General features: G+C 39.9%; 47 protein-coding genes, 1 tRNA gene and 1 pseudogene (2 of these 49 only partly in view). 23 read left to right on the plus strand and 26 right to left on the minus strand.

Annotated elements, in window-relative coordinates; translation table 11 throughout:
* On the plus strand, positions 1 to 663 hold the 3' portion of the coding sequence (locus ANA7108_RS0107770; RefSeq protein ID WP_026104046.1) for a response regulator transcription factor. 108 nt of this gene lie to the left of the window's left edge; only the last 663 of its 771 coding nucleotides appear in the window; its start codon lies beyond the left edge, outside the window; the stop codon is at positions 661 to 663.
* Between the two features lie 177 nt (positions 664 to 840).
* On the opposite strand, the gene ANA7108_RS0107780 is transcribed toward ANA7108_RS0107770, so the two are convergent.
* The 4 genes from ANA7108_RS0107780 to ANA7108_RS0107795 all read right to left on the minus strand — a co-directional run bounded on the left by ANA7108_RS0107780 (position 841) and on the right by ANA7108_RS0107795 (position 6,080).
* Positions 841 to 1,620, minus strand: coding sequence for an ATP-binding cassette domain-containing protein (locus tag ANA7108_RS0107780; protein WP_026104047.1), 780 nt, complete (start codon positions 1,618 to 1,620; stop codon positions 841 to 843).
* Positions 1,621 to 1,783: 163 nt separating this feature from the next.
* Positions 1,784 to 2,992, minus strand: coding sequence for an RNA-guided endonuclease TnpB family protein (locus tag ANA7108_RS0107785; RefSeq protein ID WP_016950216.1), 1,209 nt, complete (start codon positions 2,990 to 2,992; stop codon positions 1,784 to 1,786).
* Positions 2,993 to 3,662: 670 nt separating this feature from the next.
* Positions 3,663 to 4,943, minus strand: a complete 1,281-nt coding sequence (locus ANA7108_RS0107790) for a bifunctional oligoribonuclease/PAP phosphatase NrnA (protein ID WP_016950217.1) — start codon at positions 4,941 to 4,943, stop codon at positions 3,663 to 3,665.
* A gap of 639 nt (positions 4,944 to 5,582) precedes the next feature.
* Positions 5,583 to 6,080 (minus strand): HNH endonuclease, encoded by a 498-nt coding sequence (locus ANA7108_RS0107795; protein ID WP_016950218.1) that lies wholly within the window; start codon positions 6,078 to 6,080, stop codon positions 5,583 to 5,585.
* Between the two features lie 378 nt (positions 6,081 to 6,458).
* Between ANA7108_RS0107795 and alr the strand changes: the two genes are divergently transcribed.
* Complete coding sequence (gene alr / locus ANA7108_RS0107800; RefSeq protein ID WP_016950219.1) at positions 6,459 to 7,646, plus strand: alanine racemase; 1,188 nt, start codon at positions 6,459 to 6,461, stop codon at positions 7,644 to 7,646.
* Between the two features lie 56 nt (positions 7,647 to 7,702).
* Positions 7,703 to 7,784 (plus strand) — tRNA-Leu (locus tag ANA7108_RS0107805).
* 63 nt (positions 7,785 to 7,847) lie between these two features.
* On the opposite strand, the gene ANA7108_RS0107810 is transcribed toward ANA7108_RS0107805, so the two are convergent.
* The 3 genes from ANA7108_RS0107810 to ANA7108_RS0107820 all read right to left on the minus strand — a co-directional run bounded on the left by ANA7108_RS0107810 (position 7,848) and on the right by ANA7108_RS0107820 (position 12,074).
* Positions 7,848 to 10,679: a pitrilysin family protein gene (locus tag ANA7108_RS0107810; RefSeq protein ID WP_016950220.1), complete on the minus strand. Its 2,832-nt coding sequence runs from the start codon at positions 10,677 to 10,679 to the stop codon at positions 7,848 to 7,850.
* A gap of 273 nt (positions 10,680 to 10,952) precedes the next feature.
* Positions 10,953 to 11,387, minus strand: a complete 435-nt coding sequence (locus tag ANA7108_RS0107815; protein WP_016950221.1) for a VOC family protein — start codon at positions 11,385 to 11,387, stop codon at positions 10,953 to 10,955.
* Between the two features lie 174 nt (positions 11,388 to 11,561).
* The gene (locus ANA7108_RS0107820) at positions 11,562 to 12,074 is read right to left on the minus strand and encodes a TIGR02652 family protein (RefSeq protein ID WP_016950222.1); all 513 of its coding nucleotides are present in this window, start codon (positions 12,072 to 12,074) and stop codon (positions 11,562 to 11,564) included.
* A gap of 352 nt (positions 12,075 to 12,426) precedes the next feature.
* Between ANA7108_RS0107820 and ANA7108_RS0107825 the strand changes: the two genes are divergently transcribed.
* From ANA7108_RS0107825 to ANA7108_RS0107840, 3 genes are all read left to right on the plus strand, one after another.
* Complete coding sequence (locus tag ANA7108_RS0107825; RefSeq protein ID WP_016950223.1) at positions 12,427 to 12,948, plus strand: gamma carbonic anhydrase family protein; 522 nt, start codon at positions 12,427 to 12,429, stop codon at positions 12,946 to 12,948.
* Positions 12,949 to 13,245: 297 nt separating this feature from the next.
* A complete protein-coding gene (locus ANA7108_RS0107835; RefSeq protein ID WP_016950225.1) occupies positions 13,246 to 13,371 on the plus strand; it encodes a photosystem II protein Y in 126 nt (41 codons plus the stop codon).
* A 333-nt stretch (positions 13,372 to 13,704) separates the two neighbouring features.
* Complete coding sequence (locus ANA7108_RS0107840) at positions 13,705 to 14,982, plus strand: Mur ligase family protein (RefSeq protein ID WP_016950226.1); 1,278 nt, start codon at positions 13,705 to 13,707, stop codon at positions 14,980 to 14,982.
* 175 nt (positions 14,983 to 15,157) lie between these two features.
* Here the strand turns inward: ANA7108_RS0107840 and ANA7108_RS0107845 are convergent, their stop codons facing one another.
* Positions 15,158 to 16,456 carry a sugar ABC transporter substrate-binding protein gene (locus tag ANA7108_RS0107845; RefSeq protein WP_016950227.1) on the minus strand — a complete coding sequence of 433 codons (1,299 nt, stop codon included), beginning with the start codon at positions 16,454 to 16,456 and terminating at the stop codon, positions 15,158 to 15,160.
* A 143-nt stretch (positions 16,457 to 16,599) separates the two neighbouring features.
* Here ANA7108_RS0107845 and pilM point away from each other — a divergent pair, with 143 nt between their 5' ends.
* The 7 genes from pilM to ANA7108_RS0107880 all read left to right on the plus strand — a co-directional run bounded on the left by pilM (position 16,600) and on the right by ANA7108_RS0107880 (position 25,701).
* A complete protein-coding gene (gene pilM, locus ANA7108_RS0107850) occupies positions 16,600 to 17,748 on the plus strand; it encodes a type IV pilus assembly protein PilM (RefSeq protein WP_369750739.1) in 1,149 nt (382 codons plus the stop codon).
* A 4-nt stretch (positions 17,749 to 17,752) separates the two neighbouring features.
* Positions 17,753 to 18,547, plus strand: a complete 795-nt coding sequence (locus tag ANA7108_RS0107855) for a PilN domain-containing protein (protein ID WP_016950229.1) — start codon at positions 17,753 to 17,755, stop codon at positions 18,545 to 18,547.
* Positions 18,544 to 19,308, plus strand: coding sequence for a hypothetical protein (locus tag ANA7108_RS0107860; protein ID WP_016950230.1), 765 nt, complete (start codon positions 18,544 to 18,546; stop codon positions 19,306 to 19,308). The genes ANA7108_RS0107855 and ANA7108_RS0107860 overlap by 4 nt, the downstream gene beginning before the upstream one ends.
* Before the next feature lie 274 nt (positions 19,309 to 19,582).
* Positions 19,583 to 21,997 carry a type IV pilus secretin family protein gene (locus ANA7108_RS0107865; RefSeq protein ID WP_016950231.1) on the plus strand — a complete coding sequence of 805 codons (2,415 nt, stop codon included), beginning with the start codon at positions 19,583 to 19,585 and terminating at the stop codon, positions 21,995 to 21,997.
* Positions 21,998 to 22,586: 589 nt separating this feature from the next.
* Entirely contained in the window at positions 22,587 to 22,871 is a 285-nt protein-coding gene (locus ANA7108_RS0107870) for an HU family DNA-binding protein (RefSeq protein ID WP_016950232.1), read from the plus strand.
* Between the two features lie 26 nt (positions 22,872 to 22,897).
* Positions 22,898 to 24,139, plus strand: a complete 1,242-nt coding sequence (locus ANA7108_RS0107875; RefSeq protein WP_016950233.1) for a threonine-phosphate decarboxylase — start codon at positions 22,898 to 22,900, stop codon at positions 24,137 to 24,139.
* A gap of 71 nt (positions 24,140 to 24,210) precedes the next feature.
* Positions 24,211 to 25,701, plus strand: coding sequence for an NAD(P)/FAD-dependent oxidoreductase (locus ANA7108_RS0107880; protein WP_016950234.1), 1,491 nt, complete (start codon positions 24,211 to 24,213; stop codon positions 25,699 to 25,701).
* A gap of 229 nt (positions 25,702 to 25,930) precedes the next feature.
* Here ANA7108_RS0107880 and ANA7108_RS0107885 read toward each other — a convergent pair whose 3' ends face one another.
* Positions 25,931 to 27,661 carry a DUF3685 domain-containing protein gene (locus tag ANA7108_RS0107885; protein ID WP_016950235.1) on the minus strand — a complete coding sequence of 577 codons (1,731 nt, stop codon included), beginning with the start codon at positions 27,659 to 27,661 and terminating at the stop codon, positions 25,931 to 25,933.
* Between the two features lie 119 nt (positions 27,662 to 27,780).
* Positions 27,781 to 28,239, minus strand: coding sequence for a Fur family transcriptional regulator (locus tag ANA7108_RS0107890; RefSeq protein ID WP_016950236.1), 459 nt, complete (start codon positions 28,237 to 28,239; stop codon positions 27,781 to 27,783).
* Between the two features lie 527 nt (positions 28,240 to 28,766).
* On the opposite strand from ANA7108_RS0107890, the gene ANA7108_RS0107895 reads away from it, so the two are divergent.
* The gene (locus tag ANA7108_RS0107895; protein ID WP_016950237.1) at positions 28,767 to 29,252 is read left to right on the plus strand and encodes a CRR6 family NdhI maturation factor; all 486 of its coding nucleotides are present in this window, start codon (positions 28,767 to 28,769) and stop codon (positions 29,250 to 29,252) included.
* Between the two features lie 544 nt (positions 29,253 to 29,796).
* Here ANA7108_RS0107895 and ANA7108_RS0107900 read toward each other — a convergent pair.
* Complete coding sequence (locus ANA7108_RS0107900; RefSeq protein ID WP_016950238.1) at positions 29,797 to 30,762, minus strand: glycosyltransferase family 9 protein; 966 nt, start codon at positions 30,760 to 30,762, stop codon at positions 29,797 to 29,799.
* 132 nt (positions 30,763 to 30,894) lie between these two features.
* Between ANA7108_RS0107900 and ispD the strand changes: the two genes are divergently transcribed.
* Positions 30,895 to 31,575, plus strand: coding sequence for a 2-C-methyl-D-erythritol 4-phosphate cytidylyltransferase (ispD, locus tag ANA7108_RS0107905; protein ID WP_016950239.1), 681 nt, complete (start codon positions 30,895 to 30,897; stop codon positions 31,573 to 31,575).
* A 4-nt stretch (positions 31,576 to 31,579) separates the two neighbouring features.
* Here ispD and ANA7108_RS0107910 read toward each other — a convergent pair whose 3' ends face one another.
* From ANA7108_RS0107910 to ANA7108_RS27050, 5 genes are all read right to left on the minus strand, one after another.
* Positions 31,580 to 33,358 (minus strand): ShlB/FhaC/HecB family hemolysin secretion/activation protein, encoded by a 1,779-nt coding sequence (locus ANA7108_RS0107910; protein WP_016950240.1) that lies wholly within the window; start codon positions 33,356 to 33,358, stop codon positions 31,580 to 31,582.
* 536 nt (positions 33,359 to 33,894) lie between these two features.
* On the minus strand, positions 33,895 to 38,304 hold the full coding sequence (locus ANA7108_RS27040) for a CHAT domain-containing protein (RefSeq protein ID WP_016950241.1): 4,410 nt from the start codon (positions 38,302 to 38,304) through the stop codon (positions 33,895 to 33,897).
* Positions 38,305 to 38,354: 50 nt separating this feature from the next.
* Positions 38,355 to 39,398: a serine protease gene (locus ANA7108_RS0107920; RefSeq protein ID WP_042490340.1), complete on the minus strand. Its 1,044-nt coding sequence runs from the start codon at positions 39,396 to 39,398 to the stop codon at positions 38,355 to 38,357.
* Between the two features lie 62 nt (positions 39,399 to 39,460).
* On the minus strand, positions 39,461 to 40,345 hold the full coding sequence (locus ANA7108_RS27045; protein ID WP_016950243.1) for a serine protease: 885 nt from the start codon (positions 40,343 to 40,345) through the stop codon (positions 39,461 to 39,463).
* Positions 40,346 to 40,463: 118 nt separating this feature from the next.
* The gene (locus tag ANA7108_RS27050; RefSeq protein ID WP_016950244.1) at positions 40,464 to 41,039 is read right to left on the minus strand and encodes a COP23 domain-containing protein; all 576 of its coding nucleotides are present in this window, start codon (positions 41,037 to 41,039) and stop codon (positions 40,464 to 40,466) included.
* Between the two features lie 379 nt (positions 41,040 to 41,418).
* On the opposite strand from ANA7108_RS27050, the gene scpB reads away from it, so the two are divergent.
* Both scpB and map read left to right on the plus strand, forming a co-directional pair.
* Positions 41,419 to 41,940 (plus strand): SMC-Scp complex subunit ScpB, encoded by a 522-nt coding sequence (gene scpB / locus ANA7108_RS0107935; protein ID WP_016950245.1) that lies wholly within the window; start codon positions 41,419 to 41,421, stop codon positions 41,938 to 41,940.
* Between the two features lie 287 nt (positions 41,941 to 42,227).
* Positions 42,228 to 43,055 (plus strand): type I methionyl aminopeptidase, encoded by an 828-nt coding sequence (gene map, locus ANA7108_RS0107940; RefSeq protein ID WP_016950246.1) that lies wholly within the window; start codon positions 42,228 to 42,230, stop codon positions 43,053 to 43,055.
* Between the two features lie 229 nt (positions 43,056 to 43,284).
* On the opposite strand, the gene ANA7108_RS30135 is transcribed toward map, so the two are convergent.
* The gene (locus ANA7108_RS30135; RefSeq protein WP_016950247.1) at positions 43,285 to 43,449 is read right to left on the minus strand and encodes a hypothetical protein; all 165 of its coding nucleotides are present in this window, start codon (positions 43,447 to 43,449) and stop codon (positions 43,285 to 43,287) included.
* Positions 43,450 to 43,701: 252 nt separating this feature from the next.
* Between ANA7108_RS30135 and ANA7108_RS0107950 the strand changes: the two genes are divergently transcribed.
* On the plus strand, positions 43,702 to 45,093 hold the full coding sequence (locus tag ANA7108_RS0107950; RefSeq protein ID WP_016950248.1) for an amidase: 1,392 nt from the start codon (positions 43,702 to 43,704) through the stop codon (positions 45,091 to 45,093).
* A 132-nt stretch (positions 45,094 to 45,225) separates the two neighbouring features.
* On the opposite strand, the gene ANA7108_RS0107955 is transcribed toward ANA7108_RS0107950, so the two are convergent.
* From ANA7108_RS0107955 to ANA7108_RS30890, 3 genes are all read right to left on the minus strand, one after another.
* Entirely contained in the window at positions 45,226 to 45,711 is a 486-nt protein-coding gene (locus ANA7108_RS0107955; RefSeq protein ID WP_016950249.1) for a hypothetical protein, read from the minus strand.
* 161 nt (positions 45,712 to 45,872) lie between these two features.
* The gene (locus ANA7108_RS0107960) at positions 45,873 to 46,517 is read right to left on the minus strand and encodes a Uma2 family endonuclease (protein WP_016950250.1); all 645 of its coding nucleotides are present in this window, start codon (positions 46,515 to 46,517) and stop codon (positions 45,873 to 45,875) included.
* Between the two features lie 190 nt (positions 46,518 to 46,707).
* A complete protein-coding gene (locus ANA7108_RS30890; RefSeq protein WP_016950251.1) occupies positions 46,708 to 46,896 on the minus strand; it encodes a hypothetical protein in 189 nt (62 codons plus the stop codon).
* Positions 46,897 to 46,934: 38 nt separating this feature from the next.
* Here ANA7108_RS30890 and ANA7108_RS30895 point away from each other — a divergent pair.
* Both ANA7108_RS30895 and ANA7108_RS0107970 read left to right on the plus strand, forming a co-directional pair.
* Positions 46,935 to 47,123, plus strand: a pseudogene (locus tag ANA7108_RS30895) (hypothetical protein); the annotation flags it as partial.
* A gap of 219 nt (positions 47,124 to 47,342) precedes the next feature.
* Positions 47,343 to 47,789 (plus strand): Hsp20/alpha crystallin family protein, encoded by a 447-nt coding sequence (locus tag ANA7108_RS0107970; RefSeq protein ID WP_016950252.1) that lies wholly within the window; start codon positions 47,343 to 47,345, stop codon positions 47,787 to 47,789.
* Positions 47,790 to 47,993: 204 nt separating this feature from the next.
* Here ANA7108_RS0107970 and ANA7108_RS0107975 read toward each other — a convergent pair whose 3' ends face one another.
* Positions 47,994 to 48,416 (minus strand): tyrosine-type recombinase/integrase, encoded by a 423-nt coding sequence (locus ANA7108_RS0107975; RefSeq protein ID WP_016950253.1) that lies wholly within the window; start codon positions 48,414 to 48,416, stop codon positions 47,994 to 47,996.
* A gap of 339 nt (positions 48,417 to 48,755) precedes the next feature.
* Between ANA7108_RS0107975 and ANA7108_RS27060 the strand changes: the two genes are divergently transcribed.
* Positions 48,756 to 49,004, plus strand: coding sequence for a helix-turn-helix transcriptional regulator (locus ANA7108_RS27060; protein ID WP_016950254.1), 249 nt, complete (start codon positions 48,756 to 48,758; stop codon positions 49,002 to 49,004).
* A 539-nt stretch (positions 49,005 to 49,543) separates the two neighbouring features.
* Here ANA7108_RS27060 and glmS read toward each other — a convergent pair.
* Together glmS and psaC are read right to left on the minus strand one after the other, a co-directional pair.
* On the minus strand, positions 49,544 to 51,439 hold the full coding sequence (glmS, locus tag ANA7108_RS0107990) for a glutamine--fructose-6-phosphate transaminase (isomerizing) (RefSeq protein ID WP_016950256.1): 1,896 nt from the start codon (positions 51,437 to 51,439) through the stop codon (positions 49,544 to 49,546).
* Positions 51,440 to 51,902: 463 nt separating this feature from the next.
* On the minus strand, positions 51,903 to 52,148 hold the full coding sequence (gene psaC / locus ANA7108_RS0107995; RefSeq protein WP_015080270.1) for a photosystem I iron-sulfur center protein PsaC: 246 nt from the start codon (positions 52,146 to 52,148) through the stop codon (positions 51,903 to 51,905).
* Between the two features lie 941 nt (positions 52,149 to 53,089).
* Here psaC and ANA7108_RS0108000 point away from each other — a divergent pair.
* Positions 53,090 to 53,461 (plus strand): DUF6464 family protein, encoded by a 372-nt coding sequence (locus ANA7108_RS0108000; protein WP_016950258.1) that lies wholly within the window; start codon positions 53,090 to 53,092, stop codon positions 53,459 to 53,461.
* Positions 53,462 to 53,528: 67 nt separating this feature from the next.
* On the opposite strand, the gene fmt is transcribed toward ANA7108_RS0108000, so the two are convergent.
* On the minus strand, positions 53,529 to 54,527 hold the full coding sequence (fmt, locus tag ANA7108_RS0108005; protein ID WP_016950259.1) for a methionyl-tRNA formyltransferase: 999 nt from the start codon (positions 54,525 to 54,527) through the stop codon (positions 53,529 to 53,531).
* Positions 54,528 to 55,665: 1,138 nt separating this feature from the next.
* Between fmt and ANA7108_RS0108010 the strand changes: the two genes are divergently transcribed.
* Positions 55,666 to 56,970 carry a hypothetical protein gene (locus tag ANA7108_RS0108010; protein ID WP_016950260.1) on the plus strand — a complete coding sequence of 435 codons (1,305 nt, stop codon included), beginning with the start codon at positions 55,666 to 55,668 and terminating at the stop codon, positions 56,968 to 56,970.
* 359 nt (positions 56,971 to 57,329) lie between these two features.
* Here ANA7108_RS0108010 and minE read toward each other — a convergent pair whose 3' ends face one another.
* The gene (gene minE / locus ANA7108_RS0108015) at positions 57,330 to 57,623 is read right to left on the minus strand and encodes a cell division topological specificity factor MinE (protein WP_026104051.1); all 294 of its coding nucleotides are present in this window, start codon (positions 57,621 to 57,623) and stop codon (positions 57,330 to 57,332) included.
* 35 nt (positions 57,624 to 57,658) lie between these two features.
* Positions 57,659 to 57,671: the end of a septum site-determining protein MinD gene (minD, locus tag ANA7108_RS0108020; protein WP_016950262.1), read on the minus strand. It continues 794 nt past the right edge of the window; 13 of the gene's 807 nt are visible here — the last part of the coding sequence; its start codon lies off the right edge, out of view — the gene reads right to left on this strand; the stop codon is at positions 57,659 to 57,661.

The raw sequence follows: 57,671 nt of genomic DNA on the forward strand, positions 1-57,671 counted from the left end.
TATCAAGCAAGGGAAGTGTTTTTAAGTCATCAACCGACTCTAGTCATTCTAGATGCGGATTTGCCAGATGGCGATGGGATCGAGTTTTGTCGTTGGTTAAATCGTCAGCAACAGCCTCTGATTTTAATGCTTTCTGCCCGTAACAATGAAGCTGATATTGTTTCTGGTTTAAAAGCAGGAGCAGATGACTACTTGAGCAAACCTTTCGGAATGCAAGAGTTTTTGGCTAGGGTAGAGGCACTGATTCGTCGTAACCGTACACCCACTGCACCAGCTTACTTGGATTATGGCAGTTTGCAAATCGATTTGGTACAGCGCCGTGTCCGGTTTCAAGGGGAGTTTATCGATTTAACACCCCAAGAATTTAGTTTGCTGTATGTTTTGGCGCAAGCTGGTGGAGTACCTTTGAGTAGATCGGAATTACTGCGTCGTGCTTGGCCTGACGCTATTGATAATCCCCGTACCATTGATACTCACGTTTTATCACTGCGGAAAAAGGTGGAACTTGATCCGCGTCAACCCAGCTTAATCCAAACTATCCGCAATGTGGGATACCGATTTAACATAGAAACTTTGAATGCTAATGTTCCGCAATCACAAACAAAGTTAGCTAAAGAAAGATTCAGTAATCCACGTTCTACCCTGGCTACTCAAATTTCTTAGTGGAGATTGGGGACTGGGAAGAAGAAGATGGGGAGACACGGGGACACGGGGACACGGGGACACGGGGACGCGGAGAAAATGACCAAAAACCAATGACCAATGACCAATGACCAATGACCAATGACCAATGACCAATTACCAATGACCAATTACCAATGACCAATTACCAATGACCAATTACCACTCCTCAGATGCTTGAATTTCAGCTTCTATCAAGCTGGCTTTTAAGTCTTCCCAGTTGATTTCAGCGGTTGGTTGATTTGCCAATAATTGACCTTGCTGGAGATGTAATAACCGGGTGCTAAATTCTTGGGCTAGGTCAAATTGGTGATTTACCATCAAAATCGCGGTTGTAGGGGGTTGAGGTAGTTGGCTGATGATGTTGATCATCCGGGAAGCCTGACCAGGGTCTAAGGCGCTCGTAGGTTCGTCTAAAAGCAAGATTTTGGGTTGGATGACTAAGGTACGAGCGATCGCAACTAACTGTCTTTGTCCGGTGGAAAGTTGTACTTCGGTTCGTCCTAGCCATTCATTAGGAATTTGCAGCTGTTCTTGCCAATAACTAACTCGTTCCTGAATTTTCTGTTTGGACAAGCCGCGCAGAACTAAAGGATAAGCTAAGGCTTCCCGAACTGTCATCCCCAACAACTTAAATTCTTGCTGTAAAAGCGTCACTTCTTGTCGCAGCTGAATAATCGGAATGTGGCGATATTCTTGATTCTCTAGATAAATTTTACCGCTACTAGGTTCAATTAAGCGGTTAATGAGGCGTAATAAGGAAGTTTTGCCAGCACCAGCAGTACCAACAATGGTAATGCGATCGCCTGAAAACACCTCAAAGGAAATATCCTCTAAAATTGGATATCCTGGCAAATTTCTCTGCACCTGACTTTTCAGCTTTGTAAACAGATTAACTTGCTCTAGCCTAAGTACGGTTTTTGCAGTCAAATTATCCAAGTTTTCTAAAAAAATGTTGGCAAAATATTCAATAAATCAACCAGTTTTTGACACTCTCCGGTCTAAAGACACGGGGATTCTACATTCACCGTCAAAACTTGCTCAACCAGGTTTACACCCTTACGGGTGATGCCTCCGGCACGCTGACGCGAACGCCAGTCGCTCATGGGGGAAACCCCCAAGACCGCGCTGGCTCACCAAGCAGAGTAGTGGTTTCAACTCCTGTAGCGTTAATTTGGGGATGCCCTCCCCTATTTTTTGCTAGATTAAGAATATTTATGGCCGCGTTTGTATCTCTATGCAATTCACATCCACAACTACATTTATGGGTACGAGTTGATAGAGATTTTTTGACAATCCCGCCGCAATCAGAACATTTCTGTGAAGAGTAATGTGGTGCTACAGCTATAGCAACTTTGTCAAATTTAACAGCAAAATACTCTATCCATTGCTTAAACAAATACCAACTAGCATCACTAATTGATTTTGCTAAACAATGATTTTTTACCATGTTTGAAACACGTAAATCTATGCGCTTCGCGCACGCTTCGCGAACATAGGCTACTAAGTCGTTAGACTTGCATACGTTACGCGCTAGTTTCTTAGCGTGTTCAATCCATTGCCTACTTACTTTTAAGTGTTTTTTGGCATAAAGTTTTCTAGCTTTTCTTCTACCGCTAGAACCTTTTGCTTTTTTGTAAATCCGTCTTTGAGAATGCTTGATTGATTTTTCAGCCTTTCTCAAAAACTGAGGATTAGGTTCTTGATGCCCATTTGAATCTGTGTAAAACGACTCAATCCCCACATCTAGCCCAATTTCTTCATCTGTTTTTGGTTGAATATCTACAACATCAATACCAACACAAAACTGTGCATAATATCCATCTGCACGCCGGATTAAACGCACTCGTTTAATATCTTTAAGTTCGGAGAATTGAATATCCCATTTACCTAATAACTTGAGTTCACCAATACCTTTCTTGTCAGTAAAAGTAATACGTCGCTTGGTTTTGTGTAATTTCCATCCTGATGTTTTATATTCAACAGAACGACAATCTTTTTGAAACTTTGGAAACCCCCTTTTCCCAGATTTTTTAGATTGACAATTTTCGTAAAACCTTGATATAGCAGACCAACCCCGTTCTGCTGCTGATTGTACTGCCATTGAGTTTAACTCGGCAGCAAAAGGAAAACATGAGCGTAGTTCTGTTGAATACTTATTCAGGGCAAACTTATCAATTTTTAGCTCACGTGGTGCATCCATCCAATATCTGAGCGCTTTATTGCGAATGAATTGGGTGGTACGAATTGCATCGTCTATGGCGTTGTATTGATGTTGTTTACCTTTAACTTTGTATTCTAGGACTAGCATTGATTTAACTTTGAACAATCAACTTGATTTGGTTTTGACAATCGTTAATTATACAACATATACAAAATGTCAATGCAGGATAAAGGAAAGCTTTTAGCCTTCCTCCCTTGTCTCAAGCACAGCTGTGTCCTCCTGAGTCGGACGCACCTTCAAGGGTTTTCGGCATTTTCCTTATAAAAGTTGCTGGCATCATTAAAAAAAACTAGGCAGATTTATTACCAGGGGTAAAGCCCATTGCTAAACCCCAACTAAATAACTACTTCGGAGTTGCTGAGAAAGTCTTTTTGTGGAGGTAGGTGACTCTTAACAGGTGACAGTTTCCAGAGTTAAATGGGAACGATTTTCCCTTTGAGTAGGAATTAAATGCAAGGTTTTTAAGTTCCCACCTCATCAAAGCTTGCACCTTTTTTCCTGTTTACTCAGTCTCAATCCTTCAATTTTTCTGGTTGTTGGTTTTATATGGCTAAGTAGGTAGACACTAAAAAACCAAAGTATGCAACGAAATGTAAATTTGCCCAAAAACCTCTTCCCTTCTGCCTCCTGCCCTCTGCCTCCTGCCTTGTCTCAACGATAAATATTTATGCCCACCTACTTAACGCCACGCTACGCTATCAGCAACCCCTACTTCAGTTATCAGACTTCTACTTGAAGTACCAGAAATCCTCTCAGACTAAATGGGGTTATCTCTAGGATTCACCAATTTCAGCAACTTTTGCTTGATTTGTGAGTCGAAAACTTCCCATTTGATTTTGGCATAAGTAGAATTTTCGTTTCCTCCAGATAAGAAACCCATGGGAATTTCAAAGCCACCAGCACCAGTGCGTCCACCACCAAAAAACCGCCCAGCACTATCCTGTCCAAAGGCTTCTTTGATAAATTCATCGGGGTCTAAGGTAAGTTTTGTGGTTCTTAGGGAACCTATGACTACTTCTAGTTCGTCATCTTCATCATGAACTATCCCGTACACTACAGCTGTGTGGACGTTTTCTTCTGTCACTAGAAAATCAGCGGCTTGGGGAATTGCATCTCTATCGTCATAGCGTAAATAACCAACCCCGGCTATGGAAAAGTTATTTTGGACAATGCGGTTTTTGAGCGATCGCTCGATCACATCCATCACCCGCTTGGAACGATTTGCCTGTAAAATGGCATTCAGCAACTGAGCGTCATAAAATCGACTCAGATAAGCAGCAGCCATAAAGTCTTCTTCTTGCGCTTGCATTAACCGATTCGTATCAGAACGCAAGCCATGCATCAAAGCAGTTGCACATTTAACGTGCTGGCTAATACTGCTATCTAATTTTAGTATCCCCGCTTGTAAATACTGGGTAAAAATAGTTGCAGTTGCTCGCACGTAAGGACGGACATCGAAAAACTCGGCTTTAAGCTCTCCTTGTAAACTATGATGATCAACTAGTACTACTAGCGGAATTCCTGCCTGTTGTACTGCTGGTAACAGTTGTGACGTAGTTCCCTGGTTATCAATTAAGACAAAACCTTGATAAGATGACAAATCTTTAGTTTTCAGGTTTTGCATTGTCCAGCGTTGAGCCGGTAAGGTCGTCAACTTAACTAAAGCTATGTTCTCTTGGTGGCTTAAAGTCCCAGCATAAATAATTTCACACTTGATGTCGTATTGTTGAGCAATTAACTGGTAAGCCCAAGCACATGAAAGCGCGTCAGGATCAGGAAAATCTTGTAAAATTACTAACTGACGCTCATGACGATGTCCAAGAAGAGTTTTTTGCAACTCTTCTGATTTCTGAACAGCCAGCGAATTGCCACGTGGAGCTAAATATATCCCTACATCACCATTCGATGACGGTGATAAGGAAGGACGGGTCAGTAGTGGAAGTTCAATTGATTCTTTATCTATTTCAATTTCCTCCCCATTCTGATCTGTAGTCAGTGACAAATTCTCAAATTGAGTAAGTGAAGAATTCAAGTACATAAGGAATTTGGTTGTCAGCGTGGTGGCTTGTGTATGTCTTCCGAGATACTTTAATCAATGCATCACTGGATTAGCCACACATTATGATCTTGGCAGAAATTTACCATCTTGGCACTGAATAGAGTTTGGAAACCATTCAGCAAATTTGGTTTAAAGGCTGATTGGGACTTTGATATTTATCTTAATTGTGGTAATATTACTTTCTATTATCTCACACCAATTTAGAATTTTATAGTTTCTCAGTAAGTGTAAAAAATCTCAGATAGACTAATGCCTCTTCGCAGCTTGCCAAAGGCAGAAAAGAGTGTATCATTAGAGCTTATTTAGTTGCAGTAGAGAATTATTCTGAAGTTGACAACAATCACTTCTGGATTTAATTAGAATATATTGTCAAATTCTGATAATTTATCGTAACCATGATCAATACTCCATAAAATGGAGTAATATAGTTTGTCTGTACCTTGCCTAAACTTGGTCAAAAGGTTAATCCAGCTTTTAGGAATGTCGCCGACAAGCTGTCAATAAACAAACGCCAAGTTAAGTCCTCAAATTGTGGTATGGTATTTTGACCCAGTCAAAAGGTAACACCTACAGATGAAGACTTATTTCTCCTGATGTCTGAATTGATTATGTGTAATCTCAAAGTCCTATTACATATTTTTGCCACTCTTGGTGAAGTCCACTCTTCAGATGTTTTGTCACCTCGAAGTACAGACTGCTATGAGGTTGACGAGGTTGATGACGCAAGGGCATACGGGCTTCTTGAGGTGTACGGCAGCCTTTTTTGACGTTGCAGCGTACACAGGCGGTAACAATATTTTCCCATGTGTCACCTCCGCCACGCGATCGCGGCATTACATGATCTAAAGTCAACTCATCTCCTGTGTAGCCGCAGTATTGACAAGTATGACTGTCACGATGCAATATATTCCGGCGAGTCAGAGGAATTTCTTTATAAGGAACACGTACGTAGTGCCGTAACCGAATGACGGTTGGCAATGGAAAATCAGAGTAGATAAATTTACCGTTATGTTCTACGTGTTCGGCTTTGCCTTTAATCAACAAAACTATGGCACGTCGCCAACTCGTGATGTTGAGAGGTTCGTAGGAGGCGTTTAGGACTAAAACCTTCCCCATTGATATTAGCTCAAGGTATTAGTTTTAAATATTTTAACACAAATATACCCTCATTGGGAAATGAGAATAATTTATACTTTTTTTAGAGTATTTAGGGGTTGACTTTTAATTAGAAACTTGTTATCATATTATTGATAAGGAAGAACTATTTTATAAAAAATAAACCTGATCATAAGTAAGATAAGGTTTCAGAATTGCTAAATCCTAATAATTTAATCCTAATAATTTATAGAAACTCATAACTCAACACAATCTTGTATGAATTACCGGATCAGCGGTAAACTTTGCTGATTGATATTGATATGGCTGAGAAGGTTGCAAACCAGAATCATTAGATAGTCTGGAAGGCTTACAGTGGTGTGATAGGAGGGAAGTGCTATGTTAAGTCGCAAACAAACCCCTAGTTTTGCTGATCATCAGGAACGTGATACCTACGCTTGGTTTTCTCAACGTGCTTGGGTAGAAATTGATTTAGGGGCTTTATCCTATAATGTCAAGCAGTTAGTAAAATTTTTATCACCATGCACCCAGTTAATGGCAGTAGTAAAAGCTGATGCCTATGGGCATGGGGCGGTAACAGTGGCTAAAACAGTATTGGAAGCTGGTGCAAGTTGGTTGGGAGTAGCGACAGTTCCCGAAGGGATTCAATTGCGAGAAGGTGGCATAAAAGCGCCGATTCTGATTCTAGGGGCAATTAATACAAAAGAACAAATTCAGGCGATCGCTCATTGGCAACTTCAGCCGACATTATGCGGACCAAAACAAGCTTTAATATTTTCTAATACATTAGAAGCTATTAACTATAATTCTCCTATACCTGTACATATTAAATTAGACACGGGGATGTCAAGACTAGGCACAAACTGGCAAGAAGCCGCTGATTTTGTGCAGCTAGTACAAAGATTACCTCATTTGGATATTGCCAGCATTTATTCTCACCTCGCTACAGCAGATAATCCTGATGCTACAGTCATGGAAAAACAGCATCAACGATTTGAAGAAGCCATTGCACAGATCAAATCTAGAGGTATCAAAATCCCCAGTTTGCATTTAGCCAACTCAGCCGCTACCCTTGCAGATCCGAGATTGCACTATGACATGGTGCGTGCGGGTTTGGCTATTTATGGACTCTATCCTGCACCCCACCTACAAAATGAAATCAAACTGCAACCAGTTTTACAACTCAAAGCAAGAGTTACCTATGTAAAAAATATTGCTGAGGGAACGGGTGTTAGCTATGGTCATCATTTTATTGCTAACAGAGAAATGCGTCTGGCTGTAGTCGGTATTGGTTATGCAGATGGAGTTCCCCGCAGTCTTTCTGGACAAATGCAAGTTTTACTCCGTGGCCAACGTGTGCAGCAAATAGGTGCAATTACAATGGATCAAATTATGTTAGATGTGAGTTCTATTCCTGATGTGCAAGAGGGAGAAATAGTCACCTTACTGGGAGAACAGGGAAAAGAAAAAATCACAGCTGATGATTGGGCAGATCAATTAAATACCATTTCTTGGGAAATTCTCTGCGGTTTCAAGCATCGTTTACCTCGTGTAGCGATTATGTAAAATCACCAATTACCTATTGCCATCTATAATTTGCTATGCTATTATAAGTTACTGATGCGGATGTGGCGAAATTGGCAGACGCGCTAGATTTAGGTTCTAGTTCCGAAAGGAGTGAAGGTTCAAGTCCTTTCATCCGCATTTACAAATAAATAATTGTAAGTTAAGTCCAAGTTTCACTTATTTAAGTTCCTTGGACTTTCCTTATTTTCTATGCTCTGCCATGATAGCCGAACCGGCTGTCACTACTACGATTTGATCAGGATGAATTAACTCACGCGCTGCTTGATTAACTTCTGTTTGGGTAACTTTCTGGATTTTTTGGGCAAAAGAGCGCAGTTCTATTGGCTTTAGTCCATATACCTGATTCATCACAATTGTATCTGTTAATTCTTCTGGTTTTGCCAGGGAAATATTATAGTTACTAATTAAAGTGTGTTTAGCAGTTTCTACTTCTAGTTGAGTCACACCTTGCTGATGTAGTTGATTAAGGAGTTTACGAGTACTAGCGATCGCTTTATTAGTATCTTCTGGATTGGTTTGCATTTCAATCAAAAACGTCCCCACATTCCTTCCAGTCTGGAAGTTGCTGTAAATGCCGTAAGTCAAACCCAAGCGATCGCGCACTTCTGCTCCCAGTCTACTAGATAAAGTGTCACCTCCCAAAATTTGATTCAAGACTAAAGCTTGATAAAATCTAGCATCTTCCCGCTTAATACTTGTATAACCCATATAAGTTACAGCTTGGGCTTTACCAGGAAGAACAGGGTTAATACGCATTCCCTGATCCTGAATTACCACTTGTGGATATTTTAATATTGGTGGGTTGCCACTAACTTGCCAATCACTAAACTGAGTTTTAATGAGCGATATCGCTGACTTATCAGTTCGCAGCTTATCGAAATCAAAATCTCCTACCAGTGCTAATATCGTCGTATCTGGGCGATAATGTTGAGACTTGAAAGCAATCACATCCTCACGTGTAATTTTCTGTAGACTTTCTTTAGTGGCAAAACTATGTAAAGGATGATTTGGTGGATAAATAGATTGTATAAATGTTCTGTTTGCAACTTCATCGGGATCATCCAATTCGATATCAACCTCACTTAAAGCTTGTTGACGAGTTAGTTCTAAATCCCCAGCATTAAATGTACTATTTTTAATCACATCAGCCAAAGTCTCCAGCAAAATCGGCAAATCTTCAGCTAAACTCTTACCCCGAATCAGCACACCTTGACGCTGCGTTGTAAAATCTAGACTTACACCCCTTGCTGCTAAAACTTTGGCAATATCTAAAGTATCTTTGGTTTTCGTGCCATTCATCAAGTTATCTGCTACCAAAGCCGCTAATCCAGCTTTGTCATGTGGATCAAATTCTTTCCCTGCTTTGATATAGCCACTCAAAGTCACCGTCGGACTACTTTGATCTGGTAATAATAATACCTGCAAACCGTTGACCAAAGTCAATTTATGTGGTATTGATTGAGTTGATGTATCAGTAGAAAAAGATACAGAAGGTAAATAGTTCCTCACCTCAGCAGCCGTCAGAGAAACTCCAGAAGTCAAATTTTCCTGAGTGGCTGGGGTATAATTTTGATGATTAACTGCTTTTGGAGACTTTTGTTCATCAGGCTCAAAAAATCCTACAGTTCGGGTTTCAGGTTTCAGATATTTGTCAATTACAGCTATAATATCCGCCGATTTTACCTTGCGGACGTTTTCTAAATAGCGTTCTGTATAACGATAATCACCAGATGTTAGCTCATCATTAGCCAACTGCATTGCTTGACTAGTGATATCCCGACTATTTAAAATTACAGATGCTATTAATTGAGTCTTAGCGTTTTCAACCTGTTCCGGTGTGACACTGGTTTTTGCTAAATTAGCAATTGCGCTTTTGATCACCTGATCAATTTTTGATAACTCCTGATTTGCAACAGTAGTCACCAAAACATGATACCAACCAGATTGCCGCAAAGTCACTAAACGAGCCGAAACATCAGTAGCTAAACCCGATTCCACCAATACTTTATACAAATAAGAATTTTTTCCCCCAGTCAAGACATAGTCTATTACACCCAGTCTAGGGATATCCGGGTGAGTTAAATCTGGAACTGGATAAATCAACTGTAACAGTTTTCCAGCGCCCGGTTCTCGCAAGATAATCGGAGATGAAGAGAAGTGGTGAGGAAGTGGAGAAGTAGAGAGGTGGGAAGACTTTTGACTTTTGGGAATTTTACCAAAAACCTCTTTTACCGTTTCCAAAGTTGGTTGAGTTTGAAAATCTCCCACAATCGTCAACACCGCGTGATCAGGATTGTAGAACTTTTGGTAATATTCCCGCACCTGTTCAATAGTTAATTTTTCCACATCAGCTTGAGTACCAGCAGTAGGGAAACCATAAGCATGATCAGGAAAAACAGACTGGATCACAGCACGTCTGATGCGATATGCTGGACTATTCTCATAACCTTGTAACTCAGAAATAACTACTCGCTTCTCACTTGCTAGTTGGTTGTTATCAAGCAGTAGGTTTTGCATTCTGTCAGCTTCTAGAACCAGCAGCGCCTTGAGTTTGTCTCGTTCCGCAGTATTGTAATATGCAGTTTGATCATAGCTAGTAAAAGCATTGGAGTCACTGCCTAAAGCACTAAATAATTGTCCAAATTGAACAGGACGATTTTTTGTACCTTTAAACATCATGTGTTCCAATTGGTGAGCAACACCATTGACTCCTGGTTCTTCGTTGCCTGAACCAACTTTATACCAAACTTGCACCGTTACGACTGGTGCATTATGTACTTCCTTTGTTAAGACAGTTAGACCATTTTCTAGTATTGTCTTCTGAATATTTTTTGCCAATGTGAGATTATTTGTCTTTTTACCTACGAAAATTTGCTGAGAATGTTCCCCATTGGTTTTAACTAATTTTTGGCTAATTGAAGAAGTATGCTGCAACAAAACCGCTGTAATTATCGATAATATGAACAATAACAGGGGAACACGATATCTATGAAAGACCGAAATAACAAACATATAGTTTTTAGATATAAGTAAATAAGACTACACCTTTTTACCTATACATCTGTGGTTTAAAGTTTCTGGAAAATTAGCGACTAAAAATCAAGAAAAAAATTCAGTTACTCCTTTCCCACAGTAATATTACATATCTTCTTCCTTCTTCCTTCTTTCTTCGCGTCCTATCCCTTCGGGACGCTTCGCGAACGCGTCTTTGCGGTTCATTACATCCGGATTCTTTTACTGAGAAGGCAGTAGGGGAGACGCGGTGAGGGGGAGATGCGGGAAAAATTACGAATTACCAAGCTTTGACAAAAAGCGGATCAACTCCAGAGGTAAACCATCAGCGTCAGCAATGAAAGCGACTTCCAAAATGCGATCGCCTATTTGCTGTTGTGTAGGTTCTAAAAGGATTTTCAAAGGCTGTAAATCACTTACCAAAGCCATTCGTGCCTTTAAATTTTCCAACCAGCCATGCAAATCTGGCGTAACCTCAGTTAAATCAAAGGAAAGATGATAATAGCCTACATAATGCTCATCTGCAAAAGCATCAGGGGCTGGTTTTGGCTGAGGAATTTGGATTAATTCAATGCGGCTATCCATTCCTTCCAGCCAACAAGCTAAAGTATAACCTGTAGTAAAGCGATCGCCAACTGTAAATCCTAACTGCTCATAAAAAGCGATCGCATGATGAATATTGCCAGTCCGAATAGAAACGTGGTGCATAATTCAGTAGTGAGTAGTGAGTAACGAGTGCTGAGTCATCTAAATTACCTTGCTAGAGTTATGAACCAAGTAATGCTCCTCGTATATACAAGTAGATGAAGACCTTTGACTAAGAGTAACTACTAATTATTATCATTCAGCACTCCACACTCGGCACTCAGCACTCAGTACTCTTTACTCAAACAGACGGAAATAAGGATAACGGACAGGAACACCTAGCTCTTTGTCCAAATCAAAATTAATCACTCCCCAGCAAGGTTCCTGAGCCGCATCTGGACCAAACTCTACTGGTAAGCCATACAAACGAGCAGAAGCTCCTTCTGGTTGTCCAGCACGCCAAGGACTACTGCGTTCCAAATAACCACTCATTAATTCCTCATAGCGTCGGGCAATAATCACCTTGGTAGCGCGATAGCCTTGGGTATAAAGCTTATCTAACGCTTCGTGAATCTCAAACCGAATACCATCAGGATGAGTATGTTGCCGATACCATTCACCATCCCATCTACGCCAATGACGACCCGACTGGAGATGAACCAACTCTTCAGTTTTTGGATCTGCTTCAAAAGCGCCATGACGCGTACATAGATATGTATCAGTCAAAGTCAGCGCGGGAATATTCTGACGGCAATGGGGACACTGTATTTCAGCGCCAAAAATTGGGTACTGCAAGCCTGGATTTATCATGAAGTGCATAATACAAACATAGTTTTCTCTTTACCAGCACCATTGGGTTTAATTTTACCCTTCGGCTCCCCTACTTTTAGTTACTTGCTCACTGCTCCACACGATCATGGGTTACTGCTTGAGCAAACTAGTACAATACGACCGAAATAAAACTACTATTAAAAATTCCTAAAAAGCTGGCGTAATCTGCTTTTTAATTATTAATTTTTAATTATTAATTTTTAATTCCGGGTAGAGGTACTAGTGGCTTCCTCAAAGTAGAGGGCAACCGGCTGTGATATCCTGGTTGTGCAGCCAGCCTTAAAAGTTGGAGTTTTTCCAGTGTTCCTGGGTACCATATCAACATTCTATCGTGTCTACTGTTTCCTATTGGACATCTCCCGATTTTTCTCAAGCTGCGTTTATCGCCAGTAACGCCGTTGTTATCGGCTCAGTCAGCATTGCAGCCCAGGTAAGCATTTGGTATGGAGCCGTTGTGAGGGGGGATGTAGAGCGCATTGAAATTGGCGAATGCACAAACATTCAAGATGGAGCCATTTTACATGGTGATCCTGGTTGTCCCACAATATTAGAAGATCATGTCACTGTCGGACATCGTGCTGTAGTACATTCTGCCCACATCGAGTCTGGGAGTTTAATTGGTATAGGCGCAATAATTTTAGGTGGAGTTAGAGTTGGTACAGGTAGCATCATTGGTGCTGGTGCAGTTGTCACTAAAGACATACCACCATTGTCGTTAGTTGTAGGCATCCCCGCTAAAATAGTCCGTCAACTCACAGACACCCAAGCTGCAGAACTCATCGAACACGCCGAAAAATACCATAAATTAGCCCTCGTTCATGCCGGTAAAGGGACTGATCTTGGTTTTAGTTAGGTGACTGGGAGATGGGGGGACGCGGGGACACGGGGACACGGGGACGCGGGGACGCGGAGACACGGAGACACGGAGACAATTAAGAATAATTTAATTACCTTTTCCCCAATCACCTTTTCCCCAATCACCTTTTCCCCAATCACCTTTTCCCCAATCACCTTTTCCCCAATCACCAATCACTAATGACTTAACTATTCTTTACACTAGAGGTTGGAAAAATACCCCACTTAAGCTAAAAATAAAAATTGAGAGATGTTGACAAAACTTTAAATTCTAATTAACAGAGGGCTTCTAAATATGGACATCGATACCCGTGTAGTAATTGTTTTAGCACCAGTAGTGATTGCTGCTAGTTGGGCTGTGTTTAATATCGGTGCTGCGGCTTTAAGACAAGTGCAAAACTTTTTAAACAAAGAAGCCTAATTAGCTAATCGGTAATGAAGGGAATAGGGAACAGGTGAGTCCAGCGCCTTGGGCGGGTTTCCCGACTTGTGGTGACTGGCTTATCCCTTACGGGAGTCGGAGGCATCATCCGAAGGGGAACAGAAAAAATATATACTTTGAAGAAGACACGGGGACACGGGGACACCCCATATCTAAAGCCAGGAATTCCAGCAAGGAATGTCTATTTTCTCCTCCACGACTCAAGTCGGGGGCTTGAAACCATTTGCGTCGAACGTCGGACACAGGCGACTCTCCGCCTCGCCGCGTCTCCCACTCTCCGCGTCCTCTTCAGTCACCTATTCCCAATTCCCAATGTCCGTGAATCCTGACTTTTTACTTCAACCCTTTCAACACTTTGGTGTCAATCTGGGACTATCCCGCATTGTCGAATTATTGGCAAATTTCGGAAATCCTCATCACCAAGTTCCTGTAATTCATGTGGCTGGAACTAACGGCAAAGGTTCTGTTTGTGCTTATCTTTCCTCAATACTTACTGAAGCTGGTTATCGCACAGGACGCTATACTTCCCCTCATTTAGTTGATTGGACAGAACGTATTTGTATTAACGAGCAGCCAATCGAACCAAGTGAGTTGTGCGAATTAATACTAAAAATTAGAGATGCTATTGACTCCGAGACAGAATCACCTACTCAGTTTGAAGTAATTACCGCAGCAGCTTGGTTATATTTTGCACAACAGAAAGTTGATATAGCGGTGATGGAAGTTGGTTTAGGTGGGCGTTTGGATGCAACTAATGTTTGTTCTCAGCCTTTGGTGACAGTAATTACTTCCATAAGTCGAGAACACTGGCAGCAACTAGGTCCCACTATTGCCGATATTGCCAGAGAAAAAGCTGGTATTATCAAACCTGGATGTCCTGTAGTAGTAGGTCAATTGCCAGCAGAGGCGGAAACAGTGGTGCGATTGCTTACTCTAGAATTACAATGCCCTATTTTTACCCCTCAACCTGCTAAGAATATTAACCCAGGATGGGCAGAATATCAAAGATTAGATGTAGATAAAATAGAAAACTCTCAATCTAAAATTAAATATCCATTACCGTTAAAGGGACAAATTCAATTACATAATTCAGCTTTAGCTTTAGCAGCTTTGGAAATATTGCAACAACAAGGTTGGGAAATTTCTGAAACAGCCATTATTAAGGGCATGGAAAAAACTAAATGGCCAGGCCGAATACAATGGACTACCTGGAAAGATCATAAACTATTAATTGATGGCGCACACAATCCAGCCGCAGCCGAAGTTTTACGTCATTATGTAGATAGTCTCAATACTCAAAATATAACTTGGGTAATAGGAATGCTGGCTACTAAAGATCATGCTGATATTTTTCAAGCACTTCTCAAAAGAGGAGATAAATTATATTTAGTACCAGTTCCCGATAGTAATTCCGCAAATCTTGATAATTTAACAAAATTAGCCCTGGAAACTTGCCCAAATTTAGGTTTTTGCAGCACCTATCCAGATGTATTCTCAGCTTTAGATGCTGCATTCACCTCTACAGATAACTTAGTAGTTTTATCCGGTTCTCTCTATTTACTTGGTCATTTTTTAGGGAATAGGGAATAGGGAACAGGGAACAGGGAACAGGGAATAGGGAACGGGGAACAGGGAATAGGGAACGGGGAACAGGGAACAGGGAACAGGGAACAGGGAATAGGGAACGGGGAATAGGGAACGGGGAACAGGGAACGGGGGAATTTTTCCAATTACGAATTACGAATTACGAATTACGAATTACGAATTACCGATTATCCCATTGTTGTGCTGCATCTTCTACAGCTTTATCCACCGTTTTTTCACCCAACATTGCAGCTTGGAGATTTTCATAAATTGTCTTTTGCAAGAGTTTGAAATCTTTGATTTTCGGGGTTAAAACCTCAGCTTGTTGCATTTGTTGGGCGCTGATAATACGCCCTTTTTCCACAGTTGAGGCATTATTTGGAACTTCTTTAAAATAGCTGTCAGCAAGTGATTTAATTGTTGAAGGTAAAACATTAGCCGCTTTAGCAAAAGTTAGTTGATTTTCATCATTAGTAACAAACAAGGCAAACTTAACCGCTGCGTCAGGGTTTTTAGTGGCACGGGGAATGACTATATTCATGACAGCGACATTTTTCTTACCTGTATCACCAGTAATTTGGGGTGCTATGGCTGAAGCTTGAGCAATTTTTGGGGCATTATTAGATATTGTCTTCAGAAACTCAGGCCCAGAAGCTAAAAACGCAGTTTCCCCAGATTGGTATAAATCAATTGCATGACGGTGGCCTTGTGTCAATGATTCTTTAGGTAGTAATTTTTTCTTATACAAATCTACCCAATATTGAAAAGCAGCTTTTCCCTGTGGTGAATTAAAACCGGCTTTTCCTTCAGCATTAATTAAAGTAACTCCCATTTGCACAAATGATTCCAAGACTTCACCAGAATCTTGAGGAACAAAAGTGGCAAAAAATGCGTATTTACCCGTTTTATCTTGAATTTGTTGTGCTGCTTGCGCTATTTCTGCATAAGTTGCAGGTGGTTTCTTGATACCTGCTTGTTTTAATAAATCAGTGTTATAAATAGTTAACCTCGTTGTGAGGTACCAAGGAATCCCAAAAGTCTTACCATTAAGGCTACTAGCTTGCCAAATATTGGGCAAATAGGAGGAACGAACCTCTTTTGGGACTTTTGCATCCAAATCTAACCAAGCATTTCGTCCAGCAAGTTGGGAGGCAAAATCTGGATTAAGGTTGACAACATCTGGTGGCGTTTTTGCGGAGACAGCTGTTAAAATCTTGTTCTCCATTGCCGACCAAGGCACATCCACCCATTTTACTTTGATACTGGGGTTTTGCGATTCAAAAGTCGTAATTAGACTTTGGAAGTAATTTGTAAATTGAGGTTGGAGTTGCATAGTCCAAAACTCAATGGTTGCTGCTTCTGGAGTCGCTGGTTTTGTAGCTGTATTAACACTACTTGTGCTACAACTTACTACCCAACTGCTCAGTAAGCCAATTAATGCCCAAACCGTCATTTGTGAGAATTTTCGTAATTGAATCATCGTGGTAATATTTTTACGATTGAAAAGGGTGAAAAGCTGATGGAGAAATGTCGAGATTATAGGCTATATAGATTACTTAGTACTAAATTAGTTTTGAATAGGATTTAAATTTTTCATTTAGCAATGTAGCAGGTAAAACTGTGGTGAAAGTCTTAAATAGTTTCGGTAGTCTCAATAAAATCGGTAAAATCGGTAATCTCGGTAGTCTCTTTGGCAAATCTAATAAAGGAGTTGGTATCGAGCTTGCACCAGAACGCATGAACATAGTTCAGCTACGCAAGCAACGCCAAGGCTTAAAGATAGAGACGTTAACAACAGTTCCAGTACCAGAGGGAATAATTACCGACGGTCAAATTAACGATTCCCCAAGAATGGCGGAACTAATTCAGCAAGTAATGGCTGAAAGTAAAATCAAGGCTTCTCGCGTTGCTACTTGTGTACCAGGACGAGATGCTATTGTACGTGTTATCCCTGTGCCAGCAGAATTGGATAATAAAGAGTTACGGGAGATGGTACTCAACCATGAAGCAGCTTTGTATTTGCCCTACCCAAGAGAAGAAGCTGACGTAGATTATCAGAAACTTGGGTACTTTGTAGATGAGGATGGAATTGAAAAAGTACAAGTGCTGTTGGTTGCCACTCGTAAAGAAGTTACAGATACCTATGTTAATACATTTGCAGAAGCAGGATTAAAAATTGATGTTTTAGAAATTAACAGTTTTGCGCTCATTCGGACTATTCGTGACCAGTTGCGGCTGTTTGGACCCCAAGAAGCAGCAGTTTTAGTTGATATTGAATTTGACAGTACAGAAATCGCCATCATCATCAATGGTGTACCGCAATTTTCGCGCACTGTACCAATAGGAACATATCAACTACAATCGGCTCTATCAAGGGCAATGAATTTACCCACATCACGAGATATGGATATGTTGATGGGAATGACTATTCCAGCCAATTCTAATGATGCTGGAAGAACCGGGACTACTGGAGTTAATCCGGGAATGGGTCCCATGCTGAAAGTACTGGGAGAATTATCAGATGAACTGCGCCGTTCTATTGATTTTTACATTAATCAAAGTGAAGGTTTAGAAGTAGCGCAGATTTTACTAGCTGGAACAGGGGGGGGACTCCAACAGTTAGATGAGTTCTTTACCCAAAGGTTAGGTTTTCCCACAACCCAAATAGATCCTATCAGGGATTTAGCCTTAGAAGTAGAAGCAGAAAAATACCCATCAGTGCAACGCCCAGGTTTGGGAATAGTACTTGGTTTAGGAATGCGGGAGGTATAACAAAGTGTATAGTCTGGATATTAACTTTCTCAAAGACCGCTTACCTACTGAAATTAACTCAGAAAGAACTGTTAGACCACCAATGCAACTGGGAAATTTAATGCCAGTGTATTTGGGAATTGGAGTGGGTTTGTGTTTGCCGGCACTGGTGTTCTGTGGCTTATGGTTTTTGCAAATGGAAACTGGTAAGTTAGAGCAAAAAATAGGAAAACTAGATCAAGAAAATAAGGAACTAGATGGAAAAATAGCCAATATTAACAAAATCAAGGGTGAAACAAAAGGTATTCAAGTGCAAACACAAGCTTTAGTAACTGTGTTTGATCGGATTCGTCCTTGGTCAGCAATGTTACAGGATTTGCGCGATCGCATTCCCAAAAATGTCCAAATTGATAATATTAAGCAAATCGCTCCCGTTATCCAAGCTCAAACCACTCCAGGACAACCCCCTAGTAATCCAGCCGGAGGTATAGAAATTAATGGCTTTGCTCGCTCTTTTAGGGATGTTAACGACTTCGTACTGAGTTTAGGTCAGTCTAAGTTCATAAATGCCTCAGAAAGTAAAATTAGTACAGCAGAGTTAATCGATGCCCCTCCAGAAACAGGTGCTATTCAACCGGATAATCAATCTAATGAAAGTGGTGTAAAAATTAAACCAACTCAAGTGGTTAAATATACAATTAAGGCTGGTCTGAGTACCACACCTGCATCAGAACTAATTCGTGAGTTAGAACAAAAAGGCACAATCGGATTAGTGACTAGACTTCGTAGTATCCAAAAAACAGGAGTCATTGCCAAATGACACTTAGTGATGATTTAAGTTTTTCACAACACGCTAACGGATTCGATGATGCCCCATCATCTAACCCCGTTATTTTTGGCGTAACTTTAACAGCCCCAATCATTGGCGCAATAGTCGGAGGTATAGGGTTTCTTGCTGCTGGTTACATGATACTTAACATTGTCATGCCCGCTTGGGACACCTATCAGCAACAACAAACAAAAAGTAACGAACTGCAAGGACAAGTTGATCAAAAGAGACTTCAATCTCAACAAATTGACAAAGTACTAGCAGAATTAGCTCAGGCCAAGCTACAACAAGTTCAAGTTTTGGCTTTATTTGCTAACGAAAAAAGTTTGGCAACCTTGCTAATGGATACCAGTCGCTTGGTAGATTCTAGCAATGGTAAACTTACGGCTAATTCCGTCAGAGCGACACTGAAAAAGTTTGTACCATCAGGAGATCAACCACAAGTAATTATTGATGATAGCTTAGGAGCCGAAGTCAACAATAAGCTCAAACGCAGCACTATTAAAGTGGAAATTGAAGGCACTTTTGAACAAACGCAGTCTATTATGCGTAATGTTGAGCGGTTACAGCCTTTGTTGCTAGTCAAAAACTATGACTCAAAATTAGTTCCCCCAGAAGTAGATAACTCAGAGGGAAGAAACAAGATAGTGCAGACTGGCCCAGGAAAACTGGCAACTTCCTTTGATTTAGAGGCATTGATGCCATTAACTCAAGAGGAAGCAACAACAGCAACTGCGAATGCGAAGAAGTAGCAATTACAAAGTGCTAAGTGCTGATTTGTAGCTGGAATGTAAATTTTAATGTACGACAAGTTTAATTACAGATGGTTGGTTAAGTAACTACCATCTACGGCGTACATTCAGAACCAATGAAAAAAAGATTAGAGACTAGTGCGGTAAGATGGAATTCAAAATTCAAAAAGCTGATGATATAAGCTTTTCAAATATTTTGAATAGTAGCTTTATTTCCGCCAAGCTGCACTAGTAGACATACAAACAGGGTTTTATTTAATGTGAGGAATGAACTGTGAAACAGGTTCATGGTAATGTTTTAATATCAGGTACGGCAGCTTGTGTACTTTTAGCAACACAACCCGTGTTGGCACAAACGAGTAAAATTACTGCCGTGCAACTAAATCCCGCAGATGGGGGAATTAGTGTAATTTTAAAGACTTCTTCCGGTGACAGACCCCAGGTTTTTACCACAAAAAGAGACAAATCTTTAGTTGCAGACATCATCAATACGCAACTGCGTCTACCCCAAGGTAAGAGTTTTCGGCAAGAAAACCCCGCACCGGGAATTGCATCTGTAGAAGTTAATCAGTTAGATACCAATAGCGTACGGGTGACAGTAACTGGTAGCGACAATGTCCCGACTAGTCAGCCTTTAGTGCGAAAGGATGACAGCCTGACTCTAGGATTTACTCAATCCACAGACGCGACAGCAACACCCAGTACTAACAACACCACAGCATCAATACCAACAACCCCTGCTAATACTTCTGTAGAGTCTGGTAAAAAACCGGATGTGTTAGTGCCTAACCCAGAAGTATCTATTGACGGCCAACCTGCAAAATCAGCAGGTCCTAACCAACCTTATAACCAAGCTCCTCCTTTCCTACCCAGAGCAGTTGCTCCACCAGTAGGAGATATTACTCAAGCTAACATTGATACTTCTCCCAGCATTATTGATTTAGGTACTCAAGAACGGGTTCCACGTTTAGTGTTGCGAGAGGCACCAGTTAGGGAAGTTTTGTCACTGCTGGCTCGTGCAGCTGGTCTTAACTTAGCTTATGTAGGTAGCGAAGCAGCAGGAGGTCAATCGGCTGGGGGTCAGCAAGGTCAGTCTGGTGCGGCTACGAGTAGCAGTCAGACTATTTCCCTAGATATAGAAAATGAACCTGTTCAAGATGTATTTAATTACGTTTTGCGCTTGAGTGGTTTAGAAGCTAACCGTAGTGGACGCACGATTTTTGTTGGTACGAAACTGCCTAATTCCACCCGTGATAATGTGATGCGGAGTCTGCGACTAAATCAGGTATCAGTTGGAGTCGCTTTGAACTTTTTGGTAGGTTTGGGTGCAGAAAGTGCCGTCAGCCGTGAAAGACAAGTTACTAATGTCAATGCTGTACCTGTAGGGACTGGAGTTGCTCCCATTACCCAAACCCAGACAACTACAGAAACGAGAGTTGAAACTCAGCGTATTGACTATAAAGATTCAACACCTTTACTCAGGGGTTTACAGGCATTAGGAGACGAGCGCACCAATTCTGTTACTTTGATTGGTTCTCCTAAAATGGTGGAGATGGCAACAACTCAATTAACTCAACTTGATATCCGTCGTCGTCAAGTGGTAGTTAATGTCAAAATTATTGATGTGAACCTATCTGGAGAGCAACTTTATAACACCAGCTTTTCCTTTGGGGTTGGTAATAATTACTTCTCTGTTGATGGTGGTGCAGCCAGTCTAAATTTCGGTGGTTCCAGACCAGCCACTAGCACTGAAGCAAGAAACAGTATAACTAGTACACCTACTGCCGTTAATACACTTAGTGGCGCTAATATTTTTAATGACACAAGTGCATTAAATCCTCGTGCTGGCATACAAACTGACCCTACGAGACCAGGACTGACAGAATTTACCCCAGCCGTTCCAGGAACAACTACAACATCGGTTGTACCGATTACCATTGATCCTAATACTGGGCTGGGTACTCAGTTTGGTTTTCAAACTACGACAACCAGTGGAACTCCTGCTCAATATACATACGAGCTACCAACGTTGTACCAATTCCCCAAACGTCTTTTAGCTAGTTTGCAAGCTCAGGTTACAAGTGGCAATGCTAAAATTTTGACCGATCCAAGCTTAATTGTGCAAGAAGGTCAAACAGCTAATGTCAAACTTACTCAGGAAGTGGTAGGAAACATCAAGAACGAAATTACTCGTGGTGATGGTGCTACTACGCAAACTATCACAGCGGAGAAAACAGATGTGGGTTTGACCCTGGCTGTAAAAGTAGATCGCATTGACGATAACGGTTTTGTTTCCTTATCAGTTGCACCTGTAGTTAAAGCACCCCAAGCGCCAGCAGATATTAACGTTGGGACAGGCTCTCAAACCATCTTCTTGGTATCTGAACGCTCCCTAAATTCTGGAACAATTCGGCTGCGAGATGGTCAAACATTAATTCTTTCTGGTATTATTCAAGACCAGGATCGGACAAGTGTTACCAAGATTCCTATTTTGGGTGATATTCCCTTCATTGGTTCACTGTTTAGAAGAACAAACAGAAATAATGAACGCAGAGAGGTGATTGTGTTACTCACACCACAGGTAATGGATGATTCTGAGCGTTCCAGCTATGGTTATAACTACACTCCTAGTCCACAGGTGCGGCAAATCCTTGAGCGTCGTGGTTTGAAGCTTCCCGGTCGAGAGTAGGCTGTACAGATAGCCGGCTTATGCAAAAAAGTTGGGTATCACAGGTCATAAACACCTGCGATAAAGTAGAGACGTTCCATGGAACGTCTCTACAAGGGTTGTAGATAACGCATATTTAAATTCGGTGGATTGCTCTTTCAGCTTTTTTTCTCCAAAGCAATTCTCACTGCATTGTGAAACCGATCTTTGTCCATGCAAAATTTCCTGATTCGTAACCTTAAAACATTAGTACCATTTTAATTCTAAGGAAAAAAATAACTTTTATCCGTTAATTAACCCCAGTCTCCAACTCCCAGTCACAAGTCTCCAGTAAGTATTTATTCCTAAAAAGAGGGTGTTTCGAGTACAACAATGACCCAAAAAACACAAAAAATCCTGAAATCTATATAAATTAATGCTTTCATCTGTTCACTTCGGGCTACAACGCCTTAGAATGATTCATTGAAAAGTCGCGCCAATCAGATTTACAGAGATTTTGAGTGTAAATACTCTTAAGGAACGATTTTTGTAATTCTGCAAACAGAGATTTCCGTAAGGATGCAACATTGCATTCTCAAAGAATCTCCAGTAAACCTCAAGGAGTTTGATTATGAACAAAGGCGAATTAGTTGATGCAGTGGCAGAAAAGGCTAGTGTCACCAAAAAACAAGCTGATGCTGTTTTAAGTGCCGCCATAGAAACAATCATTGAAGCGGTTTCCTCTGGTGATAAAGTCACCTTGGTAGGATTTGGCTCTTTTGAATCACGGGAACGCAAAGCTCGTGAAGGCCGCAATCCCAAAACCAATGAAAAAATGGAAATCCCAGCTACTAAGGTTCCCGCCTTCTCTGCTGGGAAACTCTTTAGAGAAAGAGTAGCACCCCCAAAAGAGTAAGTTTTGTTCTAGGAAATCTTTTTTTGATGCGACAACAAGCACACGGGGGGAATTTAGCTTGGGCAGCAGCACTAGCTGGCTGTCCCCCTGATGCTATTGTGGATTTTTCTGCCAGCATCAGCCCGTTGGGACCGCCAAACAGCGTTATTGCTGCGATTGTGTCCCAATTTGGTAATCTTAGGCACTATCCAGACCCAGATTATAGAGAACTAAAACTAGCTCTGGGTCATTTCCATCAAATAGCTTCTGAGTGGATTCTGCCGGGCAATGGTTCCGCAGAATTACTCACTTTATTAGGTAGGGAATTAGCACAATTATCCGCAACAATGTTAATTACTCCAGCCTTTGGCGACTATTACCGCACCCTAGCGGCTTACAACGCTAAAGTCCTGGAGTTTCCGGTTGATTTGAACACAGAGAACAGGGAACAGGGACAAGAGGACACGGAGAAAGAGGGACGCGGAGAAAGAGTTGACTGTGAGAAGACAATCTCTCTTTCTCACAAGAAGAAATCAAAGTACCGAATAGATATCGGGATGAAAGAGTTGACTGTGAGAAGACAATCTCTCTTTCTCACCGCGTCTCCCCATCACCGCGTCACCGCGTCCTCTTCTTCCCCATCTCGCAATTGCGGTTTATTGCTGAATAACCCCCACAATCCTACGGGGATGTTATTTTCACGGGATTCTATTTTGCCTTATCTGGAAGAGTTTGCTTTGGTGGTGGTGGATGAGGCATTTATGGATTTTCTGCCCCCAGATGAAGAACAAAGCCTGATTGGGTTGGTGCAGGAATATGAGAATTTAGTAATATTACGATCGCTCACCAAATTTTACAGTCTCCCTGGGTTAAGACTAGGATATGCGATCGCTCACCCTCACCGTCTCGCTAAATGGCAATCATGGCGAGACCCCTGGCCTGTCAATACCCTAGCCGCCGCCGCCGCAATTGCAGCCCTCCAAGATACAGAATTTCAAGAACACACCTGGAAATGGCTACCACTCGCCCGAAATCAACTATTTCAAGGTCTAGCCTCAATTCCCGGATTACAACCCCTAGAAGGGGCTGTTAACTACTTGCTGGTAGAGTCTCAACAATCTACCTCCCAGCTACAAGCACAATTACTCCAGCAGTACCAGATTTTAATTCGAGATTGTCTTAGTTTTAAAGAATTGGGCGATCGCTATTTTCGAGTCGCTGTCCGTTCTAAATCAGATAACCAACGATTACTAACAGCTCTTAAATCAGTTTTGAGTGATGAGTCTTGAGAGATGGGGAGACGCGGGGAAAATTCACTGTTCACTGTTCACTGTTCACTGTTCACTGTCCCCTGTTACCAATGAAAATTGATTACGATATCGTCATTATTGGCGGTAGTGTTGCCGGATACCAAGCGGCCTTAGCTGCAACTCAGTTACAAGCTACAGTTGCTTTAGTACAACCTCAAGTCAACTATGACTTAAATTATCAATATGTACTCAGCGAACTAAGTAAGAGGGTGCAGCAGTCCTTTGATTTAGCAAATCTGGGAATTTTTGACCCGCAGGTAAATAGTCCTACAGTAGGATTACCAGCAAAATCACCACCTGCAATGTCTAATTTTGGCTCTTTCAAAGGCGTGAAAGAAGCGATATTGTATGCTCGTAGTGTGGCGAAAAATCTGTCACACATTAATTCTTTGGCTAATTTAGCAGCCCAAGGGGTAGATATGATCTTTGACAGTGGTCAATTTCAATCTTCTCCCCAATTAGGTTTTGCGGTTAAAGACCGAATTTTACGCGGACGGACATATTTGCTTGCTTGCGGTTCACGTCCAGCAATTCCAGAAATTGAAGGACTACAAGCCACTGGCTATCTAACCCTAGCTAATATTTGGCAGTCTTTAGATCAATCAAACCCCCCCAAAAATTGGGTAATTATTGGTGGTTTACCTCAAAGCATTGAAATTGCCCAAATTTTAGCAAGATTAGGTAGCAACGTTATTTTAATAGTTAAAAATCACCATATTCTGTCTGATATTGATCCAGAAATAGCCCAATTACTACTTGCACAGTTAGAAGTTGATGGTATACGTGTTATTACTCAAACAATAGTAACTCAAGTATTGCGAATTAAAGATAAAAAATGGGTTCAGGCTGGAGATAAAGCCATTGAAACTGATGAAATTTTAGTCGCAACGAGACAACAGCCAAATATAGAATCTCTGAATTTAGCAGCAGCAGGTGTGAAATTTTATCCCCACCGTTTGGTAGTCAATAAAAAACTACAAACCACCAATCACAGAATCTATGCTTGCGGTGATGTTATCGGTGGTTATGATATTGTGAATATTGCTAATTATGAAGCAAACATTGCCCTCAAAAATGCCCTATTTTTGCCTCAATTAGCAGTTAATTATCGGTCTATACCCTGGGGAATATCTTCTCAGCCGATTTTAACACAAGTGGGTTTAACAGAGATACAAGCTCAACGCCAATATGGTAAAAATAAAGTTTTAGTTTTTAAGCAATATTTTAAAACAGTAGCAGCAGCCCAAATCAGAGGGGAAATTACAGGTATTTGTAAATTAATTATCCGAGAAAATGGGGAAATTGTAGGATGTTCTATATTAGGAACCGAAGCAATTGAGTTGATTAATGTTATTTCGCTGGCCATATCACAAAATATTCAAGTTAAGCATTTAGCAAATTTGGCTTCTGTTTATCCCAGCTTCTCGGAAATATTTGTGGAAATAGCCAAGGAATGGGATAGAGAAAGACTTCATAAAAACCACACTTTACAAGAGTTTTTACAAAGCTTTTTCCATTTTCGCCGGAATTGGAATTTATAGTTTTTTTAATACCTCTACCTCTACAGGTAGCAAGTTTTGTGTTGAGGTTAAATCCCCATTACGAATTACGTTCGCGTAGCGTTTCCGATAGCTTGCGTGGCGTAGCCATAGGAAATATTACGAATTACGTTCGCGTAGCGTTTCCGATAGCTTGCGTGGCGTAGCCATAGGAAATATTACGAATTACGAGAATTACGAGAATTACGAATTACGAATTACGAATTACGAATTATTTAGTACGTTCTTTATGGCGATTCTGGGTTTTTTCTATTAAGGAAACACTACCAATACCTTGGAGAATTCCCCGCCCTATTAAACCTAATCCTCGTCCAATTACTTGGGTAAGAATGAAGACAAATCCACTACCTAAAAAGGATAAGATAGATTGTAAGCGGGGTGCAATAGCATCACGCAATTCTAGCAGTAATGTCACGATTAGGGGAATACCAGAAAGTTTTACTAACTCTTGTCTGCGAGGTGCATAAATTGACATTTTGGCAATACCACGAGGTGTAAATACAAATAATTCATATCGGCTTTCAAAAATTTCCTGGGCTTCAATCACATAATTATGCAAACGATATTTCCATGATAAGTTGTTTCTAAATCGTTCAATTTCTCTAGTAGAAATCATGTTACGATCATAAAAACCTTGTTTAATTGTTTCAATATCTGCTAAAAAATTTAATAATGGCTGCACTACAGCATTGGCTACCTGAATCAACAAATTCTCTAAAATTATTAATGCTTGGGAATTTGCTTGTTCACTACTTGCCGGATATGATGTATTATCGATAGACAAATCTGTTTGCCAGATTAGATAAGAAAATAACTCCACAATTAATGGAATTTTTTTGAGAATTTCTGTTTCTACTTCGGCTGCATTATCCAGGATAAAATTAGCTAACTCTATATTTTTTCCACTTATATTTATAGGTGAAAATTTCCCAAAAAAAATTTTAATTACTTCTTGCCACAAATTAAGTAATATTTTATCTTTTAAATCATGTATGAAATTAATTTTCACTTCTGCATTGCGTAAATCATCTAATTCTTGAGCTAATTTTTGCAGAATTATATATAGCAGTTCTCGTTTTTTTTCTTCCCGAAAAATGTCAATTTCTAAGGGCGTATCTGTAATATTTTGTAGAGGAAACTGAAGTTTAGTAACGCAGGATGAAAATACTGTAGATTGTAGCGCTCTGGGGCTGAGTAAAGGCGGTAAAAAAGTTGGTATCTGCTGCGAATTTAATAGACTAATAGCCGTACTTGGGTTGTTAGGTGCAGGTAGTGGTTGAGACGGCTGTATGGGGTGTTTTTCCTGTGGTGCAGATAATAAATGATTAACCAACCAACGAGCCGTCAATAATTCGCGTCTTTGTCCTGCGAGAATAGCTTTATCTAGTAGTGGTAGTCCGGGGGTTTTTAATTCTGCTGTGACTCTGGAGAGAGTGGTGTTAATGTAGTTGATTCCTGACAAACGGATATTATTTCTCAGAGTAGTAAAAGGCAAAGAGGATGAGAAAGATGTGACTATAGACCAATAGTAACCACCATTTGCTACTTCTTGCATAATGGGGACTAATTCAGAAATAGATATCCCTTTAGGACAATAACCATTGATACCAGTAGACTTAGCTGCTGATAGTAATTCTTGCGTAGAGATAACACTCAATAGTAATACGGGTATGTGCGGGTATAATGCCTTGAGTTGTCTACAAAATTGCAAACTGAGTTGCTGAGAGTCCTGAGAATAACCATTACCTAACTCTAAAACTATCAAATTTACTTCGTTAGGGTCTTGGGCTATAATTGCAGCTAAAATTTGCAAGGCGGCGATATCTGTTGGCACATCAGCTACTACTTGTACATGAGATATGCTTTCCAAAGCTACCCTTAAACCTAGACGGAAGATAGGATCTGGGTCTATTAGCAATAATCTTAACGAGCGATCGCGCATACTATGCTCAAATACAAATACACTTTTCTGTCCACCAGGAATCAGATGTGATTTTTAGCTGATTCAACCTGATTGTTATCTATGACTAATGCCCATGTCCTATGCTCAATAACTAATAATTAATGACTATCTTGATCTAATGGTGACTTACGATAGCCATAAAAATTAATGCTGTAGCCAGTAATCTTCACTCCTGTTTGTGCTTCAACTTGGTGGACAACCTCTGCGGATAATTCCACATGAACATCGAGGATTTGATTTGTATCTATACAGTTGACGTGGCTATGGGCATCACTAATATTACCGTATAAACGTCCATCACAATGTTCAATACACTCAATGATACCCTGAGTAGATAGGGCTTCTAAATTTTGATAAACAGACGTGTGTCCGATATCTTTGCCTTGTTGGTTTAAACGATCATAAATCTCTCTGGCAGAAAGATGTTCATTTGCTTGCCAAAGTAGTTCTAGAATAAAGCGACGCTGGCGGCTGACGCGCATACCCAGCACTTGACACTGTTCTAGAGCATCTTCTAAGGAACGAATTGGCTTTTTAGAAATAGCTGGTTTTTGCATATTTCAGTTTTTTAACTATTGGGATATTTCTCCCGTTCAATGTTGATTTATCGACCTAAGGATATTAGACTCGATTGTTTTGCTTATCCCTGTCTTATTGGTATTAAAGCATTTTAGTTTTTGCAGGTTATAGTAACTTTTTTGCTAATTTACATCTGCATTTCTATATTTTAGCTCTAAAACAAACTCATAACAACTTTAGCTTAAACTCTTGATTAATGTCCACGTGAGGATAGACGTATATTATTTACAAGTAGATACGGTAAATACCTCAAACCAAAATATAAAAAACTGATTAAGCTTGATTATGCGAAAATATTCATACAGTCTTTGCATAAGCTGTGTTTCAGAGATTGGGTTTTCTCCTCAAGCAACTCCGAAAACCCTTTGTTGGTGAGTATTTATTATTTGCAGATGACTATAAAGGCTGAAATCGGCTACAGATGCTCTAGCATCAATCCCGAAAAGCTGTTACTGTGGATTCTCGATTCTACTATTGAGCGATCAAAAAAGCGGCCAATCAGTCCATGACAATCACAATCACCCTCAATAACGACTCGATTAACAATCTAGATTTGTCACCTGCACTAACGGTGATTGAATCATTACTACAAGACAAAGCCATTACATCTAACGAACAGTTGTTGTCTTTTGAGATTAACTATACACGAGAACAAAATGATCCACGAGAACTTTCAGAAATTCCAGAAGTGCGCTTATGGTTTGTGCGGCTTGATGCTAAGTACCCTTGGCTACTATTTTTATTAGATTGGAAAGAGGGAGAATTAGCCCGTTACGCTGCTATGTTAGTACCCCATCAGTTCAATTCTAAAGAAGGCATACAGTACAACCCTGAAGCCTTAGAAATCTTTTTGATGCACAAAATCTTTATTTTAAGTGATTGGCTGAAAGGGCAAAGTATCCCCACCCAATTTCGGCTCAAATCCCTAGCACAAATTCTAGGTTATGAATTAGATGATGCTTTCTTTGAGATGATTGAAAAAAGTAATTAGATAGGCTAGATAGGCACAATTCTAGGACTTACGCACTGTACGAATCTGCCATGATGTGAATGAACGAAATTGCGTCGTTTTCGCCTTTGGGAATAACTTATTGAGTAAGGTGCGTCAGATAGAGAGAATCTGTTTTTTGTGAAAATATCGTGTCTGACGCACCCTACAAGAAATATAATTCATATTACATATTTGAGGAATCTTGTCAATGCGTAAGTCCTAAATTCAATATAAACTATGTGAACAAAAATTAACAGTACTACAGTACTTAGGACTTGCTGAGAAAGACAGGTGACAGGTGACAGGTGACAGGTGACAGGTGACAGGTGACAGGTGACAGGTGACAGGTGACAGGTGACAGGTGACAGGTGACAGGTGACAGGTGACAGGTGACAGGTGACAGGTGACAGGTGAGTAGTTTTTAGCAATAGCTCCAATTCAAAGAAAATTCAAAACTTTGAGATTTCCAAAAATTTCACTTTCACAAGTTATGAGTTATTTTTGAATTTTGAATTTTGAATTTTGAATTGGAGCAAATTAATGGTCAACCAACCCAGATTTTTTCTAACACGGTTGCAGGTGAAATATCTGCTGTTTTCCCAGTTAGGGATTGAATCGCCAGAAATTTATCACTTTTCGGTAATAACTGGACTGGATTAAGAGAACCCAGTAGAGCAATAGTATAGGTTTGAACAGCTACACTTAGTTGTAGTGGTGCGCCGTCAATAGAGATCATTAAACTCGCTCCACCAATGATGGCAGTTAACTTGCCAATATTATCGGGGGAAGTAACCTTGATATCTGGGCAAGATTCCAGAAGCGATGGTGATCGCCAAAATTTATCATCATTAGCCTCCTTAATCACCACCACTGGTAACTGTGGCTGTTTTTGTTGGCAATCTTTAATTATTTGCTGCCAACTGCTTACAGGGTAATTCGTATCTGAATTATCAGTTTGAGACCACTGGCCAGAACCACCATAAATCAGGATATAACCTGTTTCATATATCTCTAAGCGTTTTTGCTCCTGTTGCGACCATTCAATATCTGATTTGGGTACATTTACAGCTAACTCCGGTGCAGGTGTGTCAATTCCCAAAGGTTGTAATAGGTCATGGTACATCGCGGCCATATATTGGGATGTGTTCATCGATATCGAGTTAGTGAGAAAACCTGCACCCTTGCCTTGATAGCCAATACGTGCGGGAATTCCCGTTAACCAGAGAAACAAACTTACTAACCAGCTTTGTCCAATAGTAATGGCGACATCATATTCGCGATCGCGGATTGTGCCAACTAAGTTACCCCAATCTGCTAAACTATTACGGTCTTTGTAATCAAAGCTCAATACCTCGTGAACTGACTTGCTCACTCGGTAAGCAGCCTTTGACCGGGGTTCCACAATGACATCTATCTGAGCGTTTGGGTAATAACGCTTCAGGCCATCTAAAGTGGCAAAAAAGAGAATTTGGTTGCCAATTGAGCCAGGTACAAGGGCTACTACACGCATAATATTTATTGACGCTTATAGCTCCTTATTTTAAGGGAATATGGTTAATGGGTAATTGGTGATTGATGATTGGGTTATTCATCTCCTCATTTTCCTATCTTCCTAGTCCCTAGTTAAAAATTGAGGAAAGTTGTGTATTTATTAATTCCTGCCGCAGGTAGCGGCAAAAGAATGGGTTCTGACCGAAATAAACTATTATTACAAGTACGCTCACAACCGATTATTGCCTGGACTCTGCTGGCCGCAGAAGCTGCAAGTTGTATTAGTTGGATAGGAATTATTTCTCAACCTCATGATTGGGAAGACTTCAAAGCAATTGTGGCTGATTTGAAGCTGACTAAACCCATAGAATTCATTCCCGGTGGTTGTACTCGGCAAGAGTCAGTTTACAACGGCTTACAGGCACTACCAGCAGGTGCGAAACAAGTATTAATTCATGATGGCGCTCGTTGTTTAGCTACACCCGATTTATTCAATGCTTGTGCTGAAGCTATTCTTGATTGTCCTGGATTAATTGCTGCTGTATCTGTTAAGGATACGATTAAGGTTGTGGATAAAAGTGGCATAATTCAAAGTACACCCAACCGAGAACAACTTTGGGCGGCTCAAACTCCCCAAGGTTTTGATGTTCAGTTGTTGAAAAAATGCCATGCTGAGGGTGTGCTTCAGGGTTGGGAAGTCACAGATGATGCGGCTTTGTTTGAAAAATGTGGGATTGAAGTACGGATAGTACCAGGGGAGGAGACTAATTTAAAAGTTACCACTCCCCAAGATTTAGCGATCGCAGAATTTATTCTGAGCAATATCAACTAATGAACTACCGACGATAACTAACTCTAAAGTAAAAACCATCATCCTGAGCATTTGTACCGCGATCTTCTAAGTCAGTTAGAGGCAAAGCATAATCTAACCTTAGATCAAGTCCAGGATTCATTTGCCAGGATAGTCCTACTCCTAAACCAGCTAAAAACTTTTGTTTCTGAAGGATATTGGGATTATTCTCTACATTCCAGACATATCCTAAATCAAAAAATGGTCCAATTTGAAAAGACGGACTACCACTAGCATTTCTTTGTAGTATCAGGTTATCTTCCAACCTGAATCTGATTCCGTTGTCACCAGCACGGGCATTTTGCCGATAACCACGCACTGACTGACCACCACCAATTATAAATTGCTGTGAGGGTAATAAGCTATCAGGTGTTAATTGTATATCTGCTTGGGCAATCAAAAAATTGTTATCACTCAAGCGTTGCACTCGCTGTATTTGCCCGAACCAACTGAAAAACTGACCATCGGGTATGGGTGCAGAATTAGTAGTTGCATCTAATGCGTTCAGACCAAAACTAAATACAGATTGCAATGACCAAACACCTTGAACATCTCGCTGTATATAGTCTTGCCCAAATTTTACTACCCGCGTGCGGCTGTTGCCATTTTCGTCGGGACCAAAGCCAAAAGGTGTAGCGCCTGCAAAAGTAAAGGTTTGACCATTTTGAGCAGTAAAAGCTAATGATAAAGCAAATTCTCGACGGAGCGATCGCAGCAATGGTTGACGATAACTAATTTCATATAGCTGGGAATCTCCGTGAATATCAAGAGCTTTAAATTGTTCTTCAATGATATCGAAGTTTTGAATTCCTGCTCTTAGCTGTAAAGTTCCATCCATCGGATTGAGCGGTATTCGGTAGCTAAAATCAAAAATATCTGCCCCGCTCCGGGTTGTATGGTAATAAGAAGTGGAGAAAGTATCTCCTCTACCTGTAATATTTTGATAACTAAGATTAACACCCAATCTTTCTGAACCAATACTAGGTGGGGAATAGTTATCAACACTTAGTCCCACATTAAATGGTTGGGATTCGGTAACTTTTATAACTAAAATATTTTGACCGACTTCACTACCTGTACGCAAACTAGCTTCTACATTTGAGAAGAGTGGGTCAATTTTTAACAGTTTTAACTGGTCTTCCAGAGCGGTTGTGGAAAGAGGCTTACCAGCAACTAAAGCCACGCGCGATCGCACATAATCAGGATTAAGGCGTTTTGTGCCTTGAACTTCAATTTTCTCAATCCCACCCTCAATTACCTGAATTTGTACCACACTCTCAGTAATTGTTTGGTTGAGCAAAATTGCCCTCGAAGTAATGTAACCCCGATCCAGGTATAATTTAGTTATATCCTCAGCAACTTTCCTCAACTCTTCCAAACTCACAGTCCGCCCTTCAACGGACTTAGTAATCGAACTCAATTCCTCTGACGTAAAAATCGTACTCCCACTTACCTGAACTTTCTGCACCTGAACACTCTCAATCGTAGGTGTAGGTGTAGATGTGGTTTCTGGTGGAATATCTGGTTCCACAGGCGTTTCTGTGTCTGTTCGTAGAGGTTGTGGAGATTCTCCAGGTTGCACCAATTTATTTTCATTAGGATCACCTTCTGAATTTGGTAATTGTGCCAGTTCCTCTGTTGTTGATTCTAAAAATATTAGTGAATTTGGCAAATTTTCTGCATAACTTGGCAATGGAGAATTTAACAAAATTGCACCATAAACTACAATTATCTGCCCCACACTAAAACTTAAATTCCCACGCATATTACTCTCTCTTTCAAACTGAATAATTTTCAATAATCGACTTCTTGATTTCACAAACTCAGGACTCAATACTGTTCTGTTAAGAATATTCTTAGGTTGGCTTGAGCGATAGCGAAACCCAACATTTCGGGAGATTTATTGGGTTTCCTTACGTCAAATGCCATTCGCCACAAGCCGGGAAACCCGTCCAAGGCGATGGCTCCCCAACCTACGCAATTTTATTTTCAGGACTTACGCAAAATCATGAAGAAACGAACCGCAGAGGACGCAGAAGACACAGAGGAATAGGAGTTTGGGAGAGTTTTTGCGTAAGTCCTAATTTTTTTCGCTTAACCGACAAGTATTGACTCAGAACTTACTCAAAGGTAATAGATAATTGGTAATAAAATCCCAGACTTCATCCTCTTCATCCTTAAATCCTGGAAATCCTGATTCAGACAGTTTCCCTAACTAGCAACTTACGTTATTAGATTTAGTAAGACATCAACAATTCCTCAATTATTCTTCAACTTAAAACTCACACTTACCTTCTGGTATTACCAAGGATTACCAATCATAGTAAACGCTGCCCAGTAAAAAGGATGAGAGAGATCACCAACAATATTTTGGGTTAAATAACTTGCCAATTCAGGTGAGAGATCAATGCTATTATTCCCACTGATTAATTTATTACCTTCTATTCTGACTTGTCCTTTAATCATAGCTATCTGCGCTTGTCGTAGAGCTTCTGCTTTAATGGGAGCAGTTTTTAACTGTCCGTAAAACTCAGTTATTAATCCCAGAGTTCCAGCATCTGAAATATACCATAAACTAGCAACAGATGTTTTCACACCAGTGTTTACTGCTAATCCAGCAAAACCTAACTCCGCATTTTTATCATCTCCAATTGCTGATTTACAAGCACTTAAAACTAGTAATTGTACTTTTGGATTATTCCATCCTAATTGACGGACTTCATTAAAGTTCAGTTTACGATCATATAACTGGAGATATGACTGACGAGATTTCTCAGAAACAAAGTCTACGTGAGTTGCCAAATGAATTATTTCATAAGACTGGCGTTGTCTTTTCAGATTATTTAGAGTAAATTCTCTGTTAAGAAAAGATTTACCTGTCCATAGTTTTTGGACAATAGTGGAAAGCTCAACCGGAACTGCCTTTAAGGGAGACTGATTTTGGTTTTTGGCAAATTCACTAGCTCCCATTGCTAAGACTTGGGAGTTCTTGATACTAACGTAATTAGTATCAGTAAGGCTAAGACTGGGTAATATCCCCAAGCTGTACTTTTCAACCAAAAACTTTTTACCATCTTGGAGGGCAGCTAAGGGAATAGAACGTAAACCTGCATCCATCGAAAAAACGAGATTTGTCACCCCTTGCTTTTGCAATTCCTCTTCTAGAGGTTTAATCAGCCATTGATGTAGTTGCTGTGCAGAGGCTAAATACTTATTATTAGTAGCTTCTTGGGGAACAGAAATTTCACCATAAAAATTGCGAGCTATTTGTAAAACTTTCTGTCTAGTTGCGTCATCAACCTGTTTCTTGATGGGTTTACCTTCAGCAGTCACAAGGACTAAATATAGTAGATCTTTATCTTTTGTGGAGATATCGGCACTAGGAGAGAATCTTGCATAGATGACTGCGGGTTTAACACCTGTTGCTTCTTGAATTTTTCTGAGATCAGCTTGTATATCAGATAAGCTTTTAGTGGGAAAATCGTCCGTGATTTCTAGATATTGTTTAAATTCATTGGTAAAATTTTCCTCTATTTCTTGTATTAGAAAAGGATCAAATACAACCGGATTGTTATTATCAATAATGGGTAATTCAGTAGGTATTTCTGGTGGGATAAAGTCTTTGTTAGGATCAATAATATCAATTGAAGGATTTGTATTTGATTGAGTAATGATTTGAATAGTTCCTTGATTGTAACTATTGAGGAAAGATTGAATAGGTGAAATAACATTACTAGAACTACTAGAAATTGCTCCAGCAGTACCATTAATCGTACCATTACCTACAACAAAGGCTGTATTACCATTACCACCGTGACGAATAGTAACATTACCGCTATCTGCGCCACCTAAAGTTGAGATACTGGCATTAATGTTGTTGCTATCAAGAAATGTATCAATAGCGCGGAAAAATTGATTTGTTGTAATGTCAACATTCCCACCAATACCATTTTTACTTTGGGTATTGATAGCAGAAACTTCAATATCATTATTAGCATCTAGTTTGACTGCACCACCATTGTCAGTGTTAGAACTGGAATTTAACACTCCAGCTTTAATACTGTCCTTAGCTTCAATAGTGATTCCTGAACCATTGGTTGTGATATTTTCAGTCGTTACCGTTCCCGTATTACTTTTGAGGATGAAATTATCAGGAGTTGAACTGGGTGTAGGATTAGGAGTTGAACTAGGTGTGGGATTAGGAGTTGAACTGGGTGTGGGATTAGAAGTTGAAGTGGGTGTAGGATTTGGTGTGGGATTGGTAGAAATATCCTTTGTAGAAATATTACCTTTTGCCAGCAGAGTGATAGGATAGTTAGTTGTAATATTACCTGTTGCAGTGATTGAACCTGCATTGGAATTAAATACTTGGTTAATACCCGTGAGAGTGAGGGGACTACCAAAGTAGATATCGCCAATAGTAGTGATGTTACCTAAGATATTTGTGTTGGCGGCGCTGAGAATTTTGAGACTACTGAGTGGAGTTGTACCGCCAATAGCATCACCAAAATTAATGTTACCTGTACCCGCACGGAGAGTTAAATCGCCACTACCATCAATTGTGTTAGCAAAAGTAATATCAGCATTGCCAGAGTTTAAAGAAAAATTAGCACCATTTCCAAATAAGACTTTGGGCAACAAAGTGATAGGTTGATTATTGGTGGTGACATCTATGTCTTTATTGAGGATGATTGTGGCGACATCGGCATTCAGTAAAGAAGGATTATCTGTGGCTGTGATTTTAATATTGCTGTTAACAGTCAGATTTCCACCAGGAGAAGTAATTGTGATTGTATCTTGGAATAATTTGACAACATCACTAACTATATTAACAATACCATTACCATCATTGCGTCCAACCTTGATAAAATTAAAGCCATTTTTGAAGGACGTTAAATCAGATATAGTGAGGTCTAGAGTTGCTGTCCCGCTATCATCAGTACCACCCAAATTAATATTTTGATTAGAGGTGGATGGTTGCAAAACTAAGTTACCTGTGCCACTAACTGAATTAGCACCTCCTAGCAGGTTGATTTCTTTTCCAGAAAGAAAGATATCCTTTGAATGCAAAGAACCAGCATTGATAGTACCAGCACCAGATAGGGTAATTGAACCACTAGGGCTATTTCCAGAACGAGTATCAATATTTCCTACTTCTATACTTCCAGCGGGTAAACCCAAGGAACTGGTGGGAGTCGTGAAGGATGTTCCACCATTAGAACTAGGAAAATTTTCAGGAGTAATTGCAGCTAAACCCGCGCGTAAAATCAATGCACGAGTAGTGGTTAATGCCGTATAATCTGGATCTGAGCTAGGAATACTCCCACTTGTATCAGCCGAAGTAATTTTAATATTTCCACCTTTAATACTACCTGTCGCTTCTACCTTCAGCGCCGCACCTGTATAGTCTCCAAATATTACATCTCCATTAGCCCTGATAATAGGGTCAAACAGACTCTGAAAAGTTCCTGCACCACCGGAAAGGTTTTTAATAGCAAATTGTCCACCACTGTAAAAATGAGCATCTCCAGAAACTACACCATCACTTACTAAACTCAAATTCCCACCGCTAACAAATGGTGTTTGGGGATGATTCAAGGACAGAATATCAATATTCTGATTTCCCTGGATATAAAGATTTCCCCCGGCTTGGGCTAAAAAGGGATTGGTAATACCATCTCTTACCCTGATAGTGTCTTTAGCTAAGAGGTTTAAATCTCCAGTGGTTTGGAGTTGACTTTCAAATAAAGTTAAATTGTTAGCGGCTGATAAGGTAGCAGATTGGGCTGTAATATTTTTAGCAACTACATCCCCGGAATTTACAGTCAGTCCTGAACCTGTAAGTTCTACTTGTCCGTTGCTGTTCACTGTTAGACTGTCGGCATTACCGCCATTAATACCTGTTAACAAGTCTAATAGAGTGAGGGGAGTAGGAGATGTGTCTGATGGAGATTGAACTTCTAGACTGAGTATATGTCCGGTTTGACTGATGCGGAGGAGATTTTGACCAGGAACTGATGCAACTGTAATGTTACCACCTGGTGCTGATAAGTTGCCAGTGCTGACAACAGTACCACCGATTAAGTTTAAATTATTGCCAGTCCCAACTTTTAAATTGCCAAAATTAATGATACTACCTGGTTGGGAAGCAGAAAAACCAAAGGCGTTAGGAGTTCCTACTAAATTTGCATAGTCATTATTACCAATTGCATTAAATTTATTTGTACCGAACCAGATGCTATTAGCTGTGGTGGCGGTGAAGTCTCCTGGTATGTTTAATCTCGCATTAGCACCAAATACAATTCCAGATGGGTTGATTAAAAAGAGGTTGGAGTTACCACCAATGACTTGTAGTAGTCCGTTGATGATTGAAGGATCACCACCAATAACACGCCCTAAAATGTTGCGAATGTTGGGATTGGAGAGAAAGTTGGCTGTTTGGTTGGAGTCTAGTCCGAATTTTTGAAAGCTGTGAAAAAGATTGGCGTTATCTCTGGAAAGGTTTCCACCACTGATGTCTATTTGATTTCCGTGGGTGTTTACGACTGAACCGCCACCTGTGGCTGGGGTGATTTGGCCTGTGGCTGGTGCGATCGCACTCAAATTAGCTATGATGGCGATGCCTGTGGCGAGCGTTGGCGTAGCCTCTCGTAGAGAAGCTATCGCATTGGTAAGTAGAAATAAACCTATCTTTCCCACAAGAGAATCCATATAAATCCTTGGTATAGCTAAAACTTTCCCCCACAGAAGATATTACCAGATCACCAGTTATTATTCTGAGTAGGAGTAGGATTAGTATTTTGATTGGATACTGGTGGCTGAGTTACTGGTTGACTAGGTTGGCTGGGTGGGGATATTGTGTTATTGTCTGACTTTTGACTTCCAGCTTCGGACACAGCATCTTCTTCCTCAATCACATCTTCCTCAGTAATATTTATTGTTGGTGGTACTCTATTATTATTATTAACACCTCTGGTAGCAATTAGATTGTTAAATAACCCTGGCTCTGATGTATCCAATGTGATTCTAAATTGCTGAACCGCATTCGGTACTAATTTCAAAAAAGTCTGAATGGGAATCCCTAAATTAAATCCAGTTTTGAAGTAGCCAGCTTGTTTAGAAGCTTCATCTTTGTCCCCTCGTCCGTGAATACCTACAAGTCTTCCTGATACATCAAAAACGGGACCCCCACTCATACCGGCTCTAGTATTAGCTGTATAAGTGAGTGCATATCCATTGTCTACTGCTTCCTCTTTCTCGTCTTCAATTGAGTCTTCTTGATCTAAGCGACTGGAAATCTGGGAAGAGGTAAATTGAAAAGAGCGGACTTTAATTGCTAATGCTTTATTGGAAAATCCCGCAACATAAATCCCCGCCCCTTCTGTGGTATAATTGGAATCCCCAAGAGTCGCTACGGTAAAGTTGCGATTGCTGCGAAAGCGGACGATTGCTAAATCTACGCCAGGTAATCTCTGAATATCTTTTGTTGTCGAAATCGCAATTTTTTGGCGTTGTTTCCGCCCATCTTGAGCTATCGGTGTAGTAACTTGATATTCATCGTCGTTATACTGGACAACGTGATTCGCTGTCAAAACCACATAAACAAACTGTCCACCTTCTTTGTAGCGTCCAATAATTACCCCAGAACCAGGAGCATTAACAGTCGGCTTAATTAAAACTAAGGTTGATTTAGCTATCTTTGCTACTTCTGTTGGGATTAAAGCTTGTTTAGCAAAAGCTGGACTGGCTACCATAACTATTGCTGCACCGAGCAAGCAACCGGAGAAAGTATATTTATTTAACATGATATATTGGTAGTCCTTGATCTTCAAAAGGGAAGTTATGTTATATTCACCAGGGGCAAATTTTACCAAACTGAACGAACAGGTTTCTCTTTGGTGATTAAACTTGGTGTTAGATTTGGTGACTGTTCTAGGTCAATTACAGCAGAAGATGAGGAAGGAACTGTATATGGATATATACTGCCACTAGCAAATTGAGGGGCGTGTTGCAAAAATATTTGCATAGAAACAGCCCAACTAGATTCCTCAAACTTGGCTCGAATTTCGGAAACTGGAGTGGAACCGTCTTGAAAAATAAAGGGATTTCCCCAAAGAGGATATTTGTGTCTACCATTAATTGCTACCAGTTTACCACGCTGATTAATTACTGGTCCGCCACTCATGCCTTTGAGAATGTCATTACTATAACCAACTTGGTAGCCACCTTGGAAAGATTTAGGTAAGATGTAATCGACTTTTCCGACTGTGAATGACCAAGTTTTGGTTTGATTGGGAAATCCAGCAGCAAAAGTTTGATCACCAACAGCTAAAGGTGTGTTAGCAATTGAAGCGATCGCATAATTTTGATTACTCTTAAAAGTGACTAGTCCTAAATCATCGTCTTGAAAATTAATTGCTTTAATTGCTTGACCGTTATAAATTTTACCATCAAGTGTTTGGATTTGATAGTTAGTCCCTAATCTCAAAACATGAGCGTTAGTGACTACAGTATAAACTTGACCTTTTTTGCTTATAATCACACCCGTTCCCCAGCCTTGTCCGGCTATAATCTTCACGCTAATTGCGCGGGTAATCTCGCGCAGAGCATTTACTGATAAATCGCTATCAGATTGGTTGGTTTGGGAAACAATTATCGGTATTTGTTTGTCTTTTGAATAGACAACTTCGGCTGAAAGAATGCAATACAAAAAGGCAATCAAAGCAAATAAACTAACTCTTAAATATTTCATTTTCGTCCCATCTAAAAATATTTGACTAGTAAATCCTTCCCACTATAATTCTTAGTTCTGAGAAGGATTTCAGTCCATATTAGTAGAAGTTTTAGCTGGTTTCAAAAAAACTTCACTTTCACCAGCTACCACCTGGAGTTGGCTGGTTAGGTTGGGTTGTTTCACTAGGTTCTGGGTTCGCAGATGCTGTGGGTTCTGAGCTACCGAGGCTAGATAGCATTTTATTGACATCAATGTAAACTCGCTCAGAAGACTCTTGCACAACTGCACCAGCAGCACCAGCACGATTATCAAACAGGGTTTGCATTACTTCAGCGACATTCAGCCTGTTACGGCGACTCAAAGTGAACAAAACATTTCCCCCGTTGCAGGAACCGCCAGGAGATGCAGCACAGACTACTGGTAATCCATTGACAATCCCGGCAGTTATGTAATTTAACTGACCTGTACTCCTAAAGCTGTTAAATCTTCCTGATACTTCCAGACATCTCTGTCTTGGAGTGTATCCAGACGCAGAAAAAGCTTCTGAACGCCAACTGACAACCACGTTTCCATTAACAACAGTTGTGTAGTTATTTAAATTACAACTAAATGGTCCAGGAGTTTGAGCAGAACTAGGTTGGTTAAAAACTACGCCTACACTAGCAGCAACTACGAAGCTGCCAGTCAGAATGGACAAAGCTTGTCGAAACATTATTAATCTCCTAAAAGTTTTACACGCAATCATTTATGTAAGAGTATAAACAAAAAAAATAGGCGTGTATATAGTAGGAATGCTGAGAGTTCAAATCTTAATATAAAAATATTAGTTTTAAGACTGAACTTTATAATTCCAATTGTAAGTAAAGTTTTATAATTGAAATATTGACAATATTTATACAATATGTGATTTGAATTTCACCTCTTGTAGGGTGCGTCAGACCCGATAATTTGCCCACAATTAACAAAATTTGGTAATCTGATGCACCCTACTAATGTGTGAGGACTAATTTCAGGTGTGTCAGACCCGATAATTTGCCCACAATTAACAAAATTTGGCAATCTGACGCACCCTACTAAACTTCTTGTTCAAAATGCCTAAAAATATATCCATAGCCATCAAAATAGAAGCAATTCTTTATTTAAAGGGTAAACCCTTGTCCTTGAGTGAAATCGCCGAGTATGCTGGGTGCGATCGCGCCACAGCCGAAGAAGGTATAATTGAACTCATGGACGATTATGCCCGTAGAGATAGTGCTTTGGAAGTTGTAGAAACCCTAAATGCTTACAGTTTGCAAGTCCGGTCAGATTTTTATGATTTAGTACAGACTTTGATTCCTGTAGAATTAGGTGTAGGAGCTTTACGGACTTTAGCAGCGATCGCTCTTAATAGTCCCATGCTCCAAAGTGATTTAATTAACCTACGCGGTTCAGGTGCATATCAACACGTTCCCGAACTTGTAGAATTGGGTTTTGTTCGCAAACGTCGAGACGGCGATTCTCGTTCATACTCATTACAAATCACACCGAAATTTCACCAGTACTTTCAAATTGATCAACTCCCCCAAATATTCCCTACAACAGAGAACGAACAACAGCTAGAACTAGAGTTTTGACACTCTCAGGGCTAAAGCCGCTGAGATTCTGCGGACAGAGTAAACTTAGGTAGTACCCAAAGGTTAATTCTCGCTACGGTCGTCAAACACCGTCTACCCAGTAAGCTACTTTTCTTCACATACCTTTAAATTTTTCTGTTTACCTACTTAGTTATTTCTGTCACTCTGCATGAGTCCTTCAGAGGTGCAAAATAAGTTAACTTAGAATATGGAATAGATATTTTTTTGCAATAGATATCAACGAATTCACACTTAAGCTGCAAAGCGCCAGTAATTATTAATTCCCCATGAACATTTTCAGTAATCTGCTTTCTAAACCAGCCCAACCTAAACCAGCACCAAGACAACGGCGAGGAATTGAAATTAAATCGCCCCGTGAAATTGAGATTATGCGGCAATCAGCTAAAATTGTAGCAACCGTTCTCAAAGAAATTTCTGAACTAGTCAAGCCAGGAATGACTACGGCTGATTTGGATGCTCATGCAGAAAAACGTATCCGGGAAATGGGTGCAACACCTAGCTTTAAGGGATATCATGGTTTTCCCGCTTCAATCTGCTCTAGCATTAATAATGAAGTAGTTCATGGTATTCCTAGTCCCAAAAAATTTATCCGCCTGGGAGATGTCTTAAAAGTAGATACTGGCGCATATTATCAAGGTTTTCACGGAGATTCATGTATTACAATTGCTGTAGGTGATGTGACTCCAGAAGCGGCTAGACTGATTCGCGTCGCGGAAGAATCCCTCTTCAAAGGTATTGAACAGGTAAAAGCTGGTGTACATCTAGCTGAGATTGCTGGTGCAATTGAAGACCATGTAAAAGCTAATAAATTTTGTGTGGTAGAAGAATTTACTGGACATGGTGTTGGTCGAAATTTACACGAAGAACCCGCTGTATTTAATTACAGAACTCGTGACATACCTAATGTGAAGTTGCGTGCGGGAATGACTTTAGCAATTGAGCCAATTTTAAATGCTGGTTCAAGATTAACGCGAATTTTATCTGACAGGTGGACAGCTGTAACCGTGGATAATTCTCTATCTGCACAGTTTGAGCATACGGTGTTGGTGACAGATACAGGTTATGAGATTTTAACGGATAGATCACAACTTTAGATAAATCGAGAATGCGATCGCATTTTTGGCGAGTGCGATCGCTATTGTCATGGAGAGACCGAAAAAGTCTTGCTAATTCAGTAAAATCAGATAATTTGTTTTTTGGAATTATTTAAAATCAAAATAAGTGAATATAATGATATAGCGTTTCCTAGTCTAGTAAAGTACAAAATCATCTGCGTTTAATTATTAGAACTTGTACCTCACTTGAATGCTAATTGCTATACTATTAATAGTCATTATCAGCCACACAAATACCTTTACATTTAATACCGTTTGTAGCGGTACGTTGACAGTGAATACAGAGAACTTTTTCGGCTTTGGTTTCTTGATTTATCTTTTTAGTACTTGCCTGTAGCTGATCTTTTTCGTTCTGGAGTTTGATAGTCATCATATCTCGTCTCAATACTAATAAAGATACTTTTAAAACATATTATCAGAAAAAACAACATCTAGATGCCATTGATGGGATGGTTTAATAATTGTTAGGTTACTATTATTCACCATGAGGCTAGACATCAGCATCTAGAAATGATAACTTACTCAATATTAGCAGCAAAATCAAGCTGAAAAACCATAATTACCAAAGATGCAAAATTTATAACTTTTGATAGATGTATGAAAATTCCAATTAGAAAAAACAGTAATGAATGAAACTGACTTAGCTTTTACCCCTGCACTGGAGTTAGCACAATTAATTCGTCGTCGGGAATTGTCGCCTCTAGAGTTAGTAAAATTATATTTAGAACGGATTGAACGCTTAAATCCTCAACTAGGAAGTTATTTTACAGTAACAGCAGATTTAGCTATTGCTGATGCCAAAGCCAAAACAGAATTACTCACAACTACCTCAGAATTACCGCCATTTTTTGGTGTACCAATTTCTATCAAAGACTTAACATCTGTGGCTGGTATTACCTGTACGTATGGTAATCCAGCACTGTTAAATAATATAGCTAAACATGATGATGGGGTAGTAACAAAGATTAAAGAAGTTGGGTTTATTATTCTTGGGAAAACTGCGACTTCTGAATTAGGTTCTTTTCCTTACAGTGAAGCCACCGGATTTCCCCCAGCGAGGAATCCCTGGAATTTAGAATATACTCCTGGTGGTTCCAGTGGTGGTGCAGCCTCATCAGTTGCAGCAGGATTAAGTGCGATCGCTCAAGGTTCTGATGGTGGTGGTTCAATTCGTGGACCTGCGGCTTGTTGTGGTGTCGTGGGTATCAAACCAAGCAGAGGAAGAGTCACTAAAGCCCCTGTAGGCGATCGCTTAGGGGGAATCGCTGTTAATGGTCCAATCGCCCGCACAGTCGTTGATGCAGCGGCTATGTTAGACGTTATCTCTGGCTATGTTACAGGTGATCCTTATTGGTTGCCAGATCCTGAACCCTCATTTCTGGCTGCAACTCAACAAAAAACCGATCACTTAAAAATAGCCTTTAGTACAAGTATGCTTCCCTTTGGAGAAGCTGACGCTAACTGTAAACAAGGGGTATTAAAAACCGTCCAGTTGCTGTCACAATTTGGACATCAAATAGAGGAACAATGCCCAGATTTTAGCGGTTTAGTTGAACCATTTCAAATTGTCTGGCAAGCTGGAATAGCAGCATCTGGGCTTCCCGCAGAAGCATTGCAGCCAGTAAATCGCTGGTTATTAGCCAGAAGCAATTCTGTTGGTGAATATCTACAAGCACTTGCCCAGATGCAGATAGTTTCACGACAAATTATCGCGTTTTTCGATACTTTTGATGTGCTGGTGTTGCCAGTTTATTTGCATTCACCGATTCGCGTAGGAGAATGGGCAAATTTGAGTCCAGAAGAGACATTTGAAAATATTGTCAACTGGGTTGCCCCTTGTCCTATAGCCAATGCTACTGGATTACCAGCTATAGCTATTCCTGTTGGTTTTGATAGCAATGGTTTACCCTTGAGTGTGCAGTTAATGGGTAAACCTGCCGCTGAGTCTACTTTAATTAGTCTAGCAGCGCAATTAGAAGCCGCTAATCCTTGGATTCAACATCGGCCATTACTTTAGTCAAAATCAGGATTTAGGGGATTTTAAAGATTGTACAGAATTTTATTGGTATGACTGAATATTAAAAATCAGGATTTTTACCAATACTAAATCCTGTGAATCCTTTCATCTTACTAATCCTGATGCTGACGTTTATTTGACCAGTTTTTCTTGTTCCCTAGCATCAACAACTAAAACTAAACAAAGTGCAGCAACTGCTTTTTCCCATTCCTGACGGACTTTAACATCTTCCACACCATCAAATAAACCTACCAAACGAGGAACGGCTTGTTCTAAAGCTGCGTGTGGTACAGGACGATGTAATTCAACTAAATGATTGATACTTTCTTGATTATTGAGAAAACCAACTACCCATTTTGTTGTATGGTCTGGGCTGTCAGGAACACGCTGAACTCCTAACTCATTTTTTAGCCAGTCATAAAAAAGAGGTAAATGTTGAGATAAGACTGCACCAGCCGTAGGTAAGGTTTTTTTAAGTAAGTTAATATCTAAACTATTTAATTCTTGTTTCAGTGCTGGTGAGTTGATAACCTGATTCAAAGGAGTTGAGAGAATTGTTTCTATCTCAGACTCGGAAAAATCTAAATTTTGGGTGAAAGTTAAAATTAATGATTCCATTTCTTATACTCCAAATAATGATCTATGATAATTCGATATTGATTCAATTTTGATGACCAGAATTAGCTCTTTAACTGAGTCATTTTTTTTGTTATGTTCCTATCATACACTAAGTGGTGATAGGTGGGTGAAATGATGTAGAAAGCCAGCCTCAATAACTACTACTTTTTAATACCTGTAATAAATTCTGTTCTCGCATCAATAATGGAAGACATTAAAACACAACTCGCTAATAAATCTATATTTAAATCTGGCAATAATTCACTTTGATTAATTTGCTCATAATTATCATTTTTGAGATGATATAGAGACAATTGATTATTTTCCCAAAACCAGACTTCAGTAATATTAAATCTTTTGTATTTTTCAAGTTTATCAATACTACCACTGGTAATATTAACTTCAATTGCTAAATCTGGATTTGCTTTTGTCTTGGAAAGTTTGCTCAAGTCGGCAGAGCCGCCCACGCAACTTTCCGCTTTTTCTCCGATATAATAAGATTCATCAGGTTCAAAGGAAGCACTTTTTTCTTTTGCACGACGAGTAGCACTACCTACTGGGATAAAGTTTATCCCTTTTTCAAAGAGATATGCTTCTATCAAAATAGCGATAATTTTTTTGATATTTTCGTGTTGCTCACCAAGTGTCATAAATTCGATGCACCCATCAAGATAAGTTATCTGCAAACCTGCTGCATCTGCGGTTAAGGTTTCTATTATTTCAAATTCCTTCCAGGTGTAATAACCAGGTAGAAGAAATCGCTGTTCTGAAATTCCGGTGGTTTTGTCTAAGGTTTGGATAGTCATAGTAATTTTATGGTTATGACTTTAATATTAATTATAACTCATGGTCAGGTGATAATTCTCAGGTGGGGTGAATTTTTCTAGGTGTATGAGTTTTTAATTACCTCAAAACAGCAGATTTTCAAAAGGATAAGTTTGCTTCCAACGATAGGTGTTAAAATCACGCTGATCTACTGAAAAATGCGTCCATGTCCTAAATGTTCTGCTCTGCTAAAATTACTAGGGAAGCATCAGCTAAGTCCATTGGCAAATTAGCATATTTTTCCAATAATTGAATAATTCGCGGAGTATGGTGAGGTTCTAAATTAAAAACTGTAAATAATTCTTGTTCCAGACTATTTAAAAAAGTCACTTGAGCTTGAACTCCTTTGCGAGTTAGCAAAATATAACAGGTTTCTGTAACAACACACCATGTTGTAATTAAAGGTTCATTCTTTTGCCAATGAAAATTTAGCGCAGAGATTGGGGGTTACTGCCCAAAGTCTGATTACAGAACGGGAAAGCAAGAGCGAGAAGGAATTTCTGAGTTGGTCGAGGAATCGTGACCCAAGTGGGTTGGGGTGGAAATTTCAGCCTCAAGACGGATTATATTATCCAGTTAGGCAGTAGGTAAGTCAAACCAAATTAAAAAACAACTGACTAATTAAGTCGTGTTAACCGAACCAATATTAGTGTTAACCGAATTTTTTCGGGCTTAAATGATTGGTGTGGTAATCATCATTCAAGAAGTGATAAAAACCGAATTTACACTTTTTTGATTCTTCCTTAAGATAAAAATCAAAGAGTTGATGAAACACTCAAATCACTAACAAATAGAGGTATATCTATATGACACTGGTTCGTTACACCCCATGGAAAGAAATTAACACTCTAGAACGCAGCTTAAATCGCTTATTTGATGATTTAGTGCCAGCTACTTTGAAAGATTTAAATACTGTTACCAGAGTTCCTGCTGCTGAACTAACTGAAACTGATGATGCAGTTATTCTGAAACTAGAACTTCCTGGTATGGAAGCAAAATATTTGGATATTCAAGTCACAGAGGATGCGGTTTCTATCAGTGGAGAACGGAAGTCCACAACCGAATCAGAGCCTAACGGGAAAACCAGAAGTGAATTTTATTATGGTAAATTCCAGCGTGTAATTCCTCTACATGCACAGATTCAAAATACTAAAGTTACCGCTGAATATAAAGATGGTATTTTGAATCTGAATTTGCCCAAGATTGTTGAAGAAAAAAGCAAAGTTGTCAAAATAAATTTGGAGCAAAACTAAATTATAAAGCCGAAAAGTGGTCTGGGAAGCAGACGTTGAATAATTAGTTATGTCAGTGCGGTGACATATCATATAATTTAGCCTAGTTGTTTGATTCAACTGGGCTTTTTAGTAGAACCAGCAAACATTCCACCAATCCCGATAAGTAATTTATTCAAGCTTGTATGGTTCCAGTGATTACAGCTTCAGATTACAGGATTACAACTATTTTCGTCTAGGAACACTAATAAACTGCACTGCTTGACGCTTGGTTTCCTCACCCCGACGGTCATATCTAGCGGTTTGGTCAGTGGTGGCATGACCTACCAATTTCTGTACAGTCACAATATCAACACCGGAATCTAAAAGTTCTGAAATAAAGGTTCTGCGGAAATCATGTGCAGAAAAGTCACTAACCCCAGCTTCTTTACCGCGTTTTTCCAGAATTAACAAGACTGCCTGGGATGAAAGTTGTCGTAGAGTAACCACACCTGCTTTATTAATATGACAAAATAAAGACCCAGCTTCCCGTCCCCTCACTTTTAACCAGTCTTTCACCACCGTCACCGCCCCATCTGGTAAATAAGCAGTGCGGTCTTTACCACCTTTACCGTTGAGAATTTTGATGCTCCCAGACTTGAAAACCACATTCCGCAGATGTGACCAAGATAATTGATATTTTTGAAAAATCCCAGCCAGAAAAAATTATTGTAAGGATTCAGGTCTAAATTTGAGGGATTAAATAGCCAGGAAGCTTTATGACTTTCTTAAAGTGACGGCGTAAATGCCCTTGGCATTTCTGTTGAGCTTTAACTGGATAACCGTTATAGGCACTAAAGTCATCAGAACTGAGTGTAGAAATATAATAAAGTTGGGAAATTTACAAGACCAAAACCCTTATTTTTACGTTAGATTCAGACCCTCCTCATATTTTGTAAACTGTAGTAGCCATAATTTATAAGTATTGTTTACTGCTGTAGCTATTATATGACTAATCAGAGGGATAAAGAAACGAAAATGTATATTTATGTTGCTGATGTTGTTTCTGTTGTCTGGAATAAAGACAGAGCAGAGGTTTTAAAGCGATTGCGTGGTAAAAAATCCCGTCAAAAGCTAGTAGAGGAAATTGTGGCTCAAGGTGGTGAATGCTCCCACCAAAACCTGAAAAAATTAGAGTATGGCGAATCTGAAAGTGTTTCTATAAAAGTGTTAGATGCTATTTGCTCGGCTTTATAAATCTCTGTCAAGGATTTTCTTAGCACGGTGGAAGTGACTAAATAAAATTTTCTATAAAAATATTGCTTGTTGGCTACCAGAGTAACTAAACTATGATCTGAAATCAAAAAGCGATCGCCTTTTGTCAAACCCCATCAACGAGGTTATTCAGATGATGGTACAAGATGAATTTGATAATCAAACCTTGGCTCAATTAGAGTTTGAGGAGTACATTGAGCAGCTAGTTCAAGAAGGCAGGAGGCAGAGGGCAGAGGGCAGAAGGAACCAATTGGAAAGGGATTGTGACCCCTCCCAATCGGAAGCTCCCAAATTTTCGATTTGGGAGGGGCTTCATACCCTTACTCCTTTCAGTCGTGGGCAGAGGAGACATTCCTTCTGCCTCCTGCCTCCTGCCCTCTGCCTTTACCGGTGAAGAACTAAGTTTGGGCTATTGTGTCCAGTCTCGCCTACTCCTACCCACAAAAAATTCTCCTGTGGATGATTATTACATACACCCATAGGAGAATTTTTACAAATTTTTATTACCCTACAAATATCACTTATTCAACTGTCACAGACTTGGCTAAATTTCTGGGCTGATCTACATCCAAACCCCGTCGTGCGGCAATATGATAAGCTAACAATTGCAATGGAATAACTGTTAAAATAGGGGACAAAATTTCCTCCACATCAGAAACCGGAATTAAATCATTAAAGATTTCTGCCGCTTCCCCATCTTTAACAGAAGTCACGCCAATTAACCGGGAATCTCTAGCTTTAGCTTCTTGGGCATTAGAAATCACCTTTTCGTATACACTACCAGGAACAGCGATCGCAACAACTGGAACTTTAGCATCTAACAACGCAATTGGTCCATGTTTCATTTCTCCCGCTGGATAACCTTCGGCGTGAATATAGCTAATTTCCTTTAATTTCAAAGCCCCTTCTAAAGCAATAGGAAAATTAATTCCTCTCCCAATAAAGATAAAATCTTTCGTTTCTGAAAAATCATGTACCAAATGTTCAATATAACGTTCTTGAGTTTCTAAAATTGCTTCAATTTCCCCTGGTAACTGCCGTAAACCTGTGAGAATTTCCTCAAATCTTGGCGCACTAATCTCATGACGACGATAACCTAAATCTAACGCCAAAGCATAAAACGCCATTAATTGTGCCACAAAAGTCTTTGTCGCCGCCACACCAATTTCAATACCCCCATGAGTATTGATAATATTTGCAACCATATTACCCAAACTACTTTCTGGGCGGTTGGTAATTCCCAAAAGTCGCGCTTGATACTTAGCCTCTTTCCCTTGACGGCGTTCTTTTTCCATTGACAAAGCTGCCAAAGTATCAGCAGTTTCCCCTGACTGAGTTACCCCAATAGTAAGAGTATGAGCAGTTAGTGGTGATGGTGCATAACGAAATTCCGAAGCATATTGTACTTGTGTGGGAATTCCCGCTAATTGTTCTAATAAGTATTTACCCACTAACGCCGCGTGCCAACTTGTACCACAGGCAACAATTTGAATTTGTTCTAAATCTGCGTAAAATTCTGCTGGTAAACCCAAGTTCACCGGGGATTGATTTGTGATTTGGGCGTTGTCTTCTGTTGGGAAATAAGCCTCCAAACAATCCCGGACTACCCCCGGTTGCTCATAGATTTCCTTGAGCATAAAATGTTTGAATCCCTGTTTTTCCACCATGATGGGATTCCAGTTCAAGGTGCGGGGATGCTTCTTTAAACGATGCCCAGCAAAGTTGTATACTTCCACCCCTAAAGGAGTCAAACGAGCGATTTCGCCATTTTCTAGGGACAATACAGCGCGGGTATAGGGAACAATCGCCGGGGTATCAGAAGCACAGAAAAACTCACCTTGTCCGAAACCAATGACTAACGGTGCTTGTTGGCGAACTACAATCAATTCATCGGGGTAGTCAGCAGAAATAGCAGCGATCGCATAAGCCCCTTCTAATTTACTCACGGCTTCCCGCACCGCATCTAAAAACACCGAAGGAGAAGTAGGATTTTCAGAAGAATGCTTTAAACACTCAGCGATGAGATGGGGAATAACTTCTGTATCTGTTTCTGAGCGGAATTCATGTCCTAGCGCCTTTAGGTGTTCCCGCAACTCCCGATAATTTTCAATAATCCCATTCTGCACCACCGCTACCCGCAGCGCCGTATCCATATGTGGATGGGCGTTATGTTCTTCTGGTTTACCATGAGTTGCCCAGCGGGTGTGACCAATGCCAATTTGGGCAGGATTTTCGATTTGTTCGAGTTTAGAACGCAGGTTGAGTAATTTGCCCTTAGCCCGTACACAATTAACATCACCTTCCCAAATAGTGGCAATTCCGGCTGAGTCGTAACCTCTATATTCTAATTTTTCTAGTCCAGCTAGTAAAATATCTGTCGCTGCCTGAGTGCCTATATATCCAACTATTCCGCACATTGCTTCAACCACTCCGGTTTCAGGATGTTTACCAGTTAGCAGTTTCCAGTTGTCAGTTATCAGTTGATCTGGTTTAAATCTCTCACCATCAGCCTAATAACTGTTCAGGATTTACTGTTCACCGAATTTAATTAAGTATAGTTGTCAGCACAGATTGGTCATCGCCAAAATTCACGAACAGACTCACAAAGAGAGGGACGCACATACACTCCATGTCATCTTCGATGAGCAACTTTCTCTCTTCAAAAGGATTAATACAGCTTAATTACGTTAGCATAGCTTGCCGTAGGCACTATTACGAATTACGAATTACGTTAGCGTAGCTCTCCCGAAGGGAGCATTACGAATTATTTTAAGAGTGCTGAGTTCTGAGAGAAGAATCAAGAATGCTTTTAGGTGACTTGCTTCTGAATTCTTCCTGTTCTCAGACCTCAGCACTAATTTACTGAGTTTTTACAAATCCTCAGTATGCTAGACCCATGCTGCGAGTTGTTTCAGCGCCTAGATAAACTCGGATGCTTAAAAAGTCGGTGGGACAAGCAGTTTCACAACGTTTGCAACCTACACAGTCTTCTGTGCGGGGAGAAGCAGCAACTTGAGCAGCTTTACAGCCATCCCAAGGAACCATTTCTAGAACGTCAGTGGGGCAAGCGCGGACGCATTGGGTGCAGCCAATGCAGGTATCGTAGATTTTTACGGTATGAGACATTGAAAAAACTGCTCCTTTCGAGTGTTCTTCTCTGCGAAGGAATCATAATCAAGGCATAGTTTACCGCAGTCATTGATAGCCTGTAAGTAAAAGGCTACATAACTTTAAACAATGTAATAAGCTGCCTGAACAGTTTATCTGCCAAGATCGCCACTATTCAGCTTTAATCAGCAACATAGCCATCAAGTGTTTACCCGATAGATTCTCTCTCAGGAGCGCTGATTGTAAAGATGTGTAAATTTTAAGTCTTATTCTAGGGGTTATCTATAGTACTAATAGATGAGTAGCTAGACTAGGCTAAACTTTTGTCTGGTGATGACGAAATGTTAACTATTCCGCTATTATCTTCATATACGTGTATGTATCTAAATTATATCTTTATTAAATAAATTATTTACGCTTCAATTTATATTAAATAGCCCTATAAGAGCATAGAACCTCGATTTTTATCAAAATCACAAGTAACAACTTGACTCATAAATCCAAACCATACCAAGTTTATAGTTACGACAGCTAAGTAGGTGGGCGTTAAAAATTGTCGTTGGGGTAAGGCAGGGAGCAGGGGGAAAGAGGGTTTCAGCCCTATTTACTTTTCTTCACATACCTTTAAATTTTTCTGTTTACCTACTTAAAATCACCCAAAGTGTTGTCAAGTTTCCTAGACTTAGATTTACTGTTGCGGCTTGAGATTGATTGACAAAATCATTTATTTGATCAGATATAACATCTTTTAATTCATTTGTGTATGGTCAATTTACAGATTGTTTATCAAAATGTGATATCCGGGACTTTCAGTAGCAGCGATGGTGCTAAATACAGTACCGAAAGCGATCGCTAAAATCGAAATAAACTACGACATCAACAGCCTCTAAATATATTCATCTACAGTAGGCTATTGCGATATTATTTTTATAATGTAAATCACATAATATAAACTTATGATGGAACCAGACTCCTTACTAACAGAGGTAATTCTGACAAACCCACGTCAGTCTCTCGGTAGATTGCAACTTGATTGGACACCCCAACCAGGGAATTATCTTGATCTTGAAGGTAAAACCTATGCAGTTTTAGAACGTCGTCATAAGTATCAATTAAAAGCAGGACGCTACCGCTTACATAATGTAGCCATCTATGTACAATCTGCTAAACGACCAGATGAAAAAACCTTAATTGGCAGGCGTTGGGTAGTTGGTGATGCAACCTGTAGCTATAATGCTCATTCAGAAATCATTCGCTGTGCAGTCAACCCAGAAGGCCCTTGTAAATCCTGTCTGTTCTATGAAAATAGGGAACTCTTAACAGGGGGCTAAAGACTCTGGGACGGGGAAAAATTGAGAAATACCCCCGACTAAAACTGTTTTTAATTTTTAACTAATTTCAATCAGCCATCATTTCTCCCACCGTTAAGCGAGTACCATTAACAAAATCCCATCCAGATTGGGGACGTTTCCCTGTAAGCTGTACTTCTCTTAAAAGCAATAACCCTTCCCCAGTTTGTACAATTGCGCCGATGCCCTTAATAATACTCACTACTTGTCCAGGAACGCCGGATATACTTGACAAATTAGGTATTTTATGTATTTTATCTTGTAATTCAGGTGGTAACTCTTGAATATAAGCAGAATCGAGGGGAACAGTGGCTGTGATTTTTAGTGTTTGGTTACGAAAGGTAGTTATACAGTGAGGATAAAAACCTCTGATTTGATTGTGTAACTGGATAGCAGTCTTTGACCAGTCCAAATTATAGTCTTGCTTTTGAATCAAAGATGCATAAGTAGCTGCGGAATTATCTTGGGGAATAGGTCTAATTTCCTGACGTTCTAGCTTGAACAAGGTTTCTACCAACAAATCCGCACCAATTATCTCTAGCTGATCAGCTAAAATTTGGGCATTATCTAATAATTGAATAGGTATAGTTGCTTTTAAAAGCATATCTCCCGTATCCATGCCAGCATCCATTAACATCGTCGTAATCCCGGTTTTTTTCTCACCGTGATACAGACACCACTGAATTGGAGCCGCACCTCGATACTGAGGTAAAATCGAACCATGTACGTTGATGCAACCAAACTTGGGCATATTTAGGATTTTTTTAGACAAAATCTGTCCGTAGGCAACTACGACAAACACATCTGCTTCTAATTGTTGAAGTTGTTTTAAAGTTTCAACATCTTTTTTCACTTTCTCTGGTTGCCATACTGGGAGGTTGTGAGCAGTAGCAAGTATTTTTACTGGTGATGGTGTCAGTTTATTCCCTCGCTCTCGGCGTTTATCTGGCTGACTGACAACCGCTAAAACTTGAAATTCTGGGTGATTCAGTAATTTTTCAAGCGTGGGAACAGCAAACTGGGGAGTACCAAAAAATACGACTTTCATTTAGTTATGAGTTATTAGTGATTAGTTAATATTAAGTGCGTCATGAATCACTGACAACTGACTGCCCACAACTGACTAAATCCCAAGAGCGATGGAAAAGACCTACAGCAATTTTGCTTTTTGGACATTAAATTTTAGTTGTTTAATGGTAAAGTGTTTATTATTGGTGCAACAAAAATTTCCTTGATCGACTCAGCAATTTTGGCAAGTAAGTCAGCTAGGATTCGTTATCCATGTTGTTTACAAGCATCAAAATCTGGCTATCCCTGATGGATATTCATTTAGACATCTACATCATGCAGCTTATTTAACAAGTTAACAAATTCATATTGTTTGCATTTGCGTGATGCCTGCGGTGAGTGTATTCATCCGAGGGATAAATCTACACGTAGCTGATCCCATAAAAGCCATCGCCATATTTGCGACTTATGATTTTGGTTGGATGAACGTGATGTTTTTGCATCTGCTATTCAAGATTGTCAATTCAGAGGGAACAGGAAGCAACTCTTAACAGAAAAAACTCATGTTTAAAAACATGAGATTGAAATAATGACACTGTTTTTTGAGATGCGTAGCACGAAAAAAACATCCTTTTTTTTGACTGAGCTTTAAACTCTTAAACTTTAGTTTTTTATTTGTTCCCTGTTACCTGTTAAGAGTTCCCTTCTTTTGTAACAGTCCATCTTTAGATTTATCCGGGTCAGCGCTGTTATGGCAGCTTAATAAATTAGCAAACATAAGTTTGATTAGCTTTAGATAAAGCGGGTTTTAACAGTGTAGTTAAATTTAGTCGCCAGCTTTAGTAAACCAAAGACTCAGCTGATATTCTTTTTAGATTCATCTATACTTGGCTTCGGCTGATTATAGAAACTGTTCACATATATGATTACGTAGTAATTACTGAAGTTATCAATATCTCAGTAGTCAGCTACGGCATTGTACAGAAAAATTACAGAGTTTAAAGATTGTAAAGGTGTGAACGGTGATACTGAAACTTTTGTAAAGTGATGCAAAATTTGAAGAGATTATCTCGTTAGAGCCTGTAGTTTGTTGTTATACATATATTCATAGCTTTTTTCTGGCTGTATAGACATTGCTCCTCACATAGCAACCGCCCCACCCCCTAGAGAGTCCACTCATGCTTAAACCCTTTTTGCTGTCAGGATGGTTCCGCGTACAACCGTTTCTTAAGTACGTTGTTGTTGTGATACTAATTGCACCCTTTATAGGGGTATCTGTTCACTCTACCTCAGCGAAACAATCACAGGTAGCAAAAATTAATTCAGGACTTAAAAAATCAGATTTAATAACCCAGGAGCAGGTTGTTGCAAGGGAACCTAATTTACAAGCAGGTCGAGCCGACTTCTTGGGTGCAAAATTAGAACCTATGCTAGTAAACAAGCCTATCAGTGAGGAAAGGCAGCTATTACTAGCCGGTCAACTAGATTCTGGGGCTGGGAAAGAAAATCATCAGTCAACTAGTGATGTGGCTACTAGGGAGATATTAGAAGTAGTTAAAAAGACTAATTTAGCAAAAGTTCCTGTTAGTCAAGTTGATTTAATCCAAAAATTAAAAGATGCTAAGGTTCAAGCTTTACAGGGTGAAGGAGATTCTTTAGTACGCGAAACTCTGGGGACTGAGCCATTAACAACAAATAATATTACTTCTAGCATTAGAGAATCAAAGCCCTTCTTAATGAAAGAAATACCTGTAAATAGTCCGCCTAATGATTCTGATGCAATACCAGATGATCCCATGGGCAGTCCACATCCGATCCCCTGGAAATGGATTATGATGACTCAGGAAACTATTGGTGGAAAGGGGGGTTCTGGAGTGCGATACTATCGCAGTATTCCTGTGGTTTCTCCAGATGGCAGGTATGCTGTTTATAGCCGGGTGCAACTAGAAGTCAACCCAGAAATGTACAACAGCCGAGTCACTAGCTTGTTGTTTATAGAAGATAAGCAAACCAAGAGTTTACGAGTAATGGCTGCAACTTCTCAGCCTAGAGATCCGCTCTTAAAATCAAGGGGCGGAGCAGAAAAAATGGATAATGAAGGGAAAATAGGAGTATTAGTTCCGGTTAGCTGGTCAGAAAAAGGCGATCGCTTTTTAGCCCGGAAATTTGTAGGCATATTTAACACAGCTGATGTTACAGATCATGCATTAATTTGGGATCGGCAACAAAATCATACTCAAACTGTTGCGCCACCTCAAGGGGAAAATGAGCATGAAAAAATAGCAATATTGTTAGGTTGGAGTAAGAAACAACCTGATCATGCTTTATTCCGTTCGGGTGAATTAGGTGAAGAAAATTGGCCTTTGGTGCAAGTGTCTAGTGATGGTAAAAGTGTAAATGTTTCCACGGATGATGATCAACCCGTGACTTTTGGTGAAAGAGGTGGTCAAGTTTGGGCTGAACCACAAGTTGCGTCACGATAATTCGTAAATAATTAATAATATTAATTCCCGTTGTTGCTAAAGGTGATAATGGGAAATTTTTATTTTTAGGTTCAGTATCAGCGTTACCCAATAAAAACCCAATAAAATTTTTAAAATTTTTGGTCATGTGGGCTTTTCCATTGCTACGCAAAACTGACGCAAGCAAACCTACAGACTTTTTAGCCCTAGCAATTATAAATCATATCATGTCCGCCTAATCACTTATCAAAAAAAATTCTCCCCGTCTCCACGTCTCCGTGTCTTGAGCGTCAGTCTAAAGGATAATCTAAAGGATAAGTATATCTCTGACGAGACGCTACGCGAACAACTGGACATAATATGATTTAGGATGGCTACTTTTATGTATCGCTACCTGTTAATTCATCTGTACTTTCTTTCACCCGACGGATAGGTAAATTAGCAATCAAAGCCGTTGTACGTTGGTTGCTTTCTAAGGAAAATTCTAAACCATCTGTCTCAATTTCTACATAGCGACAGACGATAGCGAGGATTTCTTGGCGCATTTTCTCCAAGGTTTGGGGATCTAAGTCAGCGCGGTCGTGGGCTATAACTAATTGCAGACGGCGTTTAACTTGAGTGCGACTGGTATCAGGTGTACGAACAAACAGTTTTTCTAAAAGTTCAAGAATCATTGCGGCTTGGTTTAAGGCGGAGACTGGAAAATGAGTTAAACAATCTTT

The organism is Anabaena sp. PCC 7108 (genome assembly GCF_000332135.1).
In the GTDB taxonomy this organism is placed as follows: domain Bacteria; phylum Cyanobacteriota; class Cyanobacteriia; order Cyanobacteriales; family Nostocaceae; genus Anabaena.

Excerpts from the sequence above, each read along its gene's own strand:
- ANA7108_RS0107785 (WP_016950216.1), bottom strand. The coding sequence starts at position 2,992 with ATGCTAGTCCTAGAATACAAAGTTAAAGGTAAACAACATCAATACAAC.
- ANA7108_RS0107790 (WP_016950217.1), bottom strand. The coding sequence starts at position 4,943 with ATGTACTTGAATTCTTCACTTACTCAATTTGAGAATTTGTCACTGACT.
- ANA7108_RS0107795 (WP_016950218.1), bottom strand. The coding sequence starts at position 6,080 with ATGGGGAAGGTTTTAGTCCTAAACGCCTCCTACGAACCTCTCAACATC.
- alr (WP_016950219.1), top strand. The coding sequence starts at position 6,459 with ATGTTAAGTCGCAAACAAACCCCTAGTTTTGCTGATCATCAGGAACGT.
- ANA7108_RS0107810 (WP_016950220.1), bottom strand. The coding sequence starts at position 10,679 with ATGTTTGTTATTTCGGTCTTTCATAGATATCGTGTTCCCCTGTTATTG.
- ANA7108_RS0107815 (WP_016950221.1), bottom strand. The coding sequence starts at position 11,387 with ATGCACCACGTTTCTATTCGGACTGGCAATATTCATCATGCGATCGCT.
- ANA7108_RS0107820 (WP_016950222.1), bottom strand. The coding sequence starts at position 12,074 with ATGATAAATCCAGGCTTGCAGTACCCAATTTTTGGCGCTGAAATACAG.
- ANA7108_RS0107835 (WP_016950225.1), top strand. The coding sequence starts at position 13,246 with ATGGACATCGATACCCGTGTAGTAATTGTTTTAGCACCAGTAGTGATT.
- ANA7108_RS0107840 (WP_016950226.1), top strand. The coding sequence starts at position 13,705 with ATGTCCGTGAATCCTGACTTTTTACTTCAACCCTTTCAACACTTTGGT.
- ANA7108_RS0107845 (WP_016950227.1), bottom strand. The coding sequence starts at position 16,456 with ATGATTCAATTACGAAAATTCTCACAAATGACGGTTTGGGCATTAATT.
- ANA7108_RS0107860 (WP_016950230.1), top strand. The coding sequence starts at position 18,544 with ATGACACTTAGTGATGATTTAAGTTTTTCACAACACGCTAACGGATTC.
- ANA7108_RS0107870 (WP_016950232.1), top strand. The coding sequence starts at position 22,587 with ATGAACAAAGGCGAATTAGTTGATGCAGTGGCAGAAAAGGCTAGTGTC.
- ANA7108_RS0107875 (WP_016950233.1), top strand. The coding sequence starts at position 22,898 with ATGCGACAACAAGCACACGGGGGGAATTTAGCTTGGGCAGCAGCACTA.
- ANA7108_RS0107880 (WP_016950234.1), top strand. The coding sequence starts at position 24,211 with ATGAAAATTGATTACGATATCGTCATTATTGGCGGTAGTGTTGCCGGA.
- ANA7108_RS0107885 (WP_016950235.1), bottom strand. The coding sequence starts at position 27,661 with ATGCGCGATCGCTCGTTAAGATTATTGCTAATAGACCCAGATCCTATC.
- ANA7108_RS0107890 (WP_016950236.1), bottom strand. The coding sequence starts at position 28,239 with ATGCAAAAACCAGCTATTTCTAAAAAGCCAATTCGTTCCTTAGAAGAT.
- ANA7108_RS0107895 (WP_016950237.1), top strand. The coding sequence starts at position 28,767 with ATGACAATCACAATCACCCTCAATAACGACTCGATTAACAATCTAGAT.
- ANA7108_RS0107900 (WP_016950238.1), bottom strand. The coding sequence starts at position 30,762 with ATGCGTGTAGTAGCCCTTGTACCTGGCTCAATTGGCAACCAAATTCTC.
- ANA7108_RS0107910 (WP_016950240.1), bottom strand. The coding sequence starts at position 33,358 with ATGCGTGGGAATTTAAGTTTTAGTGTGGGGCAGATAATTGTAGTTTAT.
- ANA7108_RS27040 (WP_016950241.1), bottom strand. The coding sequence starts at position 38,304 with ATGGATTCTCTTGTGGGAAAGATAGGTTTATTTCTACTTACCAATGCG.
- ANA7108_RS0107920 (WP_042490340.1), bottom strand. The coding sequence starts at position 39,398 with ATGTTAAATAAATATACTTTCTCCGGTTGCTTGCTCGGTGCAGCAATA.
- ANA7108_RS27045 (WP_016950243.1), bottom strand. The coding sequence starts at position 40,345 with ATGAAATATTTAAGAGTTAGTTTATTTGCTTTGATTGCCTTTTTGTAT.
- ANA7108_RS27050 (WP_016950244.1), bottom strand. The coding sequence starts at position 41,039 with ATGTTTCGACAAGCTTTGTCCATTCTGACTGGCAGCTTCGTAGTTGCT.
- scpB (WP_016950245.1), top strand. The coding sequence starts at position 41,419 with ATGCCTAAAAATATATCCATAGCCATCAAAATAGAAGCAATTCTTTAT.
- map (WP_016950246.1), top strand. The coding sequence starts at position 42,228 with ATGAACATTTTCAGTAATCTGCTTTCTAAACCAGCCCAACCTAAACCA.
- ANA7108_RS30135 (WP_016950247.1), bottom strand. The coding sequence starts at position 43,449 with ATGATGACTATCAAACTCCAGAACGAAAAAGATCAGCTACAGGCAAGT.
- ANA7108_RS0107950 (WP_016950248.1), top strand. The coding sequence starts at position 43,702 with ATGAATGAAACTGACTTAGCTTTTACCCCTGCACTGGAGTTAGCACAA.
- ANA7108_RS0107955 (WP_016950249.1), bottom strand. The coding sequence starts at position 45,711 with ATGGAATCATTAATTTTAACTTTCACCCAAAATTTAGATTTTTCCGAG.
- ANA7108_RS0107960 (WP_016950250.1), bottom strand. The coding sequence starts at position 46,517 with ATGACTATCCAAACCTTAGACAAAACCACCGGAATTTCAGAACAGCGA.
- ANA7108_RS0107970 (WP_016950252.1), top strand. The coding sequence starts at position 47,343 with ATGACACTGGTTCGTTACACCCCATGGAAAGAAATTAACACTCTAGAA.
- ANA7108_RS27060 (WP_016950254.1), top strand. The coding sequence starts at position 48,756 with ATGACTAATCAGAGGGATAAAGAAACGAAAATGTATATTTATGTTGCT.
- glmS (WP_016950256.1), bottom strand. The coding sequence starts at position 51,439 with ATGTGCGGAATAGTTGGATATATAGGCACTCAGGCAGCGACAGATATT.
- psaC (WP_015080270.1), bottom strand. The coding sequence starts at position 52,148 with ATGTCTCATACCGTAAAAATCTACGATACCTGCATTGGCTGCACCCAA.
- ANA7108_RS0108000 (WP_016950258.1), top strand. The coding sequence starts at position 53,090 with ATGGAACCAGACTCCTTACTAACAGAGGTAATTCTGACAAACCCACGT.
- fmt (WP_016950259.1), bottom strand. The coding sequence starts at position 54,527 with ATGAAAGTCGTATTTTTTGGTACTCCCCAGTTTGCTGTTCCCACGCTT.
- ANA7108_RS0108010 (WP_016950260.1), top strand. The coding sequence starts at position 55,666 with ATGCTTAAACCCTTTTTGCTGTCAGGATGGTTCCGCGTACAACCGTTT.
- minE (WP_026104051.1), bottom strand. The coding sequence starts at position 57,623 with ATGATTCTTGAACTTTTAGAAAAACTGTTTGTTCGTACACCTGATACC.